Source organism: Bartonella sp. MM73XJBT, assembly GCF_028618465.1.
Taxonomy (GTDB): domain Bacteria; phylum Pseudomonadota; class Alphaproteobacteria; order Rhizobiales; family Rhizobiaceae; genus Bartonella.
In genome coordinates this window covers 57,672-115,342 of record NZ_JAQISY010000002.1, presented here as the reverse complement: position 1 = coordinate 115,342, position 57,671 = coordinate 57,672, and the positions used below count along the sequence as shown (strand labels likewise).

Sequence of the window (57,671 nt, the reverse complement as noted above, 5' to 3'; positions counted from 1 at the left end):
AAAGGTGCTCATGCAGATCTTATTTTGGTTGATCTTGAAGAACCGTGGGTTGTTTCTACCGACAGGTTGTATTCACGCTCAAAAAATACATCTTTTGAAAATGCACGCTTTCAAGGGCGAGTTCTCCAAACCTTTGTTAAAGGACGATCAATCTTTAAACTTAATCAGGAAACTTAATGAGATTTTTCATGAATGAAGGTGAAACACTTTTCCAGTTCACTCCATGGTTTATTTTTCTCATGTCCTATCTCGTTGGCTCGATCCCATTTGGGCTACTTTTTACGCGATTGGCTAGACTTGGTGATGTGAGAAAAATTGGTTCTGGAAATATTGGAGCTACGAATGTTCTAAGAACAGGAAATAAAAAAGTTGCCGCTCTGACACTTCTTTGCGATATGTTGAAGGGAACTATTGTTATTCTTGTTATAAAATATTTAAATAATCCAATAGAAAATAGTCTCATTATTTTTCTAGCTGGTTTTTTTGCTTTTTTGGGACATCTTTTTCCCATATGGCTGAAGTTTAAAGGTGGTAAAGGCGTTGCGACATATCTTGGTGTTTGTTTAGCAATCTACTGGCCAATAGCAATTTTTTTCATTGTTGTATGGATGGGGATTTTTTTACTCACCCGCTATTCTTCTTTATCTGCACTTATTGCTGTAGCGATGACTCCAATATTTGCTTTTTATTTTTCCGATTCTCATTTCTATTGTATGCTGTCAGCTATGAGCATATTTGTATATATAAAACATTACGCAAATATCAGTAGATTATTAATTGGGAAAGAAAGCAAGATTGGTACGCAAAACGGGGATAAATAAAGGAATCCTTCTCACGGATCGTCAACGTCTAAATTGGTTACGATTATTGCGTAGTGAGAATATAGGAGCAGTGAGTTTTCGCAATCTCATAGATCATTATAAAACAGCAGAAAACGCTCTAGGAGCACTTCCTGAGCTCAGTAGAAAAGGCGGTCTTTCTACATCTGTTCGCATAACAACGATAGAAGAAGCAGAAAAAGAAATGCAAGAAGCCGAAAGGTTAGGTATTCGTTTTATCGCTGTAGGAGAGCCTGATTATCCAACCTTTCTTAAGGTGACAGAAGCCTCACCACCTCTTATTGCCATAAAAGGTGATGTTTCAGTTTTTCAAAAACCTTCTGTTGGGATTGTAGGATCTCGAAATGCCTCAGCGGCTGGCAAAAAACTTGCTGCTCAATTTGCGCATTTTCTTGGAGATGCTGGCTTTACAACAATTTCTGGACTCGCTCGTGGAATTGATAGCATTGTACATCAGGCAAGTCTATTAACAGGCACAGTTGCGGTAATGGCTGGTGGAATTGATCACATTTATCCTCCTGAAAATAAAAAACTCTATGAAGATATTATCGCTAACGGTGGAGCAATTATCAGTGAAATGCCCATTGCTTGGAAGCCACGTGCTATCGATTTTCCCAGAAGAAACCGTATCATTGCAGGTTTATCACTTGGTCTTTTGGTTGTGGAAGCAGCATTGCGATCAGGGTCCTTAATTACCGCACGTCAAGCCGCCGAAATGGGACGATTGATTTTTGCCGTTCCTGGCTCTCCACTTGATCCAAGGTCTGTTGGTACAAACAATCTCATCAAGGACGGCGCTCAACTCACCACGCATCCTGCTGATATCATAGAAACGCTTACACCATTAATTTCTGCTTCACCGAATTCTCAACTCAATTTTTTTGAGGAAGAGGATGCTGCCTCTCTACAATTTGAAAAGGACAATTTTAGTACACCTCATGAAAAATATCAAAGCCCTTCTTGCCTTGGAGATGACAAAGAACGTGCTCTAGTTCTCTCTGCCCTTTCCACAACACCCATTGACTTAGATACACTCAGTACCCATTCAGGTGTTGCACTCCCAAATCTCTACCTCTTGCTGGTTGAGCTTGAGCTTGCTGGAAAGCTTACTCGACATGCTGGTGGTTATGTGTCATTGTCGAGTTTGGATCTTCCCCAAGAGCTTCAGCACTATTAATAATACTTTGCCCTTCTTTGGCAACCATATCCAAAAGCAGTGCTAAAAGTGGGCTGTGCGCTTGACGTGCCATTTGATTCATTTGTTTGGACATATCTGTAATATATTGGATAACTTTTAAATGATTTATAAACATAATTTTCTATCCTTGAGCATTTTCCCTCCTACTTCTCAACAGATGTTATCTTAGTATTTTGCCGTATGTTTTTGTATTAACAATATAAAATAAATCTTATAATTCCATATAGGGTGTATTTGAATAATAACAATTACAAGTTGTACAATATTAATGTTTTTTGTATGACGAATATTTTTTTATGTGCTCTTAACCAATTGCTATTAGCTATTCGTGTGAAAGAGGATTATAGAAAAGTTTTTATTTCAACATTCGGGTAAAATTATGAATATCGTTATCGTTGAATCACCAGCAAAAGCAAAGACAATTAATAAATATCTTGGATCTCAATACAAAGTCGTAGCATCATTTGGACATGTTCGTGATTTGCCTGCAAAAGATGGTTCCGTTCTACCCGATCAAGATTTTTCTATGAAATGGGATATAGATTCTGTTGCCGCGAAACGTTTAAATGAAATAGCAAAAGCAGTTAAAGAAGCTGATAGCCTCATCTTAGCAACCGACCCTGATAGAGAAGGAGAAGCTATTTCTTGGCATATTTTGGATGTTCTTCGTCAAAAAAAAGTTTTAAAGGATAAACCTGTTAAACGGGTTGTATTCAATGCGATCACCAAAAAGTCTGTGCTTGATGCCATGAACAATCCACGTGATATTGATACATCACTTGTAGATGCTTATCTTGCACGTCGTGCTCTTGATTATCTTGTTGGTTTTACGCTCTCGCCTGTTTTGTGGCGTAAACTTCCCGGTGCACGCTCTGCTGGTCGTGTTCAATCTGTCGCTTTGCGTATTATTTGTGATCGTGAAGCAGAAATAGAACATTTTATCAAAGAGGATTATTGGTCTCTTACAACAGACTTAAAGACCATCAGAAATGATAGCTTTCAAGCAAGATTAACAATGTTTAATCAAAGGAAAATTGGCAAACTTGATATTCAATCTCAAGAACAAGCAGATCAAATTCGCCTTATGTTGGAGAAAGCAAAATATCGTACATTCAGTGTTGAAGCAAAGCCGACAAAAAGAAATCCTGCTCCCCCATTTACAACATCTACTTTACAGCAAGCTGCTTCTTCAAAATTAGGATTTTCAGCTTCTCGCACTATGCAAATTGCTCAAAAACTTTACGAAGGTGTTGAAATTAATGGTGAAACGGCGGGGCTTATTACCTATATGCGTACCGATGGTGTGCAAATAGCGCCAGAAGCCATTGATTCAGCACGAAAAGTAATTCATGAATCTTTTGGCAGTGATTATATCCCTGAAAAACCACGTTTTTATTCAACAAAAGCCAAAAATGCACAAGAAGCGCATGAAGCTATCCGCCCCACAGATTTTCAACGTACTCCCAATCAAGTACGAGGTTTTCTCGATAGCGATCAGGCAAAGCTCTATGAGTTAATCTGGAAGCGCGCTATTGCCAGCCAAATGTGTTCTGCTGAAATTGAACGTACAACCGTTGAAATTGAAGCACAGCAAGGAGAAAACCATGCAAATCTACGTGCAACAGGTTCTGTTATTCGTTTTGATGGCTTTATTTCTGTTTACACGGATCAACGAGAAGAAGAAAACAGTGAAGAAAATGAAACAACACGTTTGCCACAAATAAACACTGGTGAAGCACTTGAAAAAGAAAAAGTCGAAGCTATACAACATAGCACAGAACCACCCCCCCGTTATTCTGAAGCTTCCTTAATTAAGAAGCTTGAAGAGCTGGGAATTGGTCGTCCTTCAACCTATGCCTCTACGTTGGCGACATTGTGTGATCGCGGATATATTATCATTGATAAACGAAAACTTATTCCTGATGCTAAAGGACGTATCGTTACAGCCTTTCTTGAAAATTTCTTTAATCGCTATGTAGAATATGGTTTCACAGCAGACCTTGAGGAAAAACTGGACCTTATATCGGATGGAAAACTTTCTTGGAAAGATGTCATGCGCGATTTTTGGGATGGATTTAACGCGTCTATTAGCAATATTAAAGAACTGCGTATAACCAATGTCCTTGATGTTTTAAACGTGACATTAGCTCCTCTTGCTTTTCCTGTACGTGAAGATGGAAGTGATGTTCGTTCTTGTCCCCTTTGTACAAACGGTGAATTATCCTTAAAGCTAGGGCGTTATGGTGCATTTGTTGGCTGCTCCAATTATCCCGAATGCAAATATACACGCCAACTTGGCACAGATACTGGAGAAGAGAATGAAGTCATTCGGAATGATGAACCTGTTATGCTCGGTGTCGATCCTCAAACAGGAAAAGATATTTCTCTTCGCAATGGTCGTTTTGGTCCCTATATTCAACTTGGTGAAAGCAAAGAAGCCAAGCGCTCAGGACTACCAAAAGAATGGCAGGCAGAAAATATCACTCTTGATAAAGCCTTAGCTTTACTATCCCTACCCCGTGAAATTGGTACACATCCTGAAACAGGCAAAATGATTACAGCAACTATCGGACGCTATGGTCCTTACCTTACGCATAATGGTAAGTCTGCTCCCCTTCTTCATGCAGATGACGTTTTTGATATTGGCATCAACCGTGCTGTTACAGTATTGGCCGAAAAACAAGAAAATAAAACAACGCGGAGCAGGACAACATCGGCAGAACTCGCAACATTAGGAGAACACCCTGATGGAGGAACTGTCACCGTACGCAATGGACGTTATGGTCCGTATGTTAATTGGGGCAAAATTAATGCAACATTGCCAAAAGATAAAGAACCAATTAGTGTAACACTTTCAGAAGCATTAGAACTTATATCAGCTAAAACATCTCATAAAAAAGCAACCGGTAAGGCTTCCAGTAAAAAAGTAACGACAAAAAAAGCTCCTTCCAAAAGAAAAGAGACATAAATTTTGGCTCAAGGCGAAAAAAAAACAAAATATTTTCAATCATTCAATATGGAAAAACTGCCCCAAAAAGCAGAAATCCTTTCCTTTATAAATGAGAATCCTGACCAATCAAGTAAACGAGAAATCGCCAAAGCTTTTAACTTAAAAGGTGATTCTCGTATCTGGCTAAGGGGTATTTTACGTGAACTGAAAGATCAAAACCTCATATCAAAACAACGTAAAAGAGCAATAAACAAAGGAAAATTGCCGCCAGTTGCTTTAGTAAAAATTAGTGGACGCGATGAAGATGGCAGTTTGATCGCACAACCTGTTGAATGGGAAGATGGACCAAAACCAAATATTGAAATACACTCTTTTCATCGCATAAAAGGGGCAAGCATTGGGATTGGAGATCATGTTCTCGTAAAAGTTTTTCGAACTAAAACATCTCAAAGTTTTCCTTATACAGGGAGAATTATCCGTAAAGTTGAAGTGTCACCAAAGAGCATATTTGGTATTGTACGAGAGTTGAAAAATGACCAATGGCGACTTGACCCTATAGAGCGTAAAACGGACGAACTCATTATTGAGAGCTCTGAGATATCTTCAAATATGAAGATAGAAGCAGGAAACCTTGTTGAAGTTGAAATTAAAAAAAATACCGGTTATGGATTAAAAACAGCACAAATAAAGAATGTTTTAGGGCATATTGACAGTGAAAAAACACTCTCAATGATTGCGCTTCTTTCAAAAGGCATTCCTTATATTTTTCCTGAAGATGTGCTTGAGCAAGTCAAACATATCAAACCTGCCAACAGAGAAAATCGTGAAGATTGGCGGCAATTACCGTTTATTACAATTGATCCATTCGATGCAAAAGACCATGATGATGCCGTTTATGCAACAAAAGATCAAGATCCTGCCAATGTTGGAGGTTGGATTATTTTCGTCGCAATTGCAGATGTTTCTTATTATATCAAAACAGGAAGCCCTTTAGATAAAGAAGCATTAAAACGAGGAAATTCTGTTTATTTTCCTGATCGTGTTGTGCCAATGCTGCCAGAACGCATTTCTAATGATTTATGTTCTCTGCGTGAAGGAAAAGAAAGACCAGCTTTGGCCGTTCGGATGGTTTTTGATGCAAATGGGAACAAACGAAAACACAGTTTTCACCGTGTTATGGTGCATGTAGTAGCCAAGTTCTCTTATCAAGAAGTGCAATTAGCAATTGAGGGAAATATAAATAAAAAAACTGCGTCCTTTTTCGAGAATGTTTTACAACCATTATGGGACGCTTATAGGTGTCTCAAAATCGCGCGGAATCGTCGACAGCCGTTGGCATTAGAAATAGCAGAAAAAAAGATTATCCTTGATCAAAATGGATGTATTAAAGATGTTGTTAGTGAACCACATTTAGAAGCACATCGTTTGATTGAAGAATTCATGATACAAGCAAATATTGCCGCTTCTGAAACATTAAAAGAACATCACCAACCCCTCATCTATCGTATCCATGAAAAACCTTCTCTTGCAAAACAAGAAATACTACGAAGTTTTCTACAAAGTTTGGGAATATCACTCTCTCGAGGTGCAGAGCTTACATCTGCACGCCTTAATAATATTTTAACAAAAGTTATAAATACCCAACAACAAGAATTGGTTAATCAAGTTATTTTGCGCACACAATCTCAAGCGGAATATAATCCTCAAAATATTGGTCATTTTGGTTTGAATTTACATAACTATACACATTTTACATCACCCATTCGCCGTTATGCTGATCTTATTATTCATCGTGCACTCATTAAAGCTCTAAAATTAGGCAACGATCAATTAACCAAAAAACAAGAACAAAATCTTGCGGAAATTGCCACGCAAATTTCCTTATATGAGCGCCGTGCAATGGTCGCTGAAAGAGAAACCGTTGATCGACTTGTCGCCCATTATTTAACCAACAAAATCGGCTGTATTTTTACAGGTCGTGTTTCTGGTGTAACAAAAGCTGGACTTTTTATCTCACTCGATAGGCTTAATACAGATGGTTTTGTACATATTACGACACTTAAAAATGATTATTATTATTTTGATGAAGTACAACATACTCTTGTGGGAAAGCGTAGTCACAAAGGCTATCAACTAAGTGATATTGTAGAGGTAAAACTTATAACAGTACAGCCTTTTGCGGGTGCTCTATGCTTTGAGCTCTTAACAGAACCTCGTCCAATAGCTTTTTCATCGAGATCTTACCATAAAAACAAACTTATAACGAAAAAACAAAGACATGCTTTTTATAGAAGAAAGAATCTTAACTAAACAAAAAATTAAAACAAATTGTTATAATTTTTATTTAAAAGATTTTAAACGCTTGTGAGAGAAATTTAATAGTTATGTTATTTCCCTAAAATTGAATATTATTGATAATAATTACAAAATATTGATTATTAAAAAATAAGAAACACTCTATAATTTGTAGTAATTATATTATTTAATATAATCATAATCAGATAAAAAATTGAAATAACTTTCTGTATGAAATAACTGAAAAATTTAAAAAGGATAGGTTTGTATTTCTTTTATTCCAAGTTAACATTTCATTAGCCTCATAAATAAAAGCATAATTAAGCCATCTACATGATAAAAAATTTGAATTCTCATAATAATTCTTTATGCGTAACCGTTGCAGTTATTACAACCGTTAGCACTGTTGGATAGCATTGGAAAGACAACTTGTTTCACTTCTCATGACAGAAAAAGGTATTTTAAATAGAAAATCGAGCCATCGACTATAGCAAAATAATTGGTAGAATTGCTACAATTATTGCTGCCATATTCACTACTCGAATCACCTTATAGCTAGGTATTATTCAAACAATATTGATAATGATGATCATAGGGACTTTGCGTTTTTAGAATTCTATTTTTTAAAAATCCATATGAATTTGGTTCATTTGAAGATTTATATTACATTTGACGATAACAATTCTTTTTATCCTGTCAGAGTTTTCAAACAATGGTTGTGCATCAGTTAAAGCATGCCTTAATACACTTAATTTATACTATTATAGTAAAACTTATGAGAAGTCACTGCTAGCAAAGGCAGGAGCACAGAGTTTTATGTCTTTTGCGACAGACTATATCCTTATTGTCCTTTATTCTATACTAATTCTTATAGTCTGAAAATGAATTTTAAAGTTTAAAGAGAATCAGCAGTGGTTATGCGTTTTCTATCTTTTTCATATTCCAAGCATCATTGATGAAAGTCTTTCTTTACCGTGCTATCCAAATGGGTAATTCTTATAACACCCTTTAATTTATTCATTGGATATAACGGGATATAACGAAAATGAGACTGCACATTTTATGGCAACGCTCACACTTAGTAATATTTTCTTCTTAATTCCTATAAAGATTATAAGCGATTATGCAAAGGATCGGCATTATCCTAGGCTGAGCCGTCTTAGGTTTTTGGGAAACTTTTATGATATTATGGATAACAAAACACCAATGGCTTTTGATATTGGCTCTCTTTTTCCTCGGAAGTGTGTGAGCCAATTTTTACATAATAGAACGCACATATCTTGGTGCGCTTTTTAGGACATGAACTGGCTATGCTTATTCTACTTAATTTTTGTTATGGAATTGATATATTTATGGGACCAATTCTTACAGTCAAACCATGGATATCTTTTCATGCTTTGATTTTTCAGCAGCCATCACTTGTTTTTTCATCTTATCCGTGATTTTGGTGTTTGTACAAATTATCAGAAAATTAATCAGCTCTTGACTTTTTTTAGAACATCCGTAGTGTTGCCGCAAAATCTGATTATATGAAAAATAGATTTTAAAAATAAGGCAATATTGTTTTTCGATATAATATAAATAGGAATCTTAAATTATGGCTAAGGCAGCAACCATTAAGATCAAGCTTTTATCAACTGCAGATACTGGTTTTTTCTATGTGACGAAGAAAAACAGTCGTACAATGACAGATAAAATGAGCAAACGTAAATATGATCCAGTTGTAAAAAAGCACGTCGAATTTAAAGAAACAAAAATTAAATAAGTGGGTTATATCGTTTAACTGATAATTTCTAAACCCTAAAAGAGTGTTTTTTGCTCTTCAAAATTATTTTTGGAGAGTGTTTTTGTTTTTTTAATTAAAGAAAGCAATCTATCTGTAAACTATGCATTTTTACGGAATGGGTTGATTTGTTTTTTGATCGCTTATCTGTATTATAATGATAAGCTTTATCATAGTATTATCTTTGATCTATTTTGATATGTAATAAAGATATAAAATGCATGACAATAACAAAATATTTCCATCACAATAAAGCGGTATTTTTATCAAGAGAATGGAAATACTCGCAGAATTTATAGGAAATTCTCACTCAATAAAACATGTTATAGTAGCAGTTTTTTAAATTTCATGAAAAAAAAGTTTTTCTCTTTTGATCAAAAAAACGTTAAGCTCAAAATTACTGGTTTTAATATTTTTATTGCTGCGCTCATTATAACAATTTATTTTAAATACATTCAAGCGTCCCCTCAAAAAGAAAATTTTTCTTCAAAAACATCTATTGAAGGTCAAGCATTTGTTATTGATGGCGACTCACTCATGATTTCTTCTATCATGATTCGGCTTGCAGGAATCGACGCCCCTGAACTCCACCAATTTTGCGGTAAAAAGGAGGCACATTATCCATGTGGGCTTGAAGCAAAAAAGTATTTAGAACAACTTATAGCCAATCAACCCGTTAGATGTTATTGGCATAAAAAAGATAAATACCGTCGCATTCTTGCAACATGCAAAACAAAACAAGTCAGCAATATCAATGCAATGCTTGTACGGAAGGGTTGGGCTGTAAGTTATTATGATTACCCTCAAGAAGAGCAAGAAGCTAAAAAGAAAAAAAAAGGAATATGGCAATCCAATTTTCAACGACCGAAAGAATGGCGAAAAGCACATCGACGGACAGAATAAGAAGAATATTTTTCAATTTCCTATTTGCCCATGAAGCAACAACACTGTAACCAAATTATCAAACTTCAAAAACAAATTTATTCTTGTCGGATTTGTATTCAACAACCATGTTATCTCCCTCCTCTTCCTCATGAACCAAATCCCGTTGTTTATTTATCTGATAGGGCTTTAATTGCAATCGCAGGTCAAGCACCTGGGTTGCGTGTCCATGAAACTTCTATCCCTTTTAATGATCGCTCTGGTGAAAGATTACGTCATTGGCTAAATGTCTCGAAAGAAGAGTTTTATAATAGATCTCTCTTCGCTATTGTTCCTATGGGATTTTGTTTTCCAGGTTACGACAAAAATAAATCCGATTTGCCACCAAGACGTGAATGTCGTGAGATATGGCATGAGAAAGTATTTCAAGCGATGCCACAAATAAAGCTTGTAATTGCTATTGGAAGTTATGCACAAAAATGGCATATTACAGAACTGAAACATAAAACTGTTTCAGCAACCGTCAATGATTGGAGGAATATTCTTTCCATACGCCAACCTCGAGGCTATAATGTTATGCCTTTGCCCCATCCTTCATGGAGAAACACTTCTTGGTTACAAAAAAATCCATGGTTTAATGATGAGCTTGTTGTGTATTTGCGTAGTTTGGTGCGTAAATTTTTATAAACTGAATATTGAGAAAAAATATGGATCGTCTTGATCGAAAAATTCTACATCTTTTGCAAGAAAATGCGACACTCTCTGTTGCTGATATTGCTAAAAGAGTTGGACTTTCAACCACGCCTTGCTGGCGCAGGATTCAAAAACTTGAAGAGGATGGTGTTATTCAGCGTCGTGTTGCTGTCCTTTCTCCAGAAAAAGTAAATGCTCATGTTACTGTTTTTGTTTCTATTCGTACAAACACACACAGCCATGAATGGTTTAAACGTTTTTCAAAAATTGTACAGGAATTTCGTGAAGTCATTGAATTTTATCGAATGAGTGGGGATATTGACTATTTATTGCGCGTTGTCGTTCCCAATATTGAAGCTTATGATCTTTTTTATAAAAAATTAATTGCTCAAATTGATATTCGTGATGTCTCATCTTCTTTTGCAATGGAACAGATTAAATATACAACAGAACTTCCACTCAATTACATAAAATTACAAGACAAAACCAGTGAACAAGATTCTGAAAGGATTCTGTAAAACAGAATCATCTCTCAGGCGGTTAAATTCTCTTTTTCAAAAAACGCCATTTGTGTATGTGTCAAAATAGCAGCCTTGACGACACCTGCTGCCATAGCTGCACCTGTCCCTTCGCCAAGGCGCATTTTCAAATCTAGAAGAGGTTCTTGGCCAATTGTTTTTAAAAGTTTATGATGTACTGCCTCAGAAGAAACATGCCCCACAAGAGTATGATCAAGAGCTCTCGGATGCATTTTATAAAGAATTGCTGCGGCTGCTGTTGCTACAAAACCATCTAAAATAACCGGAATTTTTTCCATTCTTGCAGCCAAAATCGCTCCAACCATAGCAGCAATTTCACGTCCTCCTAATCGACGCATTATTTCAAAAGGATCATGAAAATGTTCTTTATGTAAAGAGATCGCTGTCTTGAGCGTCGCTATTTTACGCTGATAAAATTCTCCATCTGATCCCATGGCACTTTCTGTCCATTCCTCAACATCCCCACCAAACAATGCTAAACACAAAGCTGAAGCTATTGTTGTATTTCCAATGCCCATTTCACCTATACATAAAAGATCTGTTCCACCAGCAATGGATTCCATTCCAAATGCCATTGTAGCAGCTGCACTACGCTCATCCATTGCAGCATCTTTGGTAATATTCATTGTGGGATATTCCAGGGCTAAATCAAATATCTTCAAACCAAGATCATAAGCTATGCAAATTTGATTAATAGCAGCACCACCCGTTGCAAAATTTTGTACCATCTTTTGTGTCATAGATTGCGGTAATGGAGTAATATTCTCCTCTGTAACACCATGATTTCCAGAAAAAATAGCGACGAGAGGCCGTTTTATGATAGGCTTTTCTGCTCCTCTCCATCCTGCATACCAAACTGCAATATCTCCCAATTTCCCCAGAGCCCCTTGAGAATTTGTTAATTTGTTTTGCCGTTTTTTTGCCAAAGTTATAGAAAACGCATCAGCACTAGGTAAATTTGTGAGTAAAGCACGAAAATCATCAAATGGACTAACAGTCATGAAGATACCTTTTCAAATCTACAATCTTTTATGGGAATCTTGTCATATATACAGGATATGAATAATTTATTGGTTTTTTAAAAGCAGTGTTTTAAAATATAAAATATTATTTGCGAAATTATTTTGTTGCTTAATTTTCAAACAAAATGATGACTCATCTAAAATGAGATATTATAAAATATTATCAATCTGTTCTTGTATTTTTTTATATTATAATATTAACCTATTTCCATATTAAGACACATGTATCGAATAGACTATTTAGCGTGCAATATCATCTCCATATAAAGATGATAGTTTTCTAAAATACATGAAGCTGGACTTTTAAAAATCTTCGTAAAGCAGGAAAGCTTTAAGAGAATCTGAATTTTAACATAAACTCATCTGTAAACACTTATTAAGTGAGGGCAGAAAAAGCTTCTTTTAAAACATGGATGTTCGCATCATTTTTTGTTGCATCATTTGATAATATTTGCCGCCATCGACGTGCCCCATCCCTACCATGAAATAAACCAATCATATGACGTGTCACATGAGAAAGCCGTCCTCCTAATGCGATATGTCGAGCAGCATAATCACACATAGCTTCAATAAGATCACTATCAGTCAGATCATTGTGCGGTTCACCATATATTTCAAAATCAACCTGTTTTAATAAAGCTGGATCATGATAAACTTGTCGACCAACCATGGTCGCATCACACAAAGTTAAATGCTCCTTTATCTCAAAAATAGATGTAATTCCACCATTTATCCCAATGAATTTATGTGGATATTTACGTTTTAATTTATAAACCCGTTCATAATTGAGTGGGGGAATATTGCGATTTTCTTTCGGGCTTAACCCTTGTAGCCATGCTTTGCGTGCATGTATCCAGAGTGCATCACATCCAGCATTCCAAACTTGATTGGCTAAAACATCTAAAGCGAATTCTTCATCTTGCTCATCCACACCAACACGACATTTGACAGTTACAGGTATCGTAACCACTTGCTTCATTGCTTCCACGGCATTTGCCACAATATCAGGATGTAACATCAAGCAAGCACCAAATACACCGGATTGAACACGATTTGATGGACAACCAACATTAAGATTTATTTCGTCATAACCAAATTCTTCAGCAATTTGTGCAGCCTGTGCCAATCTTTTTGGATCTGCTCCTCCTAATTGCAAGGCAACGGGATGTTCTTCATGATTCAAAGCCAATATTTGTTTGCGAGCGCCATGGATAACAGCATCCGCTACAATCATTTCAGTATAAAGAAGGGCTTTTTTCGTTAAAAGGCGATAAAAAAATCTGCAATGCTGGTCTGTCCAACTCAACATGGGTGCTACAGCAAATTTTACGGATGATGGAGGACCATAAAATATCATAAGAAATTACTCTCTCTTCTCCACTAAGTGCTTTTCATTCATAAGACAAAGTCACCACTTTTTTCTACTACATAGAAATTCAATTCTCTTTGCCGATACATAAAAAGAGAGAAACACATCCTCTATCTTATTGGTTTTCATAATTGATCTAAAATTTTAGCTAAAACAAATATAAGAAAGAAACATAATAGACTACTCTTAACGAAATGCGTTTCAGATATTATGTCCATGCAACAAGTGCTATAAGATATGAAATTATAATAAAAATTGATTTGAACGGTTCTCCTTACCACTTATATGCGCTTTTAAAGATTATATGGGCATTATCTACTACAATCTGTAAGCTATTTGGAGATTGATGAACAATAAATGAAAATATTATAAGAATGTATCATTATGGCTTCTTTTTTATAAGATTTCTCCATTTATTACATAAATGATGTATAAAATACCCAGTCTTCTCCATCGCTCAAAAGATAAAATATCTCTTCCCTATATACTTAATCAGATCAATTCCCTCTCTAATGAATGTACTTCATTTCATTGAATCTACAGGCAAGCCTTGCTCCTGAATATTTCATTTAATTTCATCATTTTATATTTTCAATATGCACAAATATTTTTATATTATCACCTCGAAGGAGAATCTATACAGAACTATAAATAAACTCTTTAACAATTTGAAATTATTATTAAATTTTGTTAAATTCATTTTTGATTTTGTATATAAGTAGAAAGAATCTGCATCTCGTTCTCATTAAATAAAAGTCCAAGTTTTGAACGGCGCCACAACACATCTTCACATGTTTTTGCCCATTCCTTTTCGATTAACCATTTGACTTCTATTTCATAGAGTCCATGTCCAAAATCTTTTCCTTTATCTGCTTTGCCATTTGCAAATATCACAAATGCTTCTGAACCATAAGAGCGTGCAAGTCTGCGATATGTAAAAGCATCTAAACCTGGAAGTAAAAGAGCGATTTTCTTTTCAATTATCTCTAAGCTATCATACGGAAAATCACCCCCAGGAAGCGTTGATTTTTTTGTCCACGGTGCTCCCTTTGTCCCAAGAGCTTTTTCAACAAATTTCATCGCATCTTCAGCGAGTTTGCGATAAGTTGTAATTTTACCACCATAAAGATTAAGAATCCGTGGCACATTTTCTGTACCCATTTCTTTTAAAACATAATCACGTGTGATTTCTTGTGCCTTTGAAGCACCATCATCATAGAGCGGACGAACACCAGAATAGGTCCAAACAATATTCTCACGCAATATGGGTTGAATGAAATATTCACTCGCTGCTGCACAGATATAATCAATTTCTGCATCTGTAATATGGACATGAGCGGGATCTCCCTGATAATCACAATCTGTTGTTCCAAGCAATGTAAACTCTTCTTGATATGGAATAGAAAAGAGAATACGTCCATCACCGTTTTGAAAAATATAAGCACGATCATGGGCATAAAGCTTAGGAATCAGAATATGAGACCCCCTCACAAGCCGTACAGGAGGATTTTCTTTACAGTCTAATACATTTGTCAGAATATGATTAATCCAAGGACCTGCCATATTTGCAATATAAGAAGCTGTCACACAATATTCTTTACCAGTTAATTTATTTTGAAGAGTGATCAGCCATTTTTCTTTTTCTCTTTTTAAAGAGAGAACTTCTGTCCGTACTTTTATATCGGCTCCGTGCTTCTCAGCATCACGAGCATTAGCAATGACCAAACGCGTATCATCTACTCTTGCATCAGAATATTCAAAACCTTTGCTGTATTTTTTCTTAAGTGTGGAAGGAAAGTTTTTTGAAAAATGAACTGTTTTACTGCGCCATAATTTCTGATTCCAGTTTCCTAAATAATCATAAATGAAGAGTCCCAAACGCAACATCCAAGCAGGACGCAATTCTTTATGATAGGGGAGAAGAAAGCGCAAAGGACGCACAATATGTGGAGCCATACGCCAGATAACTTCTCGTTCTTTTAACGCTTCACGAACCAGTTTAAACTCATAATGTTCAAGATAACGAAGTCCACCATGAATAAGCTTTGTCGATGCACTTGAGGTTCCCGAAGCAAGATCATTCATCTCCGCTAATCCCACTTTAAACCCGCGTCCAGCGGCATCTCTTGCCAGCCCACACCCGTTTATTCCTCCACCAATGATAAATAAATCATAATGCATCATGGTTTTCATAATTTTACTTTTCATCATTCAATTTAATTCATTCTACTGTACCCAATTAAAGTACCTGTAAAATGCTCTTAATCGGATTATCAATGTGCTTTTTTTCACAATAAACATGTATAAATATTTTAGATACCATCATAAATGAACACAGATAAAAAGAAAGGAAATTTCAGTCCTTAAAGAACATAATCATTGTAAATGTGCATCATATCAAATCTTCTTAGAGAAAAAAGTTGATGTTTTCTCTGCAACCTACTAGATATATGCTATAGTTGAGGGCTTATATTGCATATAAGCAATAGTTTTCATAGACTTTGACTTTAAGCATTATAATAGAAATATGAAGGCGTATATAAATGATCCATCAGTCTCAACATTCAAAAACAACGTTTATTGCTAGACTTTTAGCAACAATTCTGTTGGGCCTTTTAACCTTTTCATCTTCTCTATCAAATGCAACATCCAGCAATAAAACAGCAAATCATTTAAGCGCGGAAAAGCTTAAAGCACAACTTCTAGAAGATCCTTCTTTTTTATCTAAACTCAAAGAAAAAATTACACCACAGATCGATCATCATGATATTCAAAAAATTGTAAGGGATTATTTACTCACGCATCCAGAAATTATGATTGAAATGCAGCTTGTTCTCCAAGAAAAGTTGGAAAAGAAAAGCGCACAAGATGCACAAACACAAGCTTCAATCATTAACTTTTTAAAAAAAGAAATTTTTCACTCCCCTCATGATGCTGTTTTGGGAAATCCAAATGGTAAAAGAGTGCTGATTGATTTTTTTGATTACAATTGTGGATATTGTAAGATGTCCTATTCATACATAGAAAACTTAATAAAAGAATACCCAGATTTACGAGTCGTTATTAAAGATTTGCCTATTTTAGGACCTGATTCTATGGCAACACACACTGTTGTTCATGCTTTTCGGAAACAATTTCCAGAAAAATATCCTCAGTTTCATAAAGCACTTTTAACCAGTGAAAGTCGTACGAATGAAGCTAAAGCTATAAAAATAGCAGTTTCGTTAGGAGCAGATGAAAAAAAATTGCGCGATGCAATAAAAGATCCTAATCTTCAAAGTCCCTTTAAAGAGAATATTCAAATTGCCTCTCAGCTCAATATTACAGGTACACCTTCTTATATCATTGGTGATAAAGTGTTTATCGGAGCCATAAGCCAAGATATGTTAAAAGAAGCTATAAAAAATATACAGTAAATATCTTTTCTCTACCTTGTCACTTTTATAAAGAATACTGTCAATGAAATGATTTTGTGCTTTTTCTTTTTCGATAACAGACTTATAAGTGCAAATTCGCGTAACAAATACCAGTTTAAGATTACAAAGTGTAATTCTAAAAAAGTAGATAGTTTTTAAAGCCCTCAAATGGTCATCCGTAGTCTAGAGATATTCAGTCATAAGAATTAGGTAATTGGCGATCTTCATTGATCAAGGAGTTAGAGATAAAATGGCAAAAAAAAAGATAGACGCGGGACAACATACCGCAATTGATACAAAAATTATTCGCGACCTTGCTGAAATTTTAAATGATACAAATTTAACGAATATTGAGCTCGAACAGGGTGGACTTCGTATTTGTGTCTCACGCCAAAATATTTCAACACCTCCTGAACAAACAATTTATGCCCCTGTTTCCCCTACAGTTTCTGTAACTTCGCCCCCTACTCCGGCATCTGCCTCTCCTATAAAAGAAGATAAATTTAAAGATGCAGTAACATCTCCAATGGTTGGAACAGCCTATCTTGCGCCTTCGCCAGGGGCACAACCTTTTGTAGAAGTAGGACAGAATGTTTCTGAGGGGCAAACATTACTTATCATTGAGGCAATGAAAACGATGAATCAAATTCCATCACCACGCTCAGGCACAGTAACCACTATTCTTGTAAAAGATGGCCAACCCGTTGAGTTTGGCGAACCACTTATTGTTGTTGAATAAAACGAGAGGCAACTATGATTCGAAAAATCCTCATTGCTAATCGAGGAGAAATTGCTCTTCGCGTTTTACGGGCTTGCAAGGAACTAGGTATCAAAACCGTAGCTGTTCACTCTACTGCTGATGCTGATGCAATGCATGTTCGTCTTGCTGATGAAAGTGTTTGTATAGGTCCTCCCCCAGCGCGCGATTCTTATTTGAGTGTTCATCAAATTATTGCTGCGTGCGAGATTACAGGAGCTGATGCTGTTCATCCTGGCTATGGCTTTCTTTCTGAGAATGCAAAATTTGCCGATGTTCTAGAAGCCCATAATATTACATTTATTGGTCCAACAGCTGCGCATATTCGAATCATGGGCGATAAAATTGAAGCAAAGAAAACCGCTAAAAAACTTGGAATCCCTGTAGTCCCTGGCTCAGATGGAGCTGTCAGCGAAGAAGCGGATGCTCTACGCATTGCGCATGAAATTGGTTATCCAGTTATTATTAAAGCTTCTGCTGGTGGTGGTGGACGCGGTATGAAAGTCGTTCATTCTGAAGAAGAGTTTGCTATGGCTCTCAAAACAACCCGTTCGGAAGCAGAAGCAGCTTTTGGTGATGATGCAGTTTATATCGAAAAATATTTAGAAAAGCCCCGTCATATTGAAATTCAAGTTATAGGTGATGGCGCAGGAAATGCTATTCATTTAGGAGAGCGCGATTGTTCACTTCAACGGCGTCATCAGAAAATATGGGAAGAAGCAACTTCGCCTGCATTAAATGAAACTGAACGGAAAAAAATTGGTGACATTGTCGCAGATGCTTGTGCACAACTTGAATATCGTGGAGCAGGTACCATTGAATTTCTTTATGAGAATGGCGAATTCTACTTTATTGAAATGAATACACGTTTACAAGTCGAACATCCTATAACTGAGGCCATTACAGGCATAGATTTAGTTCATGAACAAATTCATATTGCATCAGGCAACAAACTTTCAGTTGCCCAAGAAGATATCAACTTCTCTGGCCATGCTATTGAATGCCGTATTAATGCGGAAGATCCTCTTACCTTTACACCATCACCAGGAACCATTACACATTTTCATACACCTGGAGGCTTAGGAATTCGGGTTGATTCGGGTGCTTATTCAGGTTATCGGATTCCTCCTTATTATGATAGCATGATTGGGAAACTGATTGTTCATGGGCGTACCCGTTTAGAATGCATGATGCGTTTACGACGTGCTTTAGATGAATTTGTAGTCGATGGAATCAAAACCACATTGCCTCTCTTTCGTGATCTCATTAACAATCAAGACGTTGCAGATGGTAATTATAATATTCACTGGCTAGAAAAATATCTTTCTAAACAATTAACTTCTTCAGAATCATAATCTGATAACAAAAGGATTAATTTTCATTATCACTTCTCTATGAAGAGTCATATATGGAAATAGCATCCAACATCATTATAAATAATAGTAATAAAATAAAGGAACTGATTATTTTATAAATTTGTAATAAAAGTTTTTAAAATATGCACTAAATCTGAAAATTTTCTATTTTCCTTTTTGTGAGTTTGTGCTACCTCGTACGTGGTTATGCCCTTATAGCTCAGTTGGTAGAGCACCTGATTTGTAATCAGGGGGTCGGGAGTTCGAGTCTCTCTGGGGGCACCATTTTCCTTATGTTAAATTATAAGTTTTGGGTTTAACTCATGTTTTTAAACATGAGAGATATCAAAGTAAAAGCTATGGAATAGGACGTTTTCAACGTGCCTCAACAAAAAAACTTGTTGCCAAATTATTCCTAATTTTTTGTTGAATTTTGCAAGTTCTTTTGGGTAAATCATTTAATATTCTAATAAAACGCGTTAACAGCTTCATGTTTCAATGGATTAGAAGGCTTTTTCAGCACATAAGCGATTCAAGCTATAAAACTCTATAAGTCTTATCTTCCGTGCTAACCGGTTACTGATCTTCTTCCTAATTTTACAGAAAATAAAAATGATACAGATATATCTATTTTTAGCCATATTTAAAAGGCGTTCTGAGTGATCCATACGAAGTTTGTGTAAAAATCTTACCAAATTATCTAACCATCTAAAAAGTCCTGTTAAAATGCAGTAGTATCTTTCTGTTTATGATAAATCTTTTTGAGATTCTTTTCAATTATTGTGAAATAGCACTTCTTTTTGAGGTATTTTTTGCTGTACCAGATATCCAGAGGGTCTCTACTCCTAAAAAATCGAAATCCTTAAAGATCTCTCGCATTGAATCATAATCATTCAGACTCAATACAAATTCGCCTTGGATAATTTTGAGAATTTTTGCCATGCTCACAAAATCATTTTCAATAAAATTTCCAGAGCTATAAGACTTTTTTACAAGATACGGTGGGTCTAAATAAAACAAACTGTCTGGAGCATAAAAAAAATCAACAACAATGTTCCCACAAATAATTCAAGATAGTTGTATCAAGCAATTTTTTGCCTAACACGCCTTATTCTTTTAAAAAAACACAATGGATATTACCCTCTAGGACTTCCATGCTGATAAACATAGCCGTCTTCTATTTTGTTTCTTACCGCATTAGATACACAAGAAAATATCTTGTGCTTTCTCAAATTGAAAAGCAATTGTAACATTAACAGAAGCACACACCATATTGACAGAAACCTCCTTATTTCAGGGTTTAGCCTTTTTGTTATATTGCTAATTCCTTATCTGCCACTCACTCAATCAAAGAAATTTTCTCCTTTGCTATAAAGTTTATACGCTTTATTGCTAGTAATAATACCACTGCTGATTTTTAGTCTAATGGAACTTTACCTCTATTTGGGGAGAAAGAACTATTTTAGTTTTCTCTCCCCATTGGTATTTTTGATCCGGTCACTTTTTTTAAGTGATGAGCGTGATGCTGAAGATTGCTTTTGTAAAACTTTTTTTGCTTTTTGATGTCGTTTTTCATTCTCAAAATGCATTAATAAAGCGCGTTCTTTTTTTGTTGCATTGGACACACCAAAGTTATCATTGTCCATAAATTGCTGATATCCTGCTATCATGAGATTGGTTAAAAATGAATCACTTCGTGGAGCTTCTACAAAATAAATGCTCTTTGAATCCTGTAACTTATACTGATAACCTGCTTTAGACATACACTCATAAATTGATGCAAACTCACTCACACGCGAATTCGTATCTTCAGGCGAAGCATAAACTGGTTTCCAACCACATTTTGATAGAGCCTGTTGGATAGTAGCTTTATCAACACCTGGTTTTTCCCATAATGCCAAGGCTGATGGAGACGGTTGATTAATACATCCAGCCGTGCCTAAAAGAGTTATGGCGCTTAATAATTTCAAGATTTTTTTCATTTTCCCCCCCCTCTTTTAATGGAGTTATTTAAGATAAAAAGGCTTATAATCCTACTAATTTTTTATCCCAGTTTTTCAAAACAGTCTAGAGTTGAATTGATGGATTAGGGAAACAATTCTACACAGATAAGAAAAAAAGAATGTAAAAATTATTGATGATTATTAGCAATAAGACTTAAAGTCTGACATTTGTATTATTCTGAATGCTTTTATAAAAAGAACTATTTAAGCACTTTTTAATATTTCATATGAAGGATGAGGGTGCTAGGATGACTAATGAGAAGTTCAAAATTTTATACCAACTCAGTTTTCCACATTTATCAAAAATTCCGCTTGAACCATGCAAGCATTAATGGAAACATATGTGTTGCTCCTTAGTTTTGATTTTCTGGATCAATACTATAGGGGGCATACTACATTTTAAAAGTGCTTTTTCTCTCTCAGTAAATCTGCAAGAAACTTCTCACATATCTTTATCGATGTCGTGTAAGCTCCTTCTAAATAACATCTTGCCATAAATAACAAAGTTACAGCTTTTAATAATTTTAAAATTTATTTCATTTTTCCCCTTCAAATAAATTTGTCCACGATGGGAAAAAAACATAAAGTCTTTAGAATATCGCATTCATCTCCAAAACAAGCATGGATACTGTTGGGATCTGCAATATTGGTGAATGCTTTTTTCTATTAATTGCCATTTACTGAAACTATTTTGTAGATCAAACATTATTGCCGATCTATCTAGCACAAAATTATCTTTATGTTCATCAAAACTGACAGAGGCATATTTTCCTCCACTCAGCTAATCTAACTCACCTGCCCTAGCCACAGAACATGCGATGCCGCATCTATAAAGATTATCACTTATTTTGCCTGTTATCCTGTACACTTTTTTATTCTTATTGCCCTGTCCGTCCACTGGGACTATAGGCGTAAAATTTCAACTTATATTGGCCATTTCTTTTCAACAAATCTTGTGCTTCTTGTGTTGAGTTGGTAAGAGAAAAGAAGTTATTCTCAAGAAACTTCAGATATTATACTATCATTGAATTCTAATATAACAGAATTGGCTTGTCAAAATATAACAAAATTCAAAGCCTGCTTGTTAAATAAAACTGATAGAACAATATTGCACATGTATGGAAAAAAATACATAAATTATTAGTTATTATCAGTATCAATAATTAAGTTTATATTATTACTTTTAAAAATAAATTTAAATATATTATATTTATAAATAAATATAATTATAAAGTCTGATTAAATTATGCACTGTTAAAATTCTTAGTAGCTATCTTTACTTATAAAATTGTTAATCTATAATATTCATTCGTTTTTACTGTTTATGTTCTATGTAGACTGGCAATAGTTATTAATGATAGTATAAAAACATCTTCAAAACAAAAATGGTGATGAAAAAACTCTTCCTAATTTCTGGAGGGTGATTAGCAAACGTCTTTTCCTTTGAAGTTTCAATTCGTTTTTTTATTTAACCTTTGCTGCTATTTTAATTCATTTTGCTTTTTCTTTGATTGTAAATTTTAAGTACATAAAAACAAATAACAAGCCAAATAATCCAACTAATACCCACGATCAAAACTGGCCGTGTATCATCGAAAAACCATAACAGAACAAAGATGAAAATCATAAATAAAACAGAAAAAACTGATCCTATCGGCCACAATGGAATTGGAAATTTTAAACTACACTGTACTTCTTTAGATATTCTAAGCCGCATAAAAATTTGTGAAAGTAAAATCATCATCCAGACAAAAACCGTTGCAAATGTTGCCATTGCTGCAATAAGAAAAAAGAGTCCTTCGTGGTAAAAATAATTAAGGACAACACCAAGAAGGAAGATGATAAAAATCAACAAAATAACAAGAATTGGTATACCGTTTTTTGATAAATGTTGAAATTTTTTTAAAGCATAACCTTCTTGCGATAATCCATGTATCATGCGACAAGCACCGTACATTCCACTATTCATTGCCGAAATAGCTGCTGTAACAATAACAATGTTCAAAATATTCGCTGCATATGAAATTCCAAGATTTTCAAAAATTGCAACAAAAGGACTATCCATAAGACCAATTTTATTCCAAGGATAAAGGGACATTAGAATAGCTAACGTCATGATATAAAAAAGCAAAATACGAACTGGAGTAGAATTAATTGCCTTTGAGATTGTTTGATGAGGATTTTGTACTTCCATCACTGTCATCCCTATGATTTCTATACCACCAAAAGCAAAGACAACAACACTAAAACAAGCAAAAAAACCAAACCAGCCATTGGGAAAAATACCACCATTTTCCCATAAATTATGAACACTGATAATAGAAGAATTCGTATTTGTATCCCAGCCAAATAAAATTATTGCTAGCCCTAAAATAATCATTGCAATAATAGCAATAATTTTAATGGAGGATAGCCAAAACTCTAGTTCACCATATACTTCTACTGCTGCTAAATTAATCCCTGTAATAATCAGTGTAATACTAAGTGCCCATATCCAAGGTGCAACATGAGGATACCAAAACCCCATATAAGTTGCAAAAGCTGTAATGTCAGCTAAACCAACAAGAATCATTTCAAATACATATGTCCATCCCGTTAAAAAACCAGCCAACGGAGATATGTAATTTGCAGCATAACGAGCAAAAGAACCGGGCATTGGATTATGAATAATCATCTCTCCAAGCGCTCGCATAACCATAAAAATAGCTAAACCAGCAATACAATAGGCAATCAAAACACTTGGACCAGCAAGCTTAATCGCTTGTGCTGATCCGTAAAACAGACCTGTACCAATAGCAGAGCCAAGAGCTAAAAAAATAACTTGACGCTTGTTCATGCCCCGTTTCAGTTCATTTGTTGCCATTTTTTTCCTTCTTTATTGAATTTTGATAAAACTCGCACTACAGCACCAACTCTATGATAAATACAGCCTCATATTTCTCTCAAAAATATATTTTAAAAAGTATAAAACACTGACCCGCTAGACACTTTGTCTTAGGTAATGAAAAATACTTTTATTGCGAATGATCTAAGCTTTTTATAGCCTACAATTGTGTATCATTTCATTGAGATAACGTAATAATGATTTTTTTACAATTGTCATTTAATTCGTTTCGTATTTTCTATTTTTTACAGAAAAACAGAAGCTCTCAAGCTTTTACCATACTAGTTGGGCATAAGTATGTTAATTGTTTTTGTTATTTTCGCAAATTCTCTTACTTTTTAGCTCATAACAATAAAAATTATACATAGTAGCCTATAAAATAACTTGCTAATATGCAACGCAATAACTTAATCAGTGATAAAGTGAATCCCGCCAATTTTCAAAAGCTTGCAAAAATCTAGCACCTACCCATCTCTTAAAGACTGTAACCGTCTTCAATGCAATTCCTCCAAGAAAAACAGCTATTGCGGTAAAAATAATCTTTTCAACTTTTTGCTCAATAATAGATTTACCATTTTCTCTAGAACTTTGATCTGAAATAGTAATAAACGTTCTATTTGTTCTTTGACAAAAAATATCTTTCCTTTGTGTCCCCACGGTAATGAAAATATTCTCTTGAGATCTATCTCTCCAAATTTTTGCATGAACCTCTACGATTGATAAAAAATACAAAATAACAGATGTTAGAATAGATAATTTATTTTTTGCAAACATTTCTTTTTCCTTTATGTTTATTTTAAATAACAAATAAGTAAATATTAAACGCATAAGGATCTAAATACAAAAATATAGATAATAAAAATATTAACTTTACTTTGTGCAAATAAGAATAATATAGCTTTATACATTAGAAAATTTAATACAGAAAAAGAACATTACATAAATATTTAGAAAATCTTAAAAAGATTTCTCTTATAAGCTTGTTTTGGTAAATCACATCATCGTAAAGATAATGTTGGCAATATAACAGGAAATGCCTTTCCAATATAATCAGCAAATAAATGATCACAGATTTATTTAGTTGTGCAAAGTATCATTATGAAGCCACAAACGTTGCATGAGAAAGCCAACAGTTAAATGGCTTTCTTTATAAACTTTAAAAACAAATATTATTGGGGATACAATGGAGGAAAAATTGTTTCTGGTAAAATGGATAATAAGTGCCCTTCACGTACAAGCATATGTGCTTTATGAAGATCTGGAGCCATGTAGCGATCTTCCTTAAGAGTGTCAATATTTTTGCGTAGATGCTCCATAACAGACTGTAGGAAGAAACTTGTTTTCAAAGGTGTACGATATTCAATTCCTTGTGCTGCAACAAGTGTTTCAATGCCAATAATGGTAAAAAGGTTTTCACTCATTGCCAATAACCGGCGAGCACCATGGCAGGCCATTGAAACGTGATCTTCCTGATTTGCGGATGTTGGCGTTGAATCTACAGAAGCAGGATGTGCCATTTGTTTATTTTCAGACATTAAAGCTGCAGCGGTTACTTCAGCAATCATAAAACCTGAATGAAGACCAGCATTTTGCGCTAAAAAAGCTGGCAGTCCATAAGAAACTGCTGGATCAACCATAAGAGCAATACGTCTTTGGCAAATAGAGCCAATTTCACATAAAGCAAGAGCAATTTGATCAGCAGCGAATGCTACAGGTTCAGCATGAAAATTTCCCCCCGATATCACTGCACCATCGCTTAAAATCAATGGATTATCTGTAACCGCATTTGCTTCAATAATAAGTGTTTTTGCTGCTGCGATAAGAACATCAAAACATGCTCCCATAACTTGTGGTTGGCAACGTATACAGTAAGGATCTTGTACACGATCATCATCACGTAAATGTGCAGCTCGAATTCCTGAATCCTTTAAAAGCTTTTCTAATGTTTGTGATACAGCAATCTGTCCATAATGACCTCGTAAAGTATGAATATCGGGATGAAATGGTGCTGTTGATCCCATGATAGCATCTGTTGTCAAAGCCCCTGCAAGAAGCCCACCACACAATGCCCGATGACTACGAAAAAGACCTGCAAGAGCAAGTGCTGTCGATGTTTGGGTGCCATTAATAAGAGCTAAACCTTCTTTTGCCTGTAAAATAATAGGAGATAACCCTGCTTTTTCTAAAGCTGCAGCTCCACTCATGCGCGTGTTTTGAAAAAATGCTTCTCCCTCTCCCATCATAACAGCAGCCATATGAGCAAGTGGGGCAAGATCACCCGATGCACCAACAGAACCCTTTTCAGGAATGACAGGAATAACGTCTTTTGCAAGCATATTTTCTAGCAAATGTATCAATTCTAAACGAACACCAGAAGCTCCTCTTCCCAAAGAAAGAAGCTTTAAAGTCATTATCAAACGTACAATATTTTCAGCTAAAGGTTCTCCTACCCCACAACAATGTGACAAAATAAGATTTCTTTGTAAAATGGCAACATCGCTTGCACCAATTTTAATCGAAGCTAATTTACCAAAACCAGTATTGATGCCATAAACTGGCTCACTCCCCGCAGAAATTTCAGCAATACGCTCAGCCCCCTTTTTAATAGATAAATATGTATCACTGTGAAGTTTGCTTATTTCATCATTGAAATAAATAGCCTTGAGTTCACTAAGTGTTACCTCACCTGGTTTTAATATAATTGTCATAATTTTCTTTCTTGTTTATTTTATATGATACTTAATATCATTAGGCTTTTCTATAAAAATATAAAAAGCTATGGATACTCTTTGAGAAGAATTTAAACCAATCAAATAAATAAATTCTGTTCATTCTTTCTTTAAATTATAAACAGCAAAATCAATTATTTGTCTTTATTTTCTTAGAGAAATCCTTGATACATATCTTCTCAGCTCTAGCCAAAACCTGTTTTTTGTTATTTGAAGAATTTGCTTATATTTTTTGGCACCCCCCCATAAATAATAAAAATTCAGTAAATTGAGATATTTAAAAATATCAATAAAAAATAACTATAGTTTAGTCATAATACAAATTATAAATTAATTATACTTAAATATAAGTTAAGATAAATAACATAAAATAATATTATGAAATTGTATTAATAATACATATTTCAATATCTATATTTTTATGAATTTTATATTTAAATCATTATGATAATAATATTTATTTTTTAGTCAACACTTTGCAAATTTGCGATCAAAGTGATAAAAATGCTCATGTAACAAAAAGAATAATTTTCTTTATGGTGAAAAAGAAAAAGTAGCATACAATAAAATTACCCATTTTAATAAGATAACTATAAACTGATATCGCTTTACCAATAATTTTTATAAAATATTTTTTCAAGCGAATAATAAAGAAGTTATTTACTCTATCTATCGAAATAAAGGAAGATATTAGAAATAACAAAGGAGAATGGTTTTATATGCTGAACGCTTTCATAACATACCCCTTTCTTTAATCCAATATTCAACATACTGAACAGAAAAGGCTACATAGAAAACACAAAAAACGTATTCTTCTAAAATTATTTGTTTTTTGTACATAACTTAACAGAGAATTCTCACAACTATTTTAATAAAAAAGTTTTATTTCTTCTCAGATCATATGCTCACAAAAATAATACGAGATAGAACGAAAAAGTATGGTGCACCCGACAGAATTCGAATCTGTGACCTCTGCCTTCGGAGGGCAGCGCTCTATCCAGCTGAGCTACGGGTGCTTACAATTGAACAGTGATCTTTTAACTGATCATACTCTCAGCTGCAATAATGAATTCTTATTCTTTTTTAAATAGGTGTTCATGATTTATATCACCATACAATTTTTTTATCCTTTTCCGCTATGATATATTACCTGAAACAAATCAATTTTCAGACATAATGCTTTTTCTTACAAAAATGTTTTTTTATGATACAGCTTCAAAACTCCCCCTAAATAGGCTAAAAAATAAACTGTGAATATCAGGATAATTCTTAATGATTACATTACCAAATCGCTTCCATTTCATTTCTGCTGAAACTGAGGAAGCCATAAAAGCTACTGATAAATTAATTTCTGCATACGGGAATGCTTCTCTCGAAGATGCTGACGTTGTTATTGCAATCGGTGGTGATGGAACAATGTTACAAACGGTACGAGACATTATGGACACAAGAAAACCTATTTATGGTATGAATCAAGGTTCTGTAGGATTTCTTATGAATGAATTTCATGAAAAGAAATTGCCAAATCGCATTGCTGCCGCGCATAAAAAGGAAATTCATCCCTTACGTATGATTGCAGAAGCTGAATGTCAAGGAACCATTGAAGCATTAGCAATTAATGAAGTTTCTCTTTTTCGTCAATCCTATCAAGCAGCAAAAATTCGCATTAGCATTGATGACAATATACGCATGGAACAATTAATTTGTGATGGTATTCTTGTTGCCACACCAGCGGGTTCTACAGCATACAATTTATCCGCACAAGGACCTATTTTACCCCTCATGGCTCCACTTATGGCACTCACTCCCGTTAGTCCCTTTCGTCCACGACGTTGGCATGGTGCATTGCTTCCCAATACGGCAAAAATACGCTTTGATATGCTCGAAGCTGATAAACGTCCCGTCAATGCAGCTGCTGATAATGTTGAAGTTAAATCTGTTCACTCCGTCACTATTTTAACAGCAACAGAAATAACAGCTTCAATTCTTTTTGATGCTAATCATTCATGGGATGAGCGTATTTTATCAGAACAATTTCGCTATTAAATATTGTATTATGCTCTCTATGTGTATATGGCTGTTATAGTTGACTTTTTTGTGAAGTCGCCTTAACCCCTCCAGAGTAGTGTAATATTTAATTTCACGAATAATTCAGTAGCGAAACTAAAATCGCAAAGCAATTGATAAAAAAATGATAGCACTTTTAAACAGTTTTGATGATTTCGGTCTTTCCACAAAGGTTATTAAAGCCATAAAATCAGTGGGATATACAGTTCCAACACCTATTCAGAGTGAGACAATCCCCCATGTCCTTCAAAGAAAAGATGTTTTAGGAATTGCTCAAACAGGAACGGGGAAAACTGCTTCTTTTGTTTTACCTATGCTTACATTACTTGAAAAAGGTCGTGCGAGAGCACGAATGCCCCGTACTCTCATACTAGAACCAACAAGGGAGCTTGCAGCCCAAGTTGAAGAAAATTTTGATAAATATGGAATAAATCATCGTTTAAATGTTGCATTGTTGATTGGTGGCGTTTCCTTTGAACAGCAAGACCGTAAACTTGAACGGGGTGCTGATGTACTTATAGCAACACCAGGACGCCTTCTTGATCATTTTGAACGCGGTAAATTGCTCCTCATGGGAGTTGAAATTCTTGTTATTGATGAAGCTGATCGCATGTTGGATATGGGATTTATTCCTGATATTGAACGCATCTGTAAATTAACGCCTTTTACACGGCAAACTTTGTTTTTCTCTGCAACAATGGCGCCAGAAATCAGCAAACTGACAAAGCAATTTTTACATGCTCCTGTATCTATTGAAGTTACAAAAGCCTCCTCAACAGCAAGTACGATTACACAACGGCTCGTCAAATCTGGAAATAAGTCGTGGGATAAAAGAGCGGTTTTACGAGAACTTATTCATAATGAAGGCGATGAACTTAAAAATGCTATTATTTTCTGTAATAGAAAGAGAGATATTTCTGAACTTTTTAGATCACTCGTAAGACATAATTTTAGTGTAGGCGCACTTCATGGAGATATGGACCAATATTCGCGTACAAACACCCTAACTGATTTTAAAAATAATAAACTTAAACTTCTTGTTGCTTCTGACGTTGCTGCCCGTGGACTTGATATCCCAGCTGTAAGCCATGTTTTCAACTATGACGTTCCTACACATGCTGAAGACTACATTCATCGAATTGGTCGTACAGGACGTGCAAACCGTAGCGGAAAAGCTTTTACTATTGTTACAAAAGCTGATCAAAAATATATTAGTGCCATTGAAGAAATGAGTAACGAAAAAATTGAATGGCTCAGTGGAGATCTCTCTACATTAACAACTGATGATCAAGAAGAAGAGATCATTTTAAAGAAAAAATTTCCAAAATCATTACAGAAAACCGCTTCAAAAAGGCCTATCGTTCAAACTAAAAAGAATTTAAAAGATGATAAAGCGGATTATATTCAATCTGAAAAGAATAAAGCAAAGCCCTCTGAACAACACCACTCTCGAAAAAACAAAATGTCTTCTCCCTCTGGATTTGGTGATGATATCCCAGCATTTATGCTCATAAAGACCCACAATTAAACGGAAAAATTCTTTTCTTTGAAAAGACAAAAAATAGAATGTTTTTAAAACATTGCTCTTATCCGCTTTGAAGAGTCAGTCTTTTTATCACCTTCTCGCGCCCTAAAAGTGGCAAAAGTCTGCCCATTTCAGGACCATGATCCATTCCAGTAAGAGCCTGACGTAATGGCATAAACAAAGCTTTCCCACTACGACCTGTTTTTTCTTTTAATGCTTTCGTCCAAACTGTCCAGCTTTCATCATTCAGCACACCTTCAGGCAAGAAATCGAGTGACTGACGAACGAATGTATGATCCTCAACCAGCACTGTATCAAAATGCTTATCATCATGAATAATTTCCCACCATAAGATAGCATCATTCACTTTATCAATATTACTTCTTATCACATTCCAAAAACACTCCGCCTTTTCTCCCTCAATAGAAAGACTTTCAAGGCGTGTTTTAACTTCTGCATAAGTTAATTCATGGACGAGATGACTATTTAAAGTAGAAAGATCAGTAATATCAAATTTTGCAACGGATCTCGACGTATCTTGCAGGTTAAAATGTTTTAAAAGTACTGCTTGATGCGGATAGGGATGCACATTTTGCGATGTTCCAATCAAAACCGCAAGGCATTGAATAATTATAGATTCAAATCCTTCTTCTCGTAAAGAGCGAATAGAAAGATCATTGTTCCGTTTTGATAGTCCTTTTCCTAAAACTGTTGTCAATAAATTGAAATGGCCAAAGATTGGTAATTCTGCACCAAGAGCTTTAAAAAGAGCAATCTGAACACCAGTATTGGTAATGTGATCATCGCCACGAATAATGTGTGTAATGGCCATATCTATATCATCAACGACAGAGGGTAATGTATAAAGATAACTTCCATCTTCACGAATGAGAACAGGATCTGAAAGAGATGCCAAATCAATTGTCTGCTTCCCTTTTACCGCATCATCCCAGCAAATTTCTGTTCGCTTTGTTTGTAAAGGATTATTTTCAAAATTGGGAAGAAGAAAACGCCAATGCGGTTTACGACCTTGCGATTCAAATAGTTTTTGATCCTCTACTGTTAATTTCAATGCAGAACGATCATAAATAGGAGGCAATTTACGAGAAAGCTGGATTTTACGACGCCGCTCTAATTCTTCTGCAGTCTCATAACAGGGATAAAGAAGACCACTTTGTTTGAGAGTTTCTGCAACTTCATCATATCGAGGAAACCGTTTAGATTGATAATAAACCTCATCCGGTTGAATATTAAGCCACTCAAGATCAACTGCAATAGCATCAATATATTCCTGTTTAGATCGTTCAACATCCGTATCATCATAGCGCAAAATGAATGTTCCATTATGCGCTTTTGCATAAAGCCAGTTGAAGAGAGCACTACGGATATTGCCAATGTGAATATAACCTGTTGGAGAGGGTGCAAAACGAACTTTTACCATAAAAACAACACTCAATTCTTATCGCGAAAACGATTGACAATAGGATAACGACGATCACGTCCAAAGTTCTTGTCACTGATTTTTACGCCGGGCGCTGATTGTCGCCTTTTGTATTCTGCACTATAGAGAAGATCTTCAATTTTCTCAACCGTTTCGCGTGAATACCCACGTTTAACAATATCATAAACACTCATGTCATCTTCCACAAGAGACTGCAAGATATCATCTAAGACAGGATAAGGAGGAAGAGAATCTTCATCTTTTTGATTTTCCCGAAGCTCTGCGGAAGGTGCCTTTTCTATAATACGAGAAGGGATCACAATTCCCTCTGGTCCCCTTAAATTTTGTAAGTGGTTTTTATTGCGCCACTGTGCCAATGCATAGACCTGTGTCTTATAAATGTCTTTAAGAGGATTAAAACCTCCATTCATATCACCATAAAGTGTAGCATATCCTACAGCCATTTCCGATTTATTACCTGTCGTTACCAGCATTGAACCAAATTTATTTGAAAGCGCCATCAAAACCGTACCACGTATACGACTTTGAAGATTTTCTTCTGTCACATCAGATGGCAAGCCTGAAAAAACAGGCGACATTATATTCAAAAAAACCTCAACAGGTTGCACAATTGATATCACTTCATAATGACACCCTAAAAGATCTGCACATTCTTTGGCATCTTGCAATGATTTTTGTGAAGTATAATGATAAGGCATCATTACGGTGCGAACCCTTTCAGCACCAAGGGCATCTACCGCCATTACCGCACAAAGAGCTGAATCAATTCCTCCTGAAAGACCAAGAACAACATCCTTAAAGCGATTTTTATTGACATAATCTTTCAACCCCAAAATACAAGCTTGGTAATCAGCAGCTAATCCACTGAGAAAATTTTCATTTGGACCAGAAATACATTGCCATCCTGTTTCTTTTCGTTGCCAATGGCTTACAGCAACATGGCTTTCAAAATGTTTCATTTGAAACACGATTTTGCCTTGCCCATTCAACGCAAAAGATCCCCCATCAAAAACCAGCTCATCCTGACCACCAATTTGATTAGCATAAATAACCGGTATGCCGGATTGAAGAACTTGCTTACGCACAACTTCTATTCGTTTTAGTGTTTTATCACGTTGATAGGGAGACCCATTAAGGACGAGAACAACCTCAGCCCCTTTATTAGCAAGTTCTGCACAAAGAGAAGCATCATTCCAAATATCTTCACAAATCACGATACCTAGTTTTAGTCCGTGATAGGCGATAGGCTCAGGACGAAAACCTGGAGAAAATAGCCTCTTTTCGTCAAATTCAGCATAATTAGGTAAATCAAACTTCAAGCTTTCAAAAACAATTCGTCCTTCATCAAGAAGGACGACTCCATTGTAATTTTTGTCATTACGCTCTAGCGGAAGACCAATGATAATTCCTGGTCCCTCTTTTGTTATCTTTGCTAATTTTTTAACAGCTTCTTCACATTTTGTGATAAAAGCGGGTTTAAGAACAAGATCTTCCGGTGGATAAGCACTTATAAAAAGCTCCGTGAATAAAACAACATCAGCCCCCTCTTCCTTCGCCTGCTGATGCGCCATTACAGCAAGAGAAAGATTTCCCTCAATATCACCGACAACAGGATTTAATTGGGCAATTGCTACCCGAAAATCATTTTTCATAAGCCTTTGTATCATTTCATCTGTTTGGTGACCACAACTCTGTTGCAATTATCAGAAACATTTCTTTTTCCAAAGAATCTATTTTCCTATAAGTCGTAAAATAAAAAATGCTATACCATTTTTGTCTAACCATTGGCAGCAAGTGCCACTGAATCAGTACGACGATTTTTTTTAAGAAGTTCAGCAACAAGAAAAGCCAATTCTAATGCTTGATCTGCATTTAATCGCGGATCACATTGTGTATGATAGCGGTCAGATAAATCTTCAACAGAAATAGCATGTGCTCCACCTGTACATTCGGTTACATCACGACCTGTCATTTCAATATGAATGCCCCCTGGATAAGTCCCCTCCCCATAATGTACTGCAAAAAAATTCTCTACTTCCTTTAAAACATAATCAAAGGGGCGCGTTTTATAGCCATTTACAGTCACTGTATTACCATGCATGGGATCACACGACCATATCACCGCACGCTTCTCGCATTCAACTGCACGGATCAATTTAGGCAGATAATGCTCTACCTTATCATAACCAAAGCGTGTAATAAGCGTTAACCGTCCCAGTTCATTCTCAGGATTTAAAATATCAATTAATCTCAGAAGCTCATCAGGCTCAAGTGAAGGACCACACTTCAATCCAAGGGGATTTTTAATACCGCGGCAATATTCAACGTGAGCATGATCAACCTGACGTGTACGATCACCAATCCATAACATATGGCCAGAGGTTGCATACCAATCTCCAGAGGTTGAATCGATCCGCGTCAAAGCCTCTTCATAGCCAAGCAAAAGAGCTTCATGACTGGTATAAAAAGATGTTTCACGTAATGAAGAATTTGTTTTAGAGGTTATCCCTATAGAACGCATAAAATCAATCGCTTCAGAAATACGCTCTGCTAACAATTCATAACGTTCTCCCTGAGGGCTTTGAGAAACAAAGCTCAACATCCATGCATGAGCATTTTCTAAATTGGCATATCCTCCTTGTGAAAAAGCACGCAGTAGATTGAGTGTTGCTGCAGATTGGCGGTAAGCCATAGACATTCGTTGCGGATCAGGAATACGAGAATCCGACTTAAATTCAATGCCATTAATAATATCTCCTCTATAAGAGGGAAGCTCAACTCCCCCTTTATTTTCCATGTCTGAAGAACGTGGTTTTGCAAACTGACCAGCAATGCGCCCGACTTTAACAACAGGCTTAAAGCTGCCAAAAGCTAAAACAATCGCCATTTGTAAAAATACACGAAAAAAATCACGAATATTATCAGCCTCATGTTCTGCAAAGCTTTCTGCACAATCACCACCTTGTAATAAAAAAGCTTGACCTTGTGTAACAGCGGCTAATTCATTTTTCAAATCACGTGCCTCACCTGCAAACACCAAAGGAGGATAACTCCGTAGCTTTCGTTCAACATCTGCTAATACAGTCTGATTCGGATAAGCTGGAACTTGTTTAACTGGCTTTGTTCTCCAAGAGCTTGGTGTCCATTCTTTTATCATTTGCACTCTCTCCAGAGCTTAAGCGCATAAGCTTAGTATACTAAAAACTTTGCTGCTTATTATAATTTATGCTCTTCTATTTTCTTCCCATTTTCATATACATAACTTGGTTTATACATCGTTACCAATTCTTCTGCCATCGTTGGATGCAGTGCCATAGTCTCATCAAAAATATCCTTCGTTAGTTTTCCTTTAAGAGCTATACCAACAAGTTGTGCCATCTCAGCAGCATTTTCTCCTAAAATATGCGCACCAACAACAATGCGGCTTTCACCATCAACGATAAGTTTCATAAGCATTTTTTCCAAACTTCCGGAAAGAACATTGCGCATAGGACGAAAAACTGTACGATAAATCTCAAGACGCTTATAACGCTGAATCGCATCCTCTTCTGAAAGACCAACCGTTCCAATCTCAGGCTGCGAAAAAACCGCTGTCGCAATTAAATCATGATCAGGTATAGTAGGTACGTTCTCAAATGCAGTTTTAACAAAACACATTGCATCATAAATTGCGACAGGTGTTAATTGAATATGGCCTGTTACATCACCAACTGCCCAAATGTGAGGTACATTCGTTGTCATTTTTTCATCAACAACAATTGCACCAAATTCGTTTACTTCTATACCAGTTTTTTCAAGCCCTAAACCCATTGTATTTGGTACACGACCGGTAGCCAACATAATCTGATCGGTATTGATCGTTTGTCCATTTGATAAAGTGACATCATAACAACCACCTGTCTCTTGTACTTGAGAGACTGTCACCCCATAAAGAATAGAAATCCCTTTTTCAATCATTGCATCATGAAGCAATTGCCGTAAATCATGGTCAAACTTACGAAGAATTAAATCACCACGATGGATTAGCGTTGTTTGTACACCTAACTCATGAAAAATATTGGCAAATTCAACACCAATATATCCACCACCAACAATAACTATTGATTTTGGGAGTTTTTCAAGATCAAAAATTTCATTGGAAGTAAGGCACAAACCACTGCCTCGTATTGCAGTACTTGGTGCAACTTTTGCCCCCGTCGCTATGAGAATTTTTTCTGCGGTTATCCGCTCACCTGTTAGAGAAAGCTCTAATGTGTGATCATCCACAAAAACAGCACGGCTTTCATAAATATGAACATTATTATTTTGTAGTCCCTTGCGATAGAGACCTTCTAATCTTGATATTTCTTCATTTTTAGCCGCAACTAATTTCTCCCAGCTAAAAATTGGATCCGCATATTTCCATCCAAAACCAACACTCTTACGAAACTCTTTTGCATATTGTGAAGCATAAACATACAATTTCTTGGGAACACAACCGCGAATAACACAAGTCCCCCCGATACGATATTCTTCTGCTATAGCCACACGCTTACCAAGTCCTCCAGCAAGGCGTGCTGCGCGTACCCCACCAGAGCCACTTCCAATAACGAATAAATCAAAGTCAAAAGATCCCACAAACTATCCCTTCTTATATGTTTACAACAATAGGCTATGATCATTCATTATCAAATAAAAGTCTTTATTTGTTTTCAAATATCACTTTTTTATAGAGCAATGTCTTTTAAGAACCAACTTTTATTAAAAACGGCGGAAAACCCACCGTTTTTGTTATAAACTAGAAAACACCTATGATTGTAATGATATCAATCAACCTATTTTTTATTTTCTGAAGAGTTCGATTTTTCAGGCGTAAGAGAGTTATCTAAATTAAGTGTTTCGGACATCTCTTTTTTTACATTTTTTACAAGATCCTGCATCAGAGCAGAACGCCATGTATCAAACGTAGAATAGGCATCATGCGCAAGATTTGGAACTTCTGTCAAAAATTTCTTACCGGTATCAGAATTATAAAATGCCGTGATCTCATCAAGTTCTTGCTGAGTAAAATATTTGGCATACACATGAGCAATTTCTTTTTCTAAATCAGAGCGTCGTTTAGCTAAAGCAAGCGCCTGTTTATCAACAATATCAGAAATAGCAGTTGCCAAATTGGGATCATCACCCATGAGTTCATCTTTGAGATCACGTGCTGCATTTGGTAAAAAGCTATCAAATTGATCTGTTGCACGAATAGCACTAATAGCTTTTCTAGCTGAAATTAAATGTTGCTCACTCACACCTTGTGCATGAGACATTCCTATATTCATAACCAAAACGGCAATTGCACCGAAATATACGACGATACGCTGACAAGAAAATACTTTTTTCATTAATGATTACCCCGATAACAATTATAATTTAAATTCGTTATTTTATCCAAAATCTTTCATATTTTACTGTGTTAACATATCTTGATGTAAACTGTCTTCTCTAAAAATCAAATGGTTCTAAAATTTTTATTTCTCCATCAGCCATAGCGACAATTGCACGCGAAGCTAATCCTAAAAAAAGACCATGCTCGACAACACCAGGAATTGCAAGAAGCGCATCTGATAATGATTTTGGCTGTAAAATACATCCCCAAAATGCATCAAAAATAAAGTGACCGCCATCTGTTCTAAAAGGCGTTTCTCCATTCATTCGCAAAACGACTTCTCCAGAAAGCCCTAAACCACCCGCTACTTTCTCTATGGCTTTGCGTGTAGTATGTACACCAAATGGATCAACTTCAATGGGCAATGCAAAAGCGCCAAGTTCTTTTACTACCTTTGTTTCATCCGCAATGACAAGCATCGCACGAGATGCCGATGCTACAATTTTTTCACGTAATAATGCCCCACCTCCCCCTTTAATGAGAGACATCCCTGGACCAATTTCATCCGCTCCATCAATATCAAGATCTAGCTCAGGTATTTGCTCCAATGTACTGATAGGTATTCCGAATTTACGACAGAGTTGTTCAGAATAGAGCGAGGTAGCAACACCAGTCACCCGTAACCCCTTTGTAACACGCTCACCAAGAAGGCGAATAAACTCATTTACTGTCGAACCAGATCCGATACCAAGCCGCATATCATCTTCAACAAATTCAAGTGCCTTTAAAGCCGCCATTTCTTTTAACTGCTGAACATTCATGAATTACTTTACCTTTTGTCCCATCAGCGTCAGTTATCACAATGCGATAATAATGAAGTAGCCTATTACTTCAACCTGTTATCAATTTATTTGTCACTTTTTGATTGAGAAGAGATTTTAATTATTATAAATTATAAAAACAGATGATAAGAGTAAAATAGAATAATTAACAATTTTATCTCTTTAAAAAATTTATTGATATTTTCATTTTATTCTGCTCACCTCGATGAGGTCACACATAAAAAGTTTGCTACAAACTTATCAAAGTGTTTAGATATAAAAACATTGCTGCCGTAAGAAAATTGGAAGCAGTTTCTCAATTTTCATAATATTGAGAAACGCACGGCAAAAAAGCATAATCAAAAAAACTACCTATTATTTTTCTCTTGCTGTGTGAACACAAAAAAGGATGGAAAATACTACAGGCTATGCAATTTTTGTGAATATTGCCTGTGCATATTCCATGGTCTACGAAACCCCATCGAAGACCAAATAATATCTCCACTTTTAGTAATCATAACACTCCCTCGTGATAACAATTGTCGGAGAGTAAATATTATTTTTGCCTTTTTACTACATGTTTGATTATCCACTGCAAATGTCTTAATGACAATATCTGCCTCTAAACATTGATCTGTTTCTCTATGCAACACAATTACTTTTAATCCATTTGCTAATAAGGATGCGCATACATTATGATCACATATGAACTGTCCATGAAATGACGGACCATATTTTGTTGGCTTGATCATCCCATTTACACGAAATAATTTTTCCCATATTGATGTCGTGAATTTAGAAATATGATGACGATCAATATATAATTTCTTTTCATCGATAACACCCACGAGCTTCATATTATCTGCTATAATGAGTTGTATCGGTGAACGCACAAAGCAAACAAAAAGACCAGACAAAATAAAAAAACTAAAAAAGAACCTAATGGGTGTTTTACAAAAAGTCAGTCCAACTAAACCTATACTTAATAAGACCAATGCAGATAACGGCATAAATCCAGGATTTAAAACAGGAGAAATAGATTTTATAGCATGAGCAATTTTTATCACAAGACCAATACCAAAACCCATAATTTGAAGTGGTAGCCATTCAAAGCCCCAAAACATTGAAAGGACTGCGATTAATCCAAAAGGTATGACGAAGATTGATACTATAGGTAAAGCTAAAGCATTGCTGATGATACTCAAGAATGCAATATTAGAAAAATGATAAGCAGCATAAATTCCACTGGCAGTCCCCGCTACAAACGAAGAGGCACATATGGAAAGTATTGATAAGAGAGCAAAATGAATGACTCCAGCTCCAATATAAGAGGGTGTTGTTTTTCTTATGCGATAAGATGACTGCCTGCCCCACCAATCAAAAAAAGCAATCAAAGCAGCAGTAGCAGAAAAGGACATTTGAAAGCTAGGTCCTAATATTTCATGCGGTGCAATAGCCAAAGTTATCAAACCTGCAATAGAGAAATTACGCATTGTTGCAGCAGAACGATTACACAAAACAGCAACCAACATAACAGCAATCATCACAAAACTTCTCTGTGCTGATACAGCAACACCAGACAAGAGCATATAAAACGCTGTTATCATTAAGGCAGCAATAGCAGCAAATTTTTTAGTAGAATAATAGGATGAAAAAACCGGAAAAAGTGCCAAAAAACCACGGATACTCACAAGAACTATGCTGCTCAACAAAGCCATATGTAAACCTGATATTGATAAAATATGGGCTAATCCAGCCGCACGCAATGCTTCATTTGTCTCATTTGAAATACCAGCTCGCTGTCCCGTTATAAGAGCGGCAGCAACATTCCCCTTTTCTCCGTCCATTGCCTTATGGATTCGTTGGGTTATATTGTTTCGTAAATTTTCAATTTTCTGTAAAACTCTATTAAATATTTTATTGGACTGTGAAACGGATATTTTAATTGGTTCTCCTAAATAAACTCCCTGAGCACCAATTCCTTTAAAATAATTATGGAAACTAAAATCATAACCTCCCGGATACACTGGCCCAGATAATGCACGGATCTTGACTTTTCCCTGTAGCCCATCACCAATTGCCGATCTATGTGGTAAGCGTTTTGCCGATAAACGAATACGATGAAGGCTATGACGTAATACAGGCTTTGCTGTCCTCAAAACATCTAGGACTAAACGAAACTCTCCCCCTTTTCCTGACTCAATAGAAACAATTCTTCCTGTTAGCGTGGTAATAACGTCGCTGCTCAGCATTGGTGTAGCTATCCGGTATGTTTCTATTTTTGCAGCCAAAGCACCCAATACAATACAAAACAGAAATCCTGTCAGAATCCAAATTCTCCGATAGAACCGTAAAATATACAACATTGCAATGCAGAGACTAATCAACATGGCAAATTGCCCCCAATTGGGCTCCTGCTCTAACCTAAAATAAAAAATGATACCTATGGAAAAAAAGACCAAAATTAAGGAGAAAAGAATTCCCCAAGAGATTTCTTTGTCGATGCAATCGACCAACCATTCCCAGAAAAAAATTATTGTATCTTTTAAAGGTGCAAAGATAAAAATCTTTCGTTTCTTACAAGTATCGTTATTTGCATCAGAACGGGGAGAAAAAGCTTTCTGCCATATCAGACTCGATGTTTTTCTTTCTGAAACATCATTTATGGATAAACCATCCTTAACTTTATTTTTATCAAACATCTGCAAATCCCCACTTTACTTGCAATGCGGCTATTGCACCCTCCATCAGCTATGCTAACATAATCCTTCTATAAAGTCCTATAAATAACATCTTATTTTTAAAGGAAGAGATCCGTGTCCGTTATTACCCGCTTTGCCCCATCACCAACAGGCTTCCTTCATATCGGAGGTGCTCGTACAGCCCTCTTTAATTGGCTTTATGCCAAACATACCGGTGGTAAAATGCTGTTACGAATTGAAGATACAGACAGAGAACGTTCAACAGAAGCAGCTGTAAAAGCCATTATAGACGGTTTGCACTGGATGGGACTTAGTTATGATGGAGCTCCTATTTCACAATTCGAACGCGCACAACGTCATCGTCAAGTTGCAGAACAATTGGTAAAAGATGGCAAAGCTTATTATTGTTATGCTTCTCCTGAAGAGCTGGCTGAAATGCGTGAAAATGCCCGTGCAGAAGGTCGCCCACCGCGTTATGATGGACGTTGGCGTGATCGTGATATTTCTAAAACGCCTAAAGACATCAAACCTGTTATTCGCATTAAAGCACCACAAGATGGGGAAACAATTGTGCACGACCGTGTTCAAGGTGACGTTCGCTTTCCTAATAAAGATCTCGATGACTTTATTATTTTGCGTTCTGATGGCTCACCTACTTATATGCATGCTGTAGTTGTTGACGATCATGATATGGGAGTCACTCACATTATACGTGGTGATGACCATCTCACAAATGCAGCTCGCCAAACAATTATTTTCAAGGCAATGGGATGGGATATTCCTGTTATGGCACATATTCCACTTATACATGGTGAAAATGGTGCAAAATTATCAAAGCGACATGGTGCCCTCGGTGTAGATGCTTACCGGACAATGGGTTATCTTCCTGCTGCTTTGCGAAATTACCTCGTTCGTCTGGGCTGGAGTCATGGTGATGACGAACTGATGTCAATGGAAGATATGATTTCTTGGTTTGATATTGATGATATTAATAAAGGTGCAGCACGTTTTGATCTCAAAAAACTCGATGCTATCAATGGGCATTATATACGCATGAGCAATGATCAAGATCTTTTTGAATCTGCTCTTAGTATTTTACCAGAAATTGAAGGTGGCTTACAAATCTCAGAAAGACTTGATGAACAACGTCGTGTTCAATTTCTAAAAGCTATACCACATTTGAAAGAACGTTCAAAAACATTGTGCGAACTCATTGACAATGCTTCTTTCATTTTTACACAACGACCATTACAACTTGACGAAAAAGCACAAACACTCCTAGATAAAAATGGACAAGCCATTTTAAACGATGTTTATCTTGCTCTGAAAGAAGTCCACTCTTGGGATACAAAAACGCTCGATGAAAAGCTTCGATCTTATGCGTGTACACAAGATCTCAAATTTGGCTCCATTGCACAACCACTTCGAGCAGCTCTTACAGGACGTCCAACTTCTCCTGGAGTCTTTGATGTTCTCATGTTACTGGGACGAGATGAATCACTCAATCGTATCAATGATCAACTTCTCACCACCACATGTTAGCGATATGTACATAGCCTATTAATCCGATAAGCATTCACGTACCAATGTTTCTACACAAACGGAAAACTAACTTCTTTTTTCAGTCGTGGAAATATACATTTGGTAAAATTGCAAATAAAATATTTTTTAGATTGCATGCGCTCACTTTTAGGGTAAATCTACCTTTAAATAGGTAGAGAAGAGGCTTCAATCATAGATCTCACACTCTGATGAAGCAGCATTTTGATTTTTAGGGGAAAGTATCTGAAAGGAATATCTAATGTCTGAGAATAAAGCACATATTATAGTAAATAATAAAAAAATAGAACTTCCTCTGCGTAAAGGTACAAGTGGGCCTGCTGTCATTGAAATTGCTTCTCTCTATAAAGAAACAGATATTTTTACTTACGATCCTGGTTTTACCTCAACTGCTTCTTGTGAATCAAAAATCACTTATATTGATGGAAATGAAGGGCTCTTGCTTTATCGTGGTTATCCTATAGATCAACTGGCTGAAAAAGGAGACTTTCTCGAAAGTTGCTATCTTTTACTCTATGGTGAACTCCCAACAAAACAAGAGAAAAACGACTTTGACCGTTGTATTATGCAGCACACGATGGTTCACGAACAGTTCGCACGTTTTTTTCATGGATTTCGTCGTGACTCGCATCCTATGGCCGTCATGGTCGCATGTCTTGGAGCTATGTCTGCATTTTATCATGACTCTATTGATATTACAGACCCTCAACAGAGAATGATTGCTTCTGTTCGTCTTATCTCAAAGGTTCCAACTCTTGCTGCTATGGCCTATAAATACAGTATCGGGCAAGCATTTGTTTATCCCAAAAATGATCTTAGTTACGCTGCCAATTTTCTTCGTATGTGCTTTTCTGTTCCTTGTGAAGAATATAAAACCAACCCTGTTCTGACTAGAGCAATGGATCGAATCTTTATTCTTCATGCTGATCATGAACAAAATGCTTCTACATCCACAGTACGTCTTGCAGGGTCATCAGGAGCAAATCCATTTGCATGTATAGCAGCAGGTGTCGCATGCCTTTGGGGACCAGCGCATGGCGGAGCCAATGAAGCATGCTTGAAGATGCTACAAGAAATAGGTTCCGTTGAGAGAATTCCTGAATTCATTGCACGTGCAAAAGATAAAAAAGACCCTTTCCGCCTTATGGGTTTTGGTCACCGAGTCTATAAAAATTATGATCCACGTGCAAAAATCATGCAAAAAACCTGTCATGAAGTTTTAAAAGAACTGAACATTCAAGATGATCCACTTCTTGATATCGCTATAGAACTTGAAAAAATTGCTCTGAGTGATGAATATTTTGTAGAGAAAAAATTATATCCCAATGTCGATTTCTATTCTGGTATCACACTAAAAGCTTTAGGCTTTCCAACCGAAATGTTCACTGTTCTTTTTGCATTAGCACGCAGTGTTGGTTGGGTTGCACAGTGGAAAGAAATGATTGAAGATCCTGCTCAAAAGATTGGTCGTCCTCGCCAACTCTATACGGGTTATACCATACGTGAATATGTTCCTATCGATAAACGTATGAATTAAAGAAAAAAACAATCAATAAAGCCTCACTAAACTGAGGTTTTATTGTAAATGGAACTAACACTATTTAAGATGTGTTTTTGCAAACCTAATTTTGGAGCTCTTTTTGATAGCTATCATATTAGCACAAAAATTATGAAGAAAAATTTCTGGTAACTTTTACAGAATAAAAGAAAAAAGTCCAACTTAACATCCTCATTCCATTCAATGAAGTGGCCTTCTATTATTCCATAAAAGGTTTAGAAACACTGTCACACAATCGTACTCAAAAGCAGCCGTATAATTCTGTCTTGCGCTTCTAAAGCATGACAAAAAATTAAAGTGCTCTTTATAACTCTATACAAATAATTGCTATTTTTCTTTAGACTATAAGAAATAACATAAAACGCACTCTTAAAGTTTTCCTACGCAAAATAATACATTACCAATGAAATGCTATAGAAAACTCTACTTTATGCCTACGTTCTTCCCATCAAGTATTCCTCTTACTCACCCCCTGTTTTCAACCATTTTTTTATAAGAAAAAGATCGTATTTATGAGAAAAAAACTTCTTCTAATATCTAAGCACCTCACAATACCATGACGAGAATGATATTTTTCGTCTTTCTTAAAAGCTAAATCTTATATTCTAGGAAAAAATGATGAGAAATCATCTCACAATAAATAATTTATACAATATAATCAATGAGATATTTATTTTTCTCTCTATTGAGTATCTTTATTTGATGAACATCCATTGTAATAATAGCAAAATAAACTAATAATAAATTTTTGCATTGCTCCAGACAAGCTTACAGATTATAAAACACATGACGATCTTATACTCCCCCGCTTATCCAATAGGAGAACATAATGAAATTATTAGCAGTCGTTCTTATAATAAGTGCGACACTGTTTCCCCAATTTGCTCATGCTCAAACGCTAAAAATTGCGAGTGATGCTTCCTATCCCCCATTTAGTTACATTGACTCAAATAACGAACTCAAAGGGTTTGATATTGATATATCTTATGCACTTTGTAAAAAAATGAATGTTGAATGTACTATCGTTACGCAAGACTTTGAGGGAATGATCCCTGGTCTTCTTGCAAAAAAATATGATGCTATTATTTCTTCTCTTGCTCCAACACAAGAGCGCTTACAAAAAATTGACTTCACAGCCCCTTACTATAACACGGTACTCGCTATCATTGTTAGAAAAGATTCAGACATTAAAGAAATCTCGGCAGAAGCTTTTAAGGGAAAAAATCTGGGTGCACAATCAAATTCAACACAGGCGGCCTATGCAGAAGATCATTATGCCTCTGAAGGAGCAAACATTAAACTCTATCCTACAACAATAGAAGTTAATCGTGATCTTTTAAGTCGTCGTGTTGAAGGAATTATCGTTGATAAAATACACGCTCTAAACTGGCTTAACAATGAAGGAGAAGACTGCTGCCAACTGCTAGGAACTTTGGAAGAAACAAAATTTCCTATTGCCATTGCAATACGTCAAAACAATCATGATTTGAAAAGTAAATTCAATGAAGCGATAAAAGCGATCCGTTTAGACGGAACTTATGAAAAAATTATGAAAAAATATTTTGCATTCGATATTTACTAAATATCAATACAAACGGAAATTTAATAGACGGTCTATTTCTTAAAAAATATTATCATAACTCTTTATAAATGACGCAAGATAATGATTGAAAAGTTAGAATTTTTGTCATTTTAAAAGGAGATGAATATTCGCATTAATTAAAAGAGCTATCTTTATATATTTCTCGATATCTAAGGTATCTCACAATATTAATAATGAGAGCGATATTTTATCTTTCTGAGAATTAAATTTTTCATGCTTAAATTCAATAATCTTTTTCAAAGCCAAATCCTGTACTCTTTCAAAAAAATGACGAAAAAAACTCATTATAAATAGAATAACCAGGAAATATGATCAATGAAATAATTATTTCTTTTCTGTATTGAGCAGCCCCATACTTGATAAAATAAATATTATTTTTTGATAATGCTCTTCATCATCATGATAGAAAAACGAATAACAATAAATTTTTGCATTGCTCCTAGAAAAGTTTGCAGATTATAGAATACATGACTATCTTATACTTCCCCGCTTATCCAATAGGAGAACATAATGAAATTATTAGCAGTCGCTCTTATAATAACTGCAACACTGTTCACCCAATCGGCTCATACTCAAACACTAAAAATTGCAAGTGAAGGTTCCTACCCTCCATTTAGCTACATGGACTCAAACAACAAACTCCAAGGTTTTGACGTTGATATATCTTATGCACTTTGTGAAAAGATGAATATTGAATGTACCATCGTTACGCAAGACTTTGAGGGAATGATCCCTGGTCTTCTTGCAAAGAAATACGATGCTATTATTGCTTCTCTTGCTCTCACAGAAGAGCGCTTACAAAGGATTGATTTCACAGCCCCTTATTATAACACAGAACTCGCTCTAATTGTTACAAAAGATTCGGAAATTAAAGAAATATCAGCAGAGGCTTTTAAGGGAAAAAATCTTGGCGTACAATCAAATACAACACAAGCTGCCTATGCAGAAGATCATTATGCCTCTGAAGGAATAAATATTAAACTCTATCCTACAACAATAGAAGTTAATCGTGATCTTTTAAACCGTCGTGTTGAAGGGATTATCGTAGATAAACTACAAGCATTAAACTGGCTCAAAAATGAAGGAAAAGATTGCTGCAAACTATTGGGAACTCTGGAAGACACAAAATTTCCTATTGCAATTGCCATACGTCAAAATAATAATGGTCTTAAAAGTCAGTTTAATAAGGCGTTAAAGGATATCCGTTCGGACGGAACTTATGATAAAATTATAAAAAAATATTTTACATCTGATGTTTATTAAATATCAATCCGAACTAAAATTCGTCAAACTGTTTATTACTAAAAATATTATCTAATTCTTTATAAGGAACACAAGAATGATTGAAAATTTAGCATTGCTATCATTTAGCAATGGTGGATGGGGTATGGTTATACTTTCTAGTGCAGGAATAACATTATCATTGGCTTTGTGCTGCGGGCTTTTAGGACTTCCTTTAGGTCTTCTAGCTGCCGTGATGATTCGCTCTGATATTAAGATAGCGAAAACTATAGCTATCCTCTTTTCATCGGTGTTCCGTGGATTACCAGAGCTGTTAACTCTCTTTTTAGTTTACTATGGCTTACAAAATATTATTCAAATTGTTCTTGATTATTTTAATATTGAAATAATGTTCAGCATCAATGCCTTTGTTGCTGGTGTTTTAGCACTTAGTATGGTTCTTGCAGCCTTTTCTTGTGACGTTTGGCTTGGAGCATTCAATATATTTGATAAAGGTCAATATGAGGCGGCTAAAACTTTAGGACTTTCACGCTCAACAACGTTTTTTCGTATTGTTTTTCCTCAGCTTATTCAAAATGCTTTACCAGGACTTTCTAATAATTGGCTCACTTTACTTAAAGATACATCCCTCGTGTCAACCATTTCACTTGTTGACCTTATGCGACAAACGAATTTAGCGGTTGCAGCTACCGATAAACCTATGCTGTTTTATCTTGTTGCATGCTTGCTCTATTTGTTATTTTCAGCGTTTTTTTCTACCATCCTTCATTATTTGGAAAAATATACTCAAGCAGGATATAGAAAGGTACTAGAATGATGATTCCTGAGTGGCTTTATTTCCTTTTTAATCCTGCTCTTTTAAACCGTTATGGCCCAAAATTTATTGAGGGCTTTATTGTTACTATTGAGCTTGTTTCTATAGCCTGTTCTATTGGTTTTGTTCTTGGTATGCTTATCGCATTTGCACGTTTGTCAAAGAATAAGTTGTTTAAATATGTTGCACAGGCTTATGTCTACTTTTTTCGTGGTTCTCCTTTACTCGCTCAACTTTTTCTTTTCTACTACGGGCTTGGTTCAATGAACAACTTCTGGAAACAGATTGGCCTATGGTGGTTTTTTCAAAACGCATGGTATTGTTGTCTTTTTATTTTTGCTCTCAATTCTGCTGCCTATCAATCTGAAATCTTTAAAGGAAGTTTTCTCTCTGTAACAACTGGGCAACGTGAAGCATCCAAAGCATTAGGATTAAGTCGTTTTGTAACATTTTTCAGAATTATTCTACCGCAAGCAATGGTCGTAGCATTACGTCCCCTAGGCAATGAATTAATTTTAATGATAAAATCCAGTGCTATTGCCTCACTCATCACTATTTATGATTTAATGGGAATTGCCAAAATGACGTATTCACGTACATTCGATTTTCAAGTTTACGTTTGGGCAGCTCTTATGTATCTTCTTATTGTTGAGCTCATTCACCGTTTTGTTGTTTTTATCGAATATCGTCTCACCCGATATTTACGGTAAATAAACTGATCAGAAAAAACTTACCAAATCAAAATGTTAAATCAATAAATTTATTTATCAATGAAAGAATACAACAAGATGAATTTGGAAAATGATAAATCTATCCATACAGCTACACCCGTGATTTCTATTCGGAATTTAAATAAATGGTACGGATATTTTCAAGTACTCTATAATATTAATTTTGATGTTAAAACCGGTGAGCGCATTGTGCTGTGTGGCCCTTCTGGATCAGGGAAATCAACTTTGATCCGGTGTATTAATCAGTTAGAAAAAGCTCAAGAAGGTTCAATTTGCATCCATAATATTGATATTCATGCTGCACCCTTATACCAGCAAAAAAATGTTCTCCGTAAAATAGGAATGGTCTTTCAGAACTTTAATTTATTTCCTCATATGAGCGTTATGCAAAACTGTATTTTAGCACCTATGACGGTTCAAGGGCTTTCTAAACAGCAAGCACAAGAACGCGCAATGCATTATCTGACGAATGTTGGCATTGAAAAACATTGTTATAAATATCCTTTACAACTCTCTGGTGGGCAACAACAGCGTGTTGCGATTGCTCGTGCACTTTGTATGGAACCTGAAGTCATGCTTTTTGATGAACCAACCTCAGCTCTTGATCCAGAAAGTGTCGGAGAAGTTTTAGAAGTTATGGTCAAGTTAGCAGATACAGGTATAACAATGCTTTGCGTAACACACGAAATGGGTTTTGCGCGTGAAGTCTCAGAAAGAATTCTCTTTCTGGAAAATGGAAAAATTATTGAAGATACAACTTCTGACGAATTTTTTACCAGTCCTCAAAGCCAACGTGCTCGTGCGTTTCTTGCTAAAATTAAACATTAACCATCAATATTGTTTTACCTGCACAATCCTAAGTATTTTGTTTTTCGAGAAGACGAATAATTGTTTGGGCACCAATAACTCCCGATGGGACTTCAGTTTTCATTTTCTGTTCCACTATCTCAAAAGCATCAAGTTGTGCTTGTCGTAATAAAGGATTATACAAAAGCTGTTCTATCTGCCTTGCTAACATGCCTGGGTGTAGAAATTCGTTAAAATATTCCGGCATAATAGGCTTATCAGCAATAATATTCGGAAGAGCAGCAGTCCATATCGTTATTTTGGGCAAAAGAAATAATTTAGAAAAAAAATCAAGTTTATAGCAATGAAGCATGGGAATTTTTGCTAATGCCAATTCCAGTGAAACTGTTCCATGTGCCGCAAGTGCAACATCTGCTTGTGCAAAAGCATGCCATTTTTCATCTTCACCAACAACAACGTCTACTGTGTTTTTCCAACTCTGTACAAAATCACGAATCGCATCCTGCAAATGTGGTAAAGTTGGTAGAATAATACGTAAATGAGGAATACGTTGAGTAAGAATTTCTACGGCTTCTCGAAAAATCGGCATTAAAGAACGAATTTCTAAATTGCGTGATCCTGGCAAAAGAATCAACGTGAATGATGATGTTTTTTCACCACGCAAGTGTTTTTTTTCGGCTTGACGTTTTTTTTCTTCTTGAACAGCCAAAAGTGGCGGATGTGTCAAAAGAGAATGACCAACATAAGTTGTAGGAGGACCTTCCAAGTCATGCATAACCTTTTCTTCAAAAGGAAAAACCGCTAAAATATGATCAACAAATTTGCGCATAGCCTTAGCACGTTCTGGGCGCCATGCCCAAACAGTCGGTGCAACATATTTAATAATAGGAAGAGAAGGCGCTAAAGCACGCACCTTTTTTGCAACACGATGGGTAAAATCCGGACTGTCAATAATAATTAAACAATCTGGTTTCTCTCGTGCGATAAATTGAGATAAATTGCGAATATGCCGCAACAATAGTGGTAGTTTTTTTAATACTTCCCTCAAACCGATTAAAGAAATATCTTGAGAATCAAAAAAACTTTTAAGGCCTAACGCCTTTAAGTTCCTTCCACCAACACCAATCAAATGAATGTTGCTTCCTGTTTGTTGTGCTAAACAAGAAATCAAATCTGCTCCAAGGAAATCTCCAGATTCCTCACCTGCAATAACAGCAATTTTTAAGAAACAATTATTCATGATTAAACCTTTCAAATGTTTCTATAAACAAGGAATATTTGTTTGCTTTTTCTATTGTTGTTTTTACTGATAATATAAGACTTTTATTGGCTTCCACCGCAATGCCAGACAATCCACTTTTTGCAATATTCATTATTGTTGCTGGCCCAATTGATGGTAAATCAACACGATGATCTTGTTGTGGTTTTGCACATTTAACAAGAACACCACCTTTAGGTGGAATTTGCTCTCTTTTTCGCATTTCATAAACCCGCCGCAGCATATTATCGGTTCCCTCTGCTCCCTCTAGCGCAATCACCCTTCCATTGACAGCTACTGCAGCTTGCCCAATATCTAATTGACCTAACAGCTTTGCGGCTTTTACTGCTAAGAAAATATCTTTTTTTTCCTTTTTCGTAGCCCGCCGTAATGTTAAATCAAATTCTGCTGGTGCTAAAAGATCTGGTACAATTTCATGAGCACCAATAACACGAAAACCATGCGCTTCCACAACGCGTATAAAAGCTTTTAATAATGCATCATCCCCACCTCTCAAAGCACCGATTAACTTAGGAAGAGCTAAAAGTGTTGTCCAATCGAGTCGCAATTCTGTAAGAAGTGGTCGCCTTTTCACACCACCTGCCAACACAATATTACAAATTTCAGCTGCTTTTAAGATTTTAATGAGTTTTGCTAACTCCACAATGGACAACTCGCAATGCTCATAGCGACAAAGCACAGAGTTCGCCTCATTCCGCAACAGGACAAGAAAAGGACTTTGTCCGTATTTTTCAAGTGCTTCGGCAACAGTGATAGGTAAAACACCATTTCCTGCTATAATAGCGGTGCGCCCGGAAAGAAAACTTCTGGCACAAGAGACAGGCATTTTTAATCCTTATTTTCTTTTATTATATCACCTTCAAATTTGGGTGTACAATAAAAACGTTTTCCTTCTTCTTTAATAAAATTAACGACATCAACAACAGATTGAGAAGTAGAATAGAAAGTAGAAACATCGCTAACACGCTCTTTAAACGGCTTGCTATGATCAAAAAGCATAGCAACAGCATGGCGTAATGCGTGAATATCTTTACGTTCAAAGCCTGCGCGTTTCATACCAATGATATTTAACCCTGCTAATTTTGCCTGCACACCAACAGCTGTTCCATAGGGAATGAGATCACCCACCAATGCAGATACACCGCCAATAAATGCATGATGCCCAACACGAACAAATTGGTGAACAGCAGCACCACCACCAATAATAACATAATCGCCAACAGTAACATGACCAGCGATCATCACATTATTGGCAAATGTTACATGATTTCCCACATGACAATCATGAGCAATATGCGCATAACAAAAAAACTGACAATAATCACCCACAATAGTCATCCCCACACTCGAATCCGAGCCCCTATGCATTGTTACGCCTTCACGAATCATACAATTTTTACCAATAGAAAGGGTTGTATGACCTCCCTTATGTTTACTATTTTGCGGCTCTGCTCCTAAGACTGCATGTGAAAATACTTTACTATTAGCACCTAATGTTGTGTCGCCCATTATCACAACATGACTCATCAAACTGCATCCATCACCAATAACAGCCTCTGAACTAATATGACAAAACGGCCCAACTTGTACATTCTCACCAAGCTGCGCTCCCTTTTCCACAAGAGCCGTTGGATGAATTTTCGTACCGGACATTATTAAATTCCTATTAATCTCGTTTACTCTTCTTCTATAATCATCGCAGCAATTTCCGCTTCAGCGACGCGAATATCTTCTACTTTTGCAACACACGAAAAACGCCTCATACCAGCTCTCTTTTTTAAAAGTTGAACATAAATCTTGAGCTGATCACCAGGCACAACAGGCTTACGAAATTTCGCATTATCAACAGTCATAAGATAAACCAAATTCGCTTGCGCATTCCCTAATTGTAAAAGTGAAATAGCTCCTGCTGTTTGCGCCATAGCCTCTAAAATCAATACTCCAGGCATAACAGGCTTTGCAGGAAAATGTCCTGTAAAATGTGGCTCGTTAATCGTTATATTTTTAATACCAATAGCCTGTTGTTCACCATCAATATCAACAATACGATCAATCAATAAAAACGGATAACGATGCGGTAATATTGAGAGCAATTTTTCAATATCTACAGCCTCCAAATTTCTCATCTCTCCGCTGTTGATCATATTAGCGTTTCTCCTTTCTCACTTTGCCAATATTACGCAATGCCGCTACTTCTCTAAACCACTGCTTAAATGGCCGCGCTGGACTACCTCCCCATTTTTCTCCATCAGGAATGTCATTCATAACACCACTACCAGCAGCAATTTGAACACATTTACCGATTGCAATATGATCTGCCACTCCAACACTTCCGCCAAGTTGAGACATATCACCTATTGATGTACTTCCAGCAATCCCGCATTGCGCAGCAATAAGGCAATAGCGACCAATCTTTACATTGTGTGCAATCTGGACAAGATTATCAATTTTGCTTCCTTCACCAATAATGGTATCTTCAAATGTCCCACGATCAATCGTTGTGTTTGCACCGATTTCTACACCATCTTCGATAATCACACGACCCAGTTGTGGAACTTTTTCAATTCCAGAAACACTCCCAACATAACCAAAACCATCTTGCCCAATACAAACACCAGGATAAAGCTGAACTCTATCACCTATTAAAGAATACTGAATTGTTACCTTTGGACCGATATAACAGTCACGCCCAATACGACAATTTTCACCTATAACAGCTGTAGATGAAATAAGAGTTCCAGCACCAATCTCCACATTTCGACCGATAACAGCTCCCGCTTCAATACATACATCATGCGCAAATTTAGCAGTTGGGTGAATATGCGCATACGGAGAAATTTCTTTCAGTCCAAACCACGGCATTGGCTTGACAGAATCCGGAAATAAAATACGCCCAATCTGAGCAAAATCACGCTGTGGTGTAGAGGTAACCAAAATGGCCATAGTTTCAGGAACTTTAAAAACAACTTCATTCGTACAAAAAACGGCTACAGCAGAACTCCCTATCAGAGCATCAGAAAACTTTCGATTCTCTACGAACACAAGAGACCCCTCCACCGCACTCTCAAGTGAAGAAAGAGTATTGATCACTGTATTAGAAAACTCTGGATTAAGAAGTTTTGCCCCTGTCAACTCCGCAACATTAGCAACCGTCAATCGCCGGGACGGCGTAAAAAAAAATGTATCCGCCATCAAAACACTTTCTCTCCCAGCCTAATCCATTTTCTCCAATTTTGCCTCTAAAGAAAATTCAAATCAGAATTTTGTAGAAATACCAAAATTTAATTTCTGCAAACGATCACCTTCCTGTTTCTTTATCGGCCAAGCATAATCAAAACGCAAAGGACCAAACGGTGAATCCCACATTAAACTCACACCAGCAGATGAACGCCAAGCACTTTTCGTATGTGTAACGGGGGGCTCACCTTCAAAAACAGGTCGATAATTATTTCCATAGAGTGTTGCAACATCTGCAAATAAAGCGCCGCGCAATCCTAACCCTTCAGGAAAAACAGGTATAGGGAACTGTACTTCAGCAGTCGCATTCATATATGTCGTCCCGCCTAAGAAATAAACCTCACCCTTATTGGAAACCTGACGCGGACCTATTCCATTGTATTTGAAGCCTCGAATCATATCAGAATTTATTTTAAACATATCAAAGATACGAACACCATCTTTGCCTATTTCGTGGATATAGCCCCCACCAAAGGAAAATAAACCGACAAGATCCATCTGTTCAGACAATGTTTTATACATCATTGCTTTACCAGTTGTCTTTAAGAATTTTGCACGCCCGCCAAGTCCCGCATACTCTTGAGTAACACGCGCGTACCATCCATCATGAGGATTTTTCATATCGTCAATAGTATTATAGGTAAAACCATAACTAATTGATGAGCGCTTCCAAGGGCTTTGTTTTGCTGCTTGAACAATCGCACCAGAATACTTTCCATATAATTCTCTTATGTCTGACTCTTTATTTAAGTCATACTCTTTACCAAAATCATATTCTTCCTGAACATAAGAATAAGCCAAATTAGCAGATAATTGATCATTAATGGGGACGGAGAATCGAAGTGATCCACCGGTTTGGCGTACATCATATGCCTTATCAGCACGATAAGTACTACGGAAAATATCAACACCTGCAGACAAACGATATCCCAAGAAATAAGGATCAACAAACGACAAATTGTAATTACGGGATTTTTCTTGCCCAGCCCCTAATCCTAAACGAACATACTGACCTCGTCCTCCAAGATTGCGTTCGGTAACAGACACTTCAAGAGACATACCAGGACTTGTACCACCCGTTGTGTATCCACCAGACAAAGAAAGATCTCCTGTTGGAGCCTCAACAACATCTATCACTAAGGTAACCTGATCAGACTGATCTGTAGGAACCATTGAAATATTAACGGCTTTAAAAAAACCTAAATTTTCTAAACGACGTTTTGCCCGCTGCACTAAGGTTTGATTGTAGGCATCCCCCTCATTTAAATCAATCTCACGACGAATGACATAGTCGCGTGTCTTGTCATTACCACGTATTTCAATACGTTGAATATAAGCGCGTTGTCCCTGTTCGATGTTATATGAGATCGAAATTGTATGATTTGCCAAATTACGATTGCCCCGTGGCTCAACTTTAGCAAAAGCATATCCCGAATCAGCAGCTTTATTATTGATAATTGCAACAGACTGTTCAATATCTTCTGCGCTGTAAATATCACCCGACCGAGTTTTAAGAAGCCCCTTTACCTTTTGAACATCAATCCCATCAATATCGCTTTCAATCTGAATATCACTAATTTTATAGCGAACACCCTCATCAAGAACAAAATAAATTTTATATGTATTACTTGCTTGATCAAAAGTTGCTTGAGAAGAAATAACACGAAAATCAGCATAGCCACGATTATAATAAAAGCGACGAAGCGCTTCTTCATCAGCAGCTAAACGTTCTTCACTATAAACATCCCCCCCCAAGAGCATTGAGAACATTCCCGAAGACTTTGTTGAAATCACATCACGCAAACGGCGACTTGCAAAAGCATGATTCCCTTTAAAAACAATGTCTCCAATCTTTGTTTTTCGTCCTTCAACAACATTAAACACCACATTTACACGTCCTTTCCCCAAGTTAATGGTCTGAACTGTAACAGCGACATTATTACGACCAACAGTTTTATAAGCTTCACGAATCGTATTAACATCTGCTGAAAGCTTAGCAGAACTGAAAGGTTCATTCGGCTTTAAAGAAATAAATCGTTTAAGATCAGCATCTTTAAGAGATTTATTTCCCTGAAATAACACCTGATTAACTATTTCATATTCCTTAACAAAAACCATCAGTTTATCGCTAACCTGATTTATTTTCACATCATAAAATAAGCCTAGTCCAAAAAGACGCTTCACCGCAGCATCAACATCGCCACTAGAAAAACTCTGCCCAGCTTTAATGCCTATATTGTCTCGAACGGCCTGCGCGCTTACAAATTTATTCCCGCGAACCTCAACAGAACGGACCACAGATGCCTGTACTTCTCCAATCATCGCAATTGACATAAAGGCTACTGCAGGAGCGATCACTCTCATACCTAATACCAATACAGATGCTGCATTTAAAAACTTCGAATTCGTACTCATTGGCTTTTTTACCTTACTCTTATTCCCTGGACATGATGCCTCAAAAAGCGAACCGCCATAATAATTCTTTTTCACAGCGAGACTTTATTATCCCTTAATTACTGATTATAGCAAACGATGCCACAATATTTTGCGGACATGGTAAACGACCTTCAATTTATTCTCTCTATTATTACCCAATTTATGAAATGTTTTCCATAATTTAATTAATTAAACCAACAAAAATAATCATTAAAGATCGCAAAGGTCATAAAGAGGAGGAGAACAAAAAAACCTAACCGAAAAATAATCTCTTGAATTTTAGTAGATACCGATCTTCCCGTAATGACCTCAAATACGTGAAATACCAAGTGCCCACCATCAAGTGGCGGAATTGGAAAAAGGTTAATAAGTCCAATACTTATTGAAAGAAAAGCCATAAAATTCAACAAAGAGACAAAACCTGTTTCACTTAATTTCCAAGCAATTTTAGCAATCCTTGAAGGCCCACTTATTCCACAGTGATCTTCTTTTCCCCCTATTAAACGACTTATAAAAAAAATTGTTTGGGTAACAATAAATGTGGTACGTTCTATCGATTTTCTTACAGCTTTTACAAAACCATAACGAATATGTTTTATATAAGCTGGATCTAAACGCGTAGGATTATCAGGATCAATGGGAGCCCCTATACCTATTATGTTACCTTGAGTCCTATTACCAAATCTGTCATTTTGTTCGATTACTTCGGGTGTAATTACCGTCGTAAACACACGCCCCATGCGCTCTATTTTAAATTCTATAGGATTTTTACCATACAAAGTCACATAGTTCATCAAATCTTCAAAACTTTCAACTTTGCGACCATCCATTTCAATAAAACGATCACCTAATCTTAAATCTGCCTGAAAAGCAGGAGAATCTTTTACCAAAGACCCAACAACAGGCTCAATGGTAACACGACCATGAATAAAGAAAAAAAATGTTAAAATCACAATGGCGAAAAGAAAATTGAATAAGGGACCAGCAAAAATCGTGAGAGCTCTCTTCCAAGCATGCGCATTAGCCAATGAACCCTCAACAGTCGGAGAGGACTGGAATGATGACACATCATCCCCATCCCCAACAAATTTCACGTAACCTCCTAAGGGTATAAGCGCTAAACGCCACCGTGTACCACGCTTGTCTGTATAGCCTAATATTGGGGGACCAAACCCAAGCGAAAAAGCAGACGCCTTAATACCGCACCACCGACCAATAAGATAATGCCCCATTTCGTGCACAAAAATAATCATCATAACAATAAAAAAAATACTCAAACTTCTTAAAAGCAAGTCACCTACGGTGAATATATGATTTAAAAGTTCCAAAATATCTCCTCCTCATTAAATCATACCAAAGAGATTAAAGGGTGTATCCATACCAGACATAAACGAACCAATTAAGTAAAGAAGAACCGCAGCCCCTACCAAGCCATCCATACGGTCCATAAATCCACCGTGACCAGGTAATAATGAACTGGAATCTTTAACAGAAAAGTGTCTTTTGAACCATGATTGCCCTAAATCACTCAATTGCGAAAAAATGGATAAAATAAGTACAAGGAACGGTATAAAAAAACTCGTTAAATTTACCTCGAAAAAACGAAAAGCAACCAATATACCGCCAGAAAATCCAATAAACGTACCACCAATTGCTCCTGCCCATGTCTTATTAGGAGAAAATTTGGGGGCTAATTTAGGTCCACCAACTGTACGTCCGCTAAAATAACCGGCAATATCTGTTCCCCATACTATCGT

The 57,671-nt window shown here is 36.1% G+C and carries 45 protein-coding genes and 2 tRNA genes (2 of these 47 cut by a window edge); 22 read left to right on the top strand and 25 right to left on the bottom strand.

Annotated features, from left to right (window positions below; genetic code table 11):
* The 3 genes in view from PVV69_RS01230 to dprA are tightly spaced (at most 11 nt apart) and all read left to right on the top strand, a layout consistent with a single transcriptional unit that may run on beyond the window.
* Positions 1-177, top strand: partial view of a dihydroorotase gene (locus tag PVV69_RS01230; protein ID WP_273756144.1) — the 3' end only. The gene continues 1,125 nt to the left of window position 1, outside the view; the window shows 177 of its 1,302 coding nt (coding positions 1,126-1,302); its start codon lies off the left edge, out of view; its stop codon occupies positions 175-177.
* Positions 178-188: 11 nt separating this feature from the next.
* Entirely contained in the window at positions 189-821 is a 633-nt protein-coding gene (gene plsY / locus PVV69_RS01225; protein ID WP_273756143.1) for a glycerol-3-phosphate 1-O-acyltransferase PlsY, read from the top strand.
* Positions 796-2,016, top strand: a complete 1,221-nt coding sequence (dprA, locus tag PVV69_RS01220) for a DNA-processing protein DprA (protein WP_273756142.1) — start codon at positions 796-798, stop codon at positions 2,014-2,016. The genes plsY and dprA overlap by 26 nt, the downstream gene beginning before the upstream one ends.
* Here the strand turns inward: dprA and PVV69_RS01215 are convergent.
* A complete protein-coding gene (locus tag PVV69_RS01215; protein ID WP_273720394.1) occupies positions 1,946-2,152 on the bottom strand; it encodes a hypothetical protein in 207 nt (68 codons plus the stop codon). The genes dprA and PVV69_RS01215 overlap by 71 nt on opposite strands.
* A 264-nt stretch (positions 2,153-2,416) precedes the next feature.
* On the opposite strand from PVV69_RS01215, the gene topA reads away from it, so the two are divergent.
* The 6 genes from topA (at position 2,417) to PVV69_RS01185 (ending at position 11,158) form a co-directional block, all read left to right on the top strand.
* Positions 2,417-5,005: a type I DNA topoisomerase gene (topA, locus tag PVV69_RS01210; RefSeq protein WP_273756141.1), complete on the top strand. Its 2,589-nt coding sequence runs from the start codon at positions 2,417-2,419 to the stop codon at positions 5,003-5,005.
* 3 nt (positions 5,006-5,008) lie between these two features.
* Positions 5,009-7,297: a ribonuclease R gene (gene rnr, locus PVV69_RS01205; RefSeq protein ID WP_273756140.1), complete on the top strand. Its 2,289-nt coding sequence runs from the start codon at positions 5,009-5,011 to the stop codon at positions 7,295-7,297.
* 1,582 nt (positions 7,298-8,879) lie between these two features.
* Positions 8,880-9,047, top strand: a complete 168-nt coding sequence (rpmG, locus tag PVV69_RS01200; RefSeq protein ID WP_004864083.1) for a 50S ribosomal protein L33 — start codon at positions 8,880-8,882, stop codon at positions 9,045-9,047.
* Positions 9,048-9,413: 366 nt separating this feature from the next.
* Complete coding sequence (locus tag PVV69_RS01195) at positions 9,414-9,968, top strand: thermonuclease family protein (protein ID WP_273756139.1); 555 nt, start codon at positions 9,414-9,416, stop codon at positions 9,966-9,968.
* A 30-nt stretch (positions 9,969-9,998) separates the two neighbouring features.
* A complete protein-coding gene (locus tag PVV69_RS01190) occupies positions 9,999-10,634 on the top strand; it encodes a uracil-DNA glycosylase family protein (RefSeq protein ID WP_273720388.1) in 636 nt (211 codons plus the stop codon).
* 20 nt (positions 10,635-10,654) lie between these two features.
* On the top strand, positions 10,655-11,158 hold the full coding sequence (locus PVV69_RS01185) for an Lrp/AsnC family transcriptional regulator (protein ID WP_273720386.1): 504 nt from the start codon (positions 10,655-10,657) through the stop codon (positions 11,156-11,158).
* 14 nt (positions 11,159-11,172) lie between these two features.
* On the opposite strand, the gene cobT is transcribed toward PVV69_RS01185, so the two are convergent.
* The 3 genes from cobT to glpD form a co-directional block, all read right to left on the bottom strand.
* A complete protein-coding gene (gene cobT, locus PVV69_RS01180) occupies positions 11,173-12,180 on the bottom strand; it encodes a nicotinate-nucleotide--dimethylbenzimidazole phosphoribosyltransferase (RefSeq protein ID WP_273720384.1) in 1,008 nt (335 codons plus the stop codon).
* A 397-nt stretch (positions 12,181-12,577) separates the two neighbouring features.
* The gene (gene dusA, locus PVV69_RS01175; protein WP_273720382.1) at positions 12,578-13,558 is read right to left on the bottom strand and encodes a tRNA dihydrouridine(20/20a) synthase DusA; all 981 of its coding nucleotides are present in this window, start codon (positions 13,556-13,558) and stop codon (positions 12,578-12,580) included.
* A 708-nt stretch (positions 13,559-14,266) separates the two neighbouring features.
* Positions 14,267-15,781 carry a glycerol-3-phosphate dehydrogenase gene (gene glpD / locus PVV69_RS01170; RefSeq protein WP_273756138.1) on the bottom strand — a complete coding sequence of 505 codons (1,515 nt, stop codon included), beginning with the start codon at positions 15,779-15,781 and terminating at the stop codon, positions 14,267-14,269.
* A 332-nt stretch (positions 15,782-16,113) separates the two neighbouring features.
* On the opposite strand from glpD, the gene PVV69_RS01165 reads away from it, so the two are divergent.
* The 4 genes from PVV69_RS01165 (at position 16,114) to PVV69_RS01150 (ending at position 19,383) form a co-directional block, all read left to right on the top strand.
* A complete protein-coding gene (locus PVV69_RS01165; RefSeq protein ID WP_273756137.1) occupies positions 16,114-16,986 on the top strand; it encodes a DsbA family protein in 873 nt (290 codons plus the stop codon).
* Positions 16,987-17,236: 250 nt separating this feature from the next.
* Positions 17,237-17,725: an acetyl-CoA carboxylase biotin carboxyl carrier protein gene (gene accB / locus PVV69_RS01160; RefSeq protein WP_273756136.1), complete on the top strand. Its 489-nt coding sequence runs from the start codon at positions 17,237-17,239 to the stop codon at positions 17,723-17,725.
* Between the two features lie 14 nt (positions 17,726-17,739).
* Positions 17,740-19,098: an acetyl-CoA carboxylase biotin carboxylase subunit gene (accC, locus tag PVV69_RS01155; RefSeq protein ID WP_273756135.1), complete on the top strand. Its 1,359-nt coding sequence runs from the start codon at positions 17,740-17,742 to the stop codon at positions 19,096-19,098.
* Positions 19,099-19,307: 209 nt separating this feature from the next.
* Positions 19,308-19,383: transfer RNA gene (locus PVV69_RS01150), tRNA-Thr, on the top strand.
* A 492-nt stretch (positions 19,384-19,875) separates the two neighbouring features.
* On the opposite strand, the gene PVV69_RS09990 is transcribed toward PVV69_RS01150, so the two are convergent.
* The 6 genes from PVV69_RS09990 to PVV69_RS01125 form a co-directional block, all read right to left on the bottom strand.
* Positions 19,876-20,118, bottom strand: coding sequence for a hypothetical protein (locus PVV69_RS09990; RefSeq protein WP_342753426.1), 243 nt, complete (start codon positions 20,116-20,118; stop codon positions 19,876-19,878).
* A 437-nt stretch (positions 20,119-20,555) separates the two neighbouring features.
* Positions 20,556-21,080 (bottom strand): hypothetical protein, encoded by a 525-nt coding sequence (locus tag PVV69_RS01145; RefSeq protein ID WP_273756134.1) that lies wholly within the window; start codon positions 21,078-21,080, stop codon positions 20,556-20,558.
* Between the two features lie 1,507 nt (positions 21,081-22,587).
* Positions 22,588-23,964, bottom strand: a complete 1,377-nt coding sequence (locus PVV69_RS01140; RefSeq protein WP_273756133.1) for an amino acid permease — start codon at positions 23,962-23,964, stop codon at positions 22,588-22,590.
* Between the two features lie 432 nt (positions 23,965-24,396).
* Positions 24,397-24,759 carry a hypothetical protein gene (locus PVV69_RS01135; RefSeq protein WP_273756132.1) on the bottom strand — a complete coding sequence of 121 codons (363 nt, stop codon included), beginning with the start codon at positions 24,757-24,759 and terminating at the stop codon, positions 24,397-24,399.
* Between the two features lie 395 nt (positions 24,760-25,154).
* Positions 25,155-26,693, bottom strand: coding sequence for a histidine ammonia-lyase (gene hutH, locus PVV69_RS01130; RefSeq protein WP_273756131.1), 1,539 nt, complete (start codon positions 26,691-26,693; stop codon positions 25,155-25,157).
* A 960-nt stretch (positions 26,694-27,653) separates the two neighbouring features.
* Positions 27,654-27,730 (bottom strand) — tRNA-Arg (locus tag PVV69_RS01125).
* 256 nt (positions 27,731-27,986) lie between these two features.
* Here PVV69_RS01125 and PVV69_RS01120 point away from each other — a divergent pair.
* Both PVV69_RS01120 and PVV69_RS01115 read left to right on the top strand, forming a co-directional pair.
* A complete protein-coding gene (locus PVV69_RS01120) occupies positions 27,987-28,760 on the top strand; it encodes an NAD kinase (RefSeq protein WP_273720367.1) in 774 nt (257 codons plus the stop codon).
* A 145-nt stretch (positions 28,761-28,905) separates the two neighbouring features.
* Positions 28,906-30,309, top strand: a complete 1,404-nt coding sequence (locus tag PVV69_RS01115; RefSeq protein ID WP_273756130.1) for a DEAD/DEAH box helicase — start codon at positions 28,906-28,908, stop codon at positions 30,307-30,309.
* Between the two features lie 58 nt (positions 30,310-30,367).
* On the opposite strand, the gene gltX (PVV69_RS01110) is transcribed toward PVV69_RS01115, so the two are convergent.
* The 7 genes from gltX (PVV69_RS01110) to PVV69_RS01080 all read right to left on the bottom strand — a co-directional run bounded on the left by gltX (PVV69_RS01110) (position 30,368) and on the right by PVV69_RS01080 (position 40,647).
* Complete coding sequence (gene gltX, locus PVV69_RS01110; protein ID WP_273756129.1) at positions 30,368-31,747, bottom strand: glutamate--tRNA ligase; 1,380 nt, start codon at positions 31,745-31,747, stop codon at positions 30,368-30,370.
* Between the two features lie 11 nt (positions 31,748-31,758).
* On the bottom strand, positions 31,759-33,420 hold the full coding sequence (locus PVV69_RS01105) for an NAD+ synthase (RefSeq protein ID WP_273756180.1): 1,662 nt from the start codon (positions 33,418-33,420) through the stop codon (positions 31,759-31,761).
* Positions 33,421-33,545: 125 nt separating this feature from the next.
* On the bottom strand, positions 33,546-34,925 hold the full coding sequence (locus PVV69_RS01100) for a class II 3-deoxy-7-phosphoheptulonate synthase (RefSeq protein WP_273756128.1): 1,380 nt from the start codon (positions 34,923-34,925) through the stop codon (positions 33,546-33,548).
* Between the two features lie 59 nt (positions 34,926-34,984).
* The gene (gor, locus tag PVV69_RS01095; RefSeq protein WP_273756127.1) at positions 34,985-36,385 is read right to left on the bottom strand and encodes a glutathione-disulfide reductase; all 1,401 of its coding nucleotides are present in this window, start codon (positions 36,383-36,385) and stop codon (positions 34,985-34,987) included.
* Between the two features lie 197 nt (positions 36,386-36,582).
* On the bottom strand, positions 36,583-37,140 hold the full coding sequence (locus tag PVV69_RS01090; protein WP_273756126.1) for a DUF2059 domain-containing protein: 558 nt from the start codon (positions 37,138-37,140) through the stop codon (positions 36,583-36,585).
* 100 nt (positions 37,141-37,240) lie between these two features.
* On the bottom strand, positions 37,241-37,945 hold the full coding sequence (rpiA, locus tag PVV69_RS01085) for a ribose-5-phosphate isomerase RpiA (protein WP_273756125.1): 705 nt from the start codon (positions 37,943-37,945) through the stop codon (positions 37,241-37,243).
* Between the two features lie 419 nt (positions 37,946-38,364).
* Positions 38,365-40,647: a ComEC/Rec2 family competence protein gene (locus PVV69_RS01080; protein ID WP_273756124.1), complete on the bottom strand. Its 2,283-nt coding sequence runs from the start codon at positions 40,645-40,647 to the stop codon at positions 38,365-38,367.
* Positions 40,648-40,761: 114 nt separating this feature from the next.
* Between PVV69_RS01080 and gltX (PVV69_RS01075) the strand changes: the two genes are divergently transcribed.
* The 7 genes from gltX (PVV69_RS01075) to PVV69_RS01045 all read left to right on the top strand — a co-directional run bounded on the left by gltX (PVV69_RS01075) (position 40,762) and on the right by PVV69_RS01045 (position 48,983).
* The gene (gene gltX / locus PVV69_RS01075) at positions 40,762-42,189 is read left to right on the top strand and encodes a glutamate--tRNA ligase (RefSeq protein WP_273756123.1); all 1,428 of its coding nucleotides are present in this window, start codon (positions 40,762-40,764) and stop codon (positions 42,187-42,189) included.
* Positions 42,190-42,448: 259 nt separating this feature from the next.
* Complete coding sequence (gltA, locus tag PVV69_RS01070) at positions 42,449-43,744, top strand: citrate synthase (protein ID WP_273720354.1); 1,296 nt, start codon at positions 42,449-42,451, stop codon at positions 43,742-43,744.
* An 850-nt stretch (positions 43,745-44,594) separates the two neighbouring features.
* Positions 44,595-45,347 (top strand): transporter substrate-binding domain-containing protein, encoded by a 753-nt coding sequence (locus PVV69_RS01065; protein WP_273756122.1) that lies wholly within the window; start codon positions 44,595-44,597, stop codon positions 45,345-45,347.
* 531 nt (positions 45,348-45,878) lie between these two features.
* Positions 45,879-46,631: a transporter substrate-binding domain-containing protein gene (locus tag PVV69_RS01060; protein WP_273756121.1), complete on the top strand. Its 753-nt coding sequence runs from the start codon at positions 45,879-45,881 to the stop codon at positions 46,629-46,631.
* A 76-nt stretch (positions 46,632-46,707) separates the two neighbouring features.
* Entirely contained in the window at positions 46,708-47,427 is a 720-nt protein-coding gene (locus PVV69_RS01055) for an ABC transporter permease (RefSeq protein WP_273756120.1), read from the top strand.
* On the top strand, positions 47,427-48,134 hold the full coding sequence (locus PVV69_RS01050) for an ABC transporter permease (protein ID WP_273756179.1): 708 nt from the start codon (positions 47,427-47,429) through the stop codon (positions 48,132-48,134). The genes PVV69_RS01055 and PVV69_RS01050 overlap by 1 nt, the downstream gene beginning before the upstream one ends.
* 78 nt (positions 48,135-48,212) lie before the next feature.
* Positions 48,213-48,983, top strand: a complete 771-nt coding sequence (locus PVV69_RS01045; RefSeq protein ID WP_273756119.1) for an amino acid ABC transporter ATP-binding protein — start codon at positions 48,213-48,215, stop codon at positions 48,981-48,983.
* 28 nt (positions 48,984-49,011) lie between these two features.
* Here PVV69_RS01045 and lpxB read toward each other — a convergent pair whose 3' ends face one another.
* The 8 genes from lpxB to PVV69_RS01005 form a co-directional block, all read right to left on the bottom strand.
* Entirely contained in the window at positions 49,012-50,202 is a 1,191-nt protein-coding gene (lpxB, locus tag PVV69_RS01040) for a lipid-A-disaccharide synthase (RefSeq protein WP_342753425.1), read from the bottom strand.
* Positions 50,195-51,067, bottom strand: a complete 873-nt coding sequence (locus PVV69_RS01035; RefSeq protein WP_273756118.1) for an LpxI family protein — start codon at positions 51,065-51,067, stop codon at positions 50,195-50,197. Before PVV69_RS01035 ends, lpxB begins: the two co-directional genes overlap by 8 nt.
* Positions 51,068-51,069: 2 nt before the next feature.
* The gene (gene lpxA, locus PVV69_RS01030; RefSeq protein WP_273756117.1) at positions 51,070-51,894 is read right to left on the bottom strand and encodes an acyl-ACP--UDP-N-acetylglucosamine O-acyltransferase; all 825 of its coding nucleotides are present in this window, start codon (positions 51,892-51,894) and stop codon (positions 51,070-51,072) included.
* Between the two features lie 23 nt (positions 51,895-51,917).
* Positions 51,918-52,385, bottom strand: coding sequence for a 3-hydroxyacyl-ACP dehydratase FabZ (gene fabZ, locus PVV69_RS01025; protein WP_273756116.1), 468 nt, complete (start codon positions 52,383-52,385; stop codon positions 51,918-51,920).
* 1 nt (position 52,386) lies between these two features.
* A complete protein-coding gene (lpxD, locus tag PVV69_RS01020; protein WP_273756115.1) occupies positions 52,387-53,433 on the bottom strand; it encodes a UDP-3-O-(3-hydroxymyristoyl)glucosamine N-acyltransferase in 1,047 nt (348 codons plus the stop codon).
* A 63-nt stretch (positions 53,434-53,496) separates the two neighbouring features.
* Entirely contained in the window at positions 53,497-55,893 is a 2,397-nt protein-coding gene (bamA, locus tag PVV69_RS01015) for an outer membrane protein assembly factor BamA (protein WP_273756178.1), read from the bottom strand.
* Between the two features lie 206 nt (positions 55,894-56,099).
* A complete protein-coding gene (gene rseP, locus PVV69_RS01010) occupies positions 56,100-57,242 on the bottom strand; it encodes an RIP metalloprotease RseP (protein WP_273756114.1) in 1,143 nt (380 codons plus the stop codon).
* Positions 57,243-57,257: 15 nt separating this feature from the next.
* Positions 57,258-57,671 carry the 3' portion of a phosphatidate cytidylyltransferase gene (locus PVV69_RS01005; protein ID WP_273756113.1) on the bottom strand. It continues 402 nt past the right edge of the window, so only the last 414 of its 816 coding nucleotides appear in the window; its start codon lies off the right edge, out of view — the gene reads right to left on this strand; its stop codon occupies positions 57,258-57,260.

Coding starts and splice junctions, on each gene's coding strand:
- lpxB (WP_342753425.1), bottom strand. CDS start 50,202: ATGAATAATTGTTTCTTAAAAATTGCTGTTATTGCAGGTGAGGAATCT.
- PVV69_RS01135 (WP_273756132.1), bottom strand. CDS start 24,759: ATGTTTGCAAAAAATAAATTATCTATTCTAACATCTGTTATTTTGTAT.
- PVV69_RS01050 (WP_273756179.1), top strand. CDS start 47,427: ATGATTCCTGAGTGGCTTTATTTCCTTTTTAATCCTGCTCTTTTAAAC.
- bamA (WP_273756178.1), bottom strand. CDS start 55,893: ATGAGTACGAATTCGAAGTTTTTAAATGCAGCATCTGTATTGGTATTA.
- glpD (WP_273756138.1), bottom strand. CDS start 15,781: ATGATGAAAAGTAAAATTATGAAAACCATGATGCATTATGATTTATTT.
- PVV69_RS01165 (WP_273756137.1), top strand. CDS start 16,114: ATGATCCATCAGTCTCAACATTCAAAAACAACGTTTATTGCTAGACTT.
- PVV69_RS01195 (WP_273756139.1), top strand. CDS start 9,414: ATGAAAAAAAAGTTTTTCTCTTTTGATCAAAAAAACGTTAAGCTCAAA.
- PVV69_RS01035 (WP_273756118.1), bottom strand. CDS start 51,067: ATGCCTGTCTCTTGTGCCAGAAGTTTTCTTTCCGGGCGCACCGCTATT.
- fabZ (WP_273756116.1), bottom strand. CDS start 52,385: ATGATCAACAGCGGAGAGATGAGAAATTTGGAGGCTGTAGATATTGAA.
- PVV69_RS01215 (WP_273720394.1), bottom strand. CDS start 2,152: ATGTTTATAAATCATTTAAAAGTTATCCAATATATTACAGATATGTCC.
- PVV69_RS01140 (WP_273756133.1), bottom strand. CDS start 23,964: ATGGCAACAAATGAACTGAAACGGGGCATGAACAAGCGTCAAGTTATT.
- accC (WP_273756135.1), top strand. CDS start 17,740: ATGATTCGAAAAATCCTCATTGCTAATCGAGGAGAAATTGCTCTTCGC.
- PVV69_RS01120 (WP_273720367.1), top strand. CDS start 27,987: ATGATTACATTACCAAATCGCTTCCATTTCATTTCTGCTGAAACTGAG.
- PVV69_RS01065 (WP_273756122.1), top strand. CDS start 44,595: ATGAAATTATTAGCAGTCGTTCTTATAATAAGTGCGACACTGTTTCCC.
- lpxA (WP_273756117.1), bottom strand. CDS start 51,894: ATGTCCGGTACGAAAATTCATCCAACGGCTCTTGTGGAAAAGGGAGCG.
- rpmG (WP_004864083.1), top strand. CDS start 8,880: ATGGCTAAGGCAGCAACCATTAAGATCAAGCTTTTATCAACTGCAGAT.
- PVV69_RS01045 (WP_273756119.1), top strand. CDS start 48,213: ATGAATTTGGAAAATGATAAATCTATCCATACAGCTACACCCGTGATT.
- PVV69_RS01090 (WP_273756126.1), bottom strand. CDS start 37,140: ATGAAAAAAGTATTTTCTTGTCAGCGTATCGTCGTATATTTCGGTGCA.
- dusA (WP_273720382.1), bottom strand. CDS start 13,558: ATGATATTTTATGGTCCTCCATCATCCGTAAAATTTGCTGTAGCACCC.
- PVV69_RS01105 (WP_273756180.1), bottom strand. CDS start 33,420: ATGAAAAATGATTTTCGGGTAGCAATTGCCCAATTAAATCCTGTTGTC.
- PVV69_RS01080 (WP_273756124.1), bottom strand. CDS start 40,647: ATGTTTGATAAAAATAAAGTTAAGGATGGTTTATCCATAAATGATGTT.
- PVV69_RS01055 (WP_273756120.1), top strand. CDS start 46,708: ATGATTGAAAATTTAGCATTGCTATCATTTAGCAATGGTGGATGGGGT.
- PVV69_RS01185 (WP_273720386.1), top strand. CDS start 10,655: ATGGATCGTCTTGATCGAAAAATTCTACATCTTTTGCAAGAAAATGCG.
- lpxD (WP_273756115.1), bottom strand. CDS start 53,433: ATGGCGGATACATTTTTTTTTACGCCGTCCCGGCGATTGACGGTTGCT.
- accB (WP_273756136.1), top strand. CDS start 17,237: ATGGCAAAAAAAAAGATAGACGCGGGACAACATACCGCAATTGATACA.
- PVV69_RS01190 (WP_273720388.1), top strand. CDS start 9,999: ATGAAGCAACAACACTGTAACCAAATTATCAAACTTCAAAAACAAATT.
- rpiA (WP_273756125.1), bottom strand. CDS start 37,945: ATGAATGTTCAGCAGTTAAAAGAAATGGCGGCTTTAAAGGCACTTGAA.
- topA (WP_273756141.1), top strand. CDS start 2,417: ATGAATATCGTTATCGTTGAATCACCAGCAAAAGCAAAGACAATTAAT.
- PVV69_RS01060 (WP_273756121.1), top strand. CDS start 45,879: ATGAAATTATTAGCAGTCGCTCTTATAATAACTGCAACACTGTTCACC.
- hutH (WP_273756131.1), bottom strand. CDS start 26,693: ATGACAATTATATTAAAACCAGGTGAGGTAACACTTAGTGAACTCAAG.
- gltX (WP_273756129.1), bottom strand. CDS start 31,747: ATGGTAAAAGTTCGTTTTGCACCCTCTCCAACAGGTTATATTCACATT.
- PVV69_RS01145 (WP_273756134.1), bottom strand. CDS start 21,080: ATGAAAAAAATCTTGAAATTATTAAGCGCCATAACTCTTTTAGGCACG.
- gltA (WP_273720354.1), top strand. CDS start 42,449: ATGTCTGAGAATAAAGCACATATTATAGTAAATAATAAAAAAATAGAA.
- cobT (WP_273720384.1), bottom strand. CDS start 12,180: ATGACTGTTAGTCCATTTGATGATTTTCGTGCTTTACTCACAAATTTA.
- PVV69_RS01115 (WP_273756130.1), top strand. CDS start 28,906: ATGATAGCACTTTTAAACAGTTTTGATGATTTCGGTCTTTCCACAAAG.
- plsY (WP_273756143.1), top strand. CDS start 189: ATGAATGAAGGTGAAACACTTTTCCAGTTCACTCCATGGTTTATTTTT.
- PVV69_RS01100 (WP_273756128.1), bottom strand. CDS start 34,925: ATGATAAAAGAATGGACACCAAGCTCTTGGAGAACAAAGCCAGTTAAA.